The organism is Ruegeria atlantica, from assembly GCF_013033965.1.
GTDB classification, from domain to species: domain Bacteria; phylum Pseudomonadota; class Alphaproteobacteria; order Rhodobacterales; family Rhodobacteraceae; genus Ruegeria; species Ruegeria atlantica_D.
The window spans coordinates 1-43,787 of record NZ_WQFE01000018.1 but is presented as its reverse complement, the minus strand read 5'-3'; the positions used below and the strand labels follow the sequence as shown (position 1 = coordinate 43,787).

Annotated in this window: 48 protein-coding genes and 1 pseudogene; 36 read left to right on the top strand and 13 right to left on the bottom strand. The window is 57.8% G+C overall.

What is annotated here, in order from left to right; all coding sequences use genetic code 11:
- Nucleotides 1-53: 53 nt before the first annotated feature.
- Nucleotides 54-394 (top strand): annotated as a pseudogene (locus GOW16_RS22040) (Tn3 family transposase); the annotation flags it as partial.
- A gap of 129 nt (nt 395-523) precedes the next feature.
- Here the strand turns inward: GOW16_RS22040 and speB are convergent.
- The 4 genes from speB to GOW16_RS22020 all read right to left on the bottom strand — a co-directional run bounded on the left by speB (nt 524) and on the right by GOW16_RS22020 (nt 4,484).
- On the bottom strand, nt 524-1,489 hold the full coding sequence (gene speB / locus GOW16_RS22035) for an agmatinase (RefSeq protein ID WP_170419646.1): 966 nt from the start codon (nt 1,487-1,489) through the stop codon (nt 524-526).
- Nucleotides 1,490-1,510: 21 nt separating this feature from the next.
- A complete protein-coding gene (locus GOW16_RS22030; RefSeq protein WP_170419644.1) occupies nt 1,511-2,791 on the bottom strand; it encodes a TRAP transporter large permease in 1,281 nt (426 codons plus the stop codon).
- Nucleotides 2,788-3,393, bottom strand: coding sequence for a TRAP transporter small permease (locus GOW16_RS22025; protein WP_170419642.1), 606 nt, complete (start codon nt 3,391-3,393; stop codon nt 2,788-2,790). The genes GOW16_RS22030 and GOW16_RS22025 overlap by 4 nt, the downstream gene beginning before the upstream one ends.
- Before the next feature lie 74 nt (nt 3,394-3,467).
- A complete protein-coding gene (locus GOW16_RS22020; RefSeq protein ID WP_368039956.1) occupies nt 3,468-4,484 on the bottom strand; it encodes a TRAP transporter substrate-binding protein DctP in 1,017 nt (338 codons plus the stop codon).
- Nucleotides 4,485-4,488: 4 nt separating this feature from the next.
- On the opposite strand from GOW16_RS22020, the gene GOW16_RS22015 reads away from it, so the two are divergent.
- Nucleotides 4,489-5,601: a LysR family transcriptional regulator gene (locus GOW16_RS22015; protein ID WP_254429880.1), complete on the top strand. Its 1,113-nt coding sequence runs from the start codon at nt 4,489-4,491 to the stop codon at nt 5,599-5,601.
- A 230-nt stretch (nt 5,602-5,831) separates the two neighbouring features.
- On the opposite strand, the gene GOW16_RS22010 is transcribed toward GOW16_RS22015, so the two are convergent.
- The 4 genes from GOW16_RS22010 to GOW16_RS21995 form a co-directional block, all read right to left on the bottom strand.
- Nucleotides 5,832-6,263, bottom strand: coding sequence for a YybH family protein (locus tag GOW16_RS22010; protein ID WP_170419641.1), 432 nt, complete (start codon nt 6,261-6,263; stop codon nt 5,832-5,834).
- Between the two features lie 163 nt (nt 6,264-6,426).
- A complete protein-coding gene (locus GOW16_RS22005; protein WP_170419640.1) occupies nt 6,427-7,374 on the bottom strand; it encodes an ADP-ribosylglycohydrolase family protein in 948 nt (315 codons plus the stop codon).
- Complete coding sequence (locus GOW16_RS22000; RefSeq protein ID WP_170419639.1) at nt 7,346-8,131, bottom strand: SDR family NAD(P)-dependent oxidoreductase; 786 nt, start codon at nt 8,129-8,131, stop codon at nt 7,346-7,348. Before GOW16_RS22000 ends, GOW16_RS22005 begins: the two co-directional genes overlap by 29 nt.
- Nucleotides 8,132-8,251: 120 nt before the next feature.
- Nucleotides 8,252-8,713, bottom strand: a complete 462-nt coding sequence (locus tag GOW16_RS21995) for an ester cyclase (RefSeq protein ID WP_170419637.1) — start codon at nt 8,711-8,713, stop codon at nt 8,252-8,254.
- 319 nt (nt 8,714-9,032) lie between these two features.
- Here GOW16_RS21995 and GOW16_RS21990 point away from each other — a divergent pair, with 319 nt between their 5' ends.
- From GOW16_RS21990 to GOW16_RS21970, 5 genes are all read left to right on the top strand, one after another.
- Nucleotides 9,033-10,235, top strand: a complete 1,203-nt coding sequence (locus GOW16_RS21990; RefSeq protein WP_170419635.1) for an ABC transporter substrate-binding protein — start codon at nt 9,033-9,035, stop codon at nt 10,233-10,235.
- Nucleotides 10,236-10,317: 82 nt separating this feature from the next.
- Nucleotides 10,318-11,046: an ABC transporter ATP-binding protein gene (locus GOW16_RS21985; RefSeq protein ID WP_170419633.1), complete on the top strand. Its 729-nt coding sequence runs from the start codon at nt 10,318-10,320 to the stop codon at nt 11,044-11,046.
- Nucleotides 11,039-11,713, top strand: a complete 675-nt coding sequence (locus GOW16_RS21980; RefSeq protein WP_170419631.1) for an ABC transporter ATP-binding protein — start codon at nt 11,039-11,041, stop codon at nt 11,711-11,713. Before GOW16_RS21985 ends, GOW16_RS21980 begins: the two co-directional genes overlap by 8 nt.
- Nucleotides 11,710-12,582: a branched-chain amino acid ABC transporter permease gene (locus GOW16_RS21975; protein ID WP_170419629.1), complete on the top strand. Its 873-nt coding sequence runs from the start codon at nt 11,710-11,712 to the stop codon at nt 12,580-12,582. The genes GOW16_RS21980 and GOW16_RS21975 overlap by 4 nt, the downstream gene beginning before the upstream one ends.
- A 1-nt stretch (nt 12,583) precedes the next feature.
- Nucleotides 12,584-13,576 carry a branched-chain amino acid ABC transporter permease gene (locus GOW16_RS21970; RefSeq protein ID WP_170419627.1) on the top strand — a complete coding sequence of 331 codons (993 nt, stop codon included), beginning with the start codon at nt 12,584-12,586 and terminating at the stop codon, nt 13,574-13,576.
- 30 nt (nt 13,577-13,606) lie between these two features.
- On the opposite strand, the gene gcvA is transcribed toward GOW16_RS21970, so the two are convergent.
- A complete protein-coding gene (gene gcvA, locus GOW16_RS21965) occupies nt 13,607-14,530 on the bottom strand; it encodes a transcriptional regulator GcvA (RefSeq protein ID WP_170419624.1) in 924 nt (307 codons plus the stop codon).
- Nucleotides 14,531-14,642: 112 nt separating this feature from the next.
- Entirely contained in the window at nt 14,643-15,221 is a 579-nt protein-coding gene (locus GOW16_RS21960; RefSeq protein ID WP_170419622.1) for a VOC family protein, read from the bottom strand.
- 259 nt (nt 15,222-15,480) lie between these two features.
- Between GOW16_RS21960 and GOW16_RS21955 the strand changes: the two genes are divergently transcribed.
- The 12 genes from GOW16_RS21955 to GOW16_RS21900 all read left to right on the top strand — a co-directional run bounded on the left by GOW16_RS21955 (nt 15,481) and on the right by GOW16_RS21900 (nt 26,031).
- Nucleotides 15,481-16,167 (top strand): DUF1989 domain-containing protein, encoded by a 687-nt coding sequence (locus GOW16_RS21955; protein ID WP_170419620.1) that lies wholly within the window; start codon nt 15,481-15,483, stop codon nt 16,165-16,167.
- A gap of 6 nt (nt 16,168-16,173) precedes the next feature.
- Nucleotides 16,174-17,760: an amidohydrolase family protein gene (locus GOW16_RS21950; protein WP_170419618.1), complete on the top strand. Its 1,587-nt coding sequence runs from the start codon at nt 16,174-16,176 to the stop codon at nt 17,758-17,760.
- On the top strand, nt 17,757-18,644 hold the full coding sequence (locus tag GOW16_RS21945; protein WP_170419616.1) for a polysaccharide deacetylase family protein: 888 nt from the start codon (nt 17,757-17,759) through the stop codon (nt 18,642-18,644). Before GOW16_RS21950 ends, GOW16_RS21945 begins: the two co-directional genes overlap by 4 nt.
- A complete protein-coding gene (locus tag GOW16_RS21940) occupies nt 18,644-19,921 on the top strand; it encodes an amidase (protein ID WP_170419614.1) in 1,278 nt (425 codons plus the stop codon). The genes GOW16_RS21945 and GOW16_RS21940 overlap by 1 nt, the downstream gene beginning before the upstream one ends.
- Entirely contained in the window at nt 19,918-20,385 is a 468-nt protein-coding gene (locus GOW16_RS21935) for a hypothetical protein (protein ID WP_170419612.1), read from the top strand. Before GOW16_RS21940 ends, GOW16_RS21935 begins: the two co-directional genes overlap by 4 nt.
- Before the next feature lie 30 nt (nt 20,386-20,415).
- Nucleotides 20,416-21,063 carry an FMN-dependent NADH-azoreductase gene (locus GOW16_RS21930; protein ID WP_170419610.1) on the top strand — a complete coding sequence of 216 codons (648 nt, stop codon included), beginning with the start codon at nt 20,416-20,418 and terminating at the stop codon, nt 21,061-21,063.
- 196 nt (nt 21,064-21,259) lie between these two features.
- A complete protein-coding gene (locus GOW16_RS21925; protein ID WP_170419652.1) occupies nt 21,260-22,354 on the top strand; it encodes an ABC transporter substrate-binding protein in 1,095 nt (364 codons plus the stop codon).
- A 20-nt stretch (nt 22,355-22,374) separates the two neighbouring features.
- On the top strand, nt 22,375-23,427 hold the full coding sequence (locus tag GOW16_RS21920; RefSeq protein WP_170419608.1) for an ABC transporter ATP-binding protein: 1,053 nt from the start codon (nt 22,375-22,377) through the stop codon (nt 23,425-23,427).
- Nucleotides 23,428-23,431: 4 nt separating this feature from the next.
- Nucleotides 23,432-24,313 carry an ABC transporter permease gene (locus GOW16_RS21915; RefSeq protein ID WP_217354713.1) on the top strand — a complete coding sequence of 294 codons (882 nt, stop codon included), beginning with the start codon at nt 23,432-23,434 and terminating at the stop codon, nt 24,311-24,313.
- Between the two features lie 3 nt (nt 24,314-24,316).
- A complete protein-coding gene (locus GOW16_RS21910; protein WP_170419606.1) occupies nt 24,317-25,114 on the top strand; it encodes an ABC transporter permease in 798 nt (265 codons plus the stop codon).
- A 32-nt stretch (nt 25,115-25,146) separates the two neighbouring features.
- The gene (locus GOW16_RS21905) at nt 25,147-25,680 is read left to right on the top strand and encodes a peroxiredoxin (RefSeq protein ID WP_254429878.1); all 534 of its coding nucleotides are present in this window, start codon (nt 25,147-25,149) and stop codon (nt 25,678-25,680) included.
- Nucleotides 25,681-25,704: 24 nt separating this feature from the next.
- A complete protein-coding gene (locus GOW16_RS21900) occupies nt 25,705-26,031 on the top strand; it encodes a DMT family transporter (protein WP_170419602.1) in 327 nt (108 codons plus the stop codon).
- 48 nt (nt 26,032-26,079) lie between these two features.
- Here GOW16_RS21900 and GOW16_RS21895 read toward each other — a convergent pair whose 3' ends face one another.
- Together GOW16_RS21895 and GOW16_RS21890 are read right to left on the bottom strand one after the other, a co-directional pair.
- Nucleotides 26,080-26,718, bottom strand: a complete 639-nt coding sequence (locus GOW16_RS21895; RefSeq protein ID WP_170419600.1) for an alpha/beta hydrolase — start codon at nt 26,716-26,718, stop codon at nt 26,080-26,082.
- A 2-nt stretch (nt 26,719-26,720) separates the two neighbouring features.
- Nucleotides 26,721-27,017: a hypothetical protein gene (locus GOW16_RS21890; protein WP_170419598.1), complete on the bottom strand. Its 297-nt coding sequence runs from the start codon at nt 27,015-27,017 to the stop codon at nt 26,721-26,723.
- 390 nt (nt 27,018-27,407) lie between these two features.
- On the opposite strand from GOW16_RS21890, the gene GOW16_RS21885 reads away from it, so the two are divergent.
- The 16 genes from GOW16_RS21885 to GOW16_RS21810 all read left to right on the top strand — a co-directional run bounded on the left by GOW16_RS21885 (nt 27,408) and on the right by GOW16_RS21810 (nt 42,240).
- Nucleotides 27,408-28,880, top strand: a complete 1,473-nt coding sequence (locus GOW16_RS21885) for an amidase (protein WP_170419596.1) — start codon at nt 27,408-27,410, stop codon at nt 28,878-28,880.
- An 89-nt stretch (nt 28,881-28,969) separates the two neighbouring features.
- Nucleotides 28,970-29,356: a hypothetical protein gene (locus tag GOW16_RS21880; RefSeq protein ID WP_170419595.1), complete on the top strand. Its 387-nt coding sequence runs from the start codon at nt 28,970-28,972 to the stop codon at nt 29,354-29,356.
- A gap of 93 nt (nt 29,357-29,449) precedes the next feature.
- A complete protein-coding gene (locus GOW16_RS21875; protein ID WP_170419592.1) occupies nt 29,450-30,457 on the top strand; it encodes a sugar ABC transporter substrate-binding protein in 1,008 nt (335 codons plus the stop codon).
- A gap of 25 nt (nt 30,458-30,482) precedes the next feature.
- The gene (locus GOW16_RS21870; RefSeq protein WP_170419590.1) at nt 30,483-32,051 is read left to right on the top strand and encodes a sugar ABC transporter ATP-binding protein; all 1,569 of its coding nucleotides are present in this window, start codon (nt 30,483-30,485) and stop codon (nt 32,049-32,051) included.
- Nucleotides 32,048-33,037, top strand: coding sequence for an ABC transporter permease (locus GOW16_RS21865; protein WP_170419589.1), 990 nt, complete (start codon nt 32,048-32,050; stop codon nt 33,035-33,037). The genes GOW16_RS21870 and GOW16_RS21865 overlap by 4 nt, the downstream gene beginning before the upstream one ends.
- Before the next feature lie 69 nt (nt 33,038-33,106).
- Nucleotides 33,107-34,042, top strand: a complete 936-nt coding sequence (locus GOW16_RS21860; protein ID WP_170419588.1) for a LysR substrate-binding domain-containing protein — start codon at nt 33,107-33,109, stop codon at nt 34,040-34,042.
- Nucleotides 34,043-34,223: 181 nt separating this feature from the next.
- A complete protein-coding gene (locus GOW16_RS21855; RefSeq protein WP_170419587.1) occupies nt 34,224-35,336 on the top strand; it encodes an ABC transporter substrate-binding protein in 1,113 nt (370 codons plus the stop codon).
- Nucleotides 35,337-35,457: 121 nt separating this feature from the next.
- Nucleotides 35,458-36,318, top strand: coding sequence for an ABC transporter permease (locus tag GOW16_RS21850; RefSeq protein WP_170419586.1), 861 nt, complete (start codon nt 35,458-35,460; stop codon nt 36,316-36,318).
- 3 nt (nt 36,319-36,321) lie between these two features.
- Nucleotides 36,322-37,119 (top strand): ABC transporter permease, encoded by a 798-nt coding sequence (locus GOW16_RS21845; RefSeq protein ID WP_170419585.1) that lies wholly within the window; start codon nt 36,322-36,324, stop codon nt 37,117-37,119.
- Between the two features lie 59 nt (nt 37,120-37,178).
- Complete coding sequence (locus GOW16_RS21840) at nt 37,179-38,264, top strand: ABC transporter ATP-binding protein (protein WP_170419648.1); 1,086 nt, start codon at nt 37,179-37,181, stop codon at nt 38,262-38,264.
- Between the two features lie 22 nt (nt 38,265-38,286).
- Nucleotides 38,287-38,958 (top strand): GDSL-type esterase/lipase family protein, encoded by a 672-nt coding sequence (locus GOW16_RS21835; RefSeq protein ID WP_170419584.1) that lies wholly within the window; start codon nt 38,287-38,289, stop codon nt 38,956-38,958.
- A gap of 58 nt (nt 38,959-39,016) precedes the next feature.
- Entirely contained in the window at nt 39,017-39,409 is a 393-nt protein-coding gene (locus tag GOW16_RS21830; RefSeq protein ID WP_170419583.1) for a hypothetical protein, read from the top strand.
- 115 nt (nt 39,410-39,524) lie between these two features.
- The gene (locus GOW16_RS21825; protein WP_170419581.1) at nt 39,525-40,442 is read left to right on the top strand and encodes a LysR substrate-binding domain-containing protein; all 918 of its coding nucleotides are present in this window, start codon (nt 39,525-39,527) and stop codon (nt 40,440-40,442) included.
- Nucleotides 40,443-40,542: 100 nt separating this feature from the next.
- Nucleotides 40,543-41,232, top strand: a complete 690-nt coding sequence (locus GOW16_RS21820) for a GDSL-type esterase/lipase family protein (protein ID WP_170419580.1) — start codon at nt 40,543-40,545, stop codon at nt 41,230-41,232.
- A gap of 40 nt (nt 41,233-41,272) precedes the next feature.
- Complete coding sequence (locus GOW16_RS21815) at nt 41,273-41,671, top strand: hypothetical protein (RefSeq protein WP_170419578.1); 399 nt, start codon at nt 41,273-41,275, stop codon at nt 41,669-41,671.
- Entirely contained in the window at nt 41,671-42,240 is a 570-nt protein-coding gene (locus tag GOW16_RS21810; RefSeq protein ID WP_170419576.1) for an invasion associated locus B family protein, read from the top strand. Before GOW16_RS21815 ends, GOW16_RS21810 begins: the two co-directional genes overlap by 1 nt.
- 66 nt (nt 42,241-42,306) lie before the next feature.
- Here the strand turns inward: GOW16_RS21810 and GOW16_RS21805 are convergent, their stop codons facing one another.
- Nucleotides 42,307-42,726 carry a DUF4437 domain-containing protein gene (locus tag GOW16_RS21805; RefSeq protein ID WP_170419574.1) on the bottom strand — a complete coding sequence of 140 codons (420 nt, stop codon included), beginning with the start codon at nt 42,724-42,726 and terminating at the stop codon, nt 42,307-42,309.
- A 127-nt stretch (nt 42,727-42,853) separates the two neighbouring features.
- On the opposite strand from GOW16_RS21805, the gene GOW16_RS21800 reads away from it, so the two are divergent.
- Nucleotides 42,854-43,720: a LysR family transcriptional regulator gene (locus tag GOW16_RS21800; RefSeq protein ID WP_170419572.1), complete on the top strand. Its 867-nt coding sequence runs from the start codon at nt 42,854-42,856 to the stop codon at nt 43,718-43,720.
- The last annotated feature ends 67 nt before the right edge of the window (nt 43,721-43,787 follow it).

The window sequence follows — 43,787 nt, the reverse complement described above, 5'->3', positions numbered from 1 at the left end:
CGCCGACACTTGGCACATACGATGCCTCCGGGCGGGGGTATCCACACCATCAGATTCTGAAGAAACTGGCGGCGCGGCCGAGACAACATAACCTGGCTATTGCCCTTCGAGAAACCGGGCGCGTTGAGCGGATGTTGTTCATCATAGAATGGCTGCTCGATACCGACATGCAGCGACGCGCCCAAATTGGTCTCAACAAAGGTGAGGCTCATCACGCCTTGAAAAGCGCTCGTCGGATCGGCAGGCAGGGGAAATCCGCGACCGTACAACAGAAGGCCAACACTTCCGGATCGCCGGATTGAACCTGCTCACCGCCATAATAATCAACTGGAACACCAAGCAACTCGACTCTGCGGTCACCGCGCGGAAAAAAGCCGGATTGGAAGCACCCGCCTATCTACTGGCGCACATATCGCCTCTTGGCTGGGCACACATCATCCTCACAGGTGAATACAGGTGGCGGCAGATGAGGGTGAAAAAACGCTTAAAGGGGGATTTAGCACTTGGCGTCACTCGACCCCTACTACGCCTTATTATTAAAGATAAAGCCGATGAAATTCAGCAGCAGTTGCGCTGCCAGAATCTGCGTACTTTCACTTGGATCATAGACGGGGGCAACCTCGACCAGATCGATACCGACCACATCGCCACGCCTGCTGAGCCCCTGCAGGATTTCCAACACATCATAATACTGGAATCCGCCATGGCTGGGGGTACCGGTTCCGGGTGCGATTGAGGGGCAGAAAGCGTCGATGTCGATAGTGACATAGTAACGGCTGCCTTCGGGGATACGATCCAGAACGCCTTGCGTACCCAGTTTGCGGACCTGACGTACCGACAAGATGTCCGATCCGCGCGCGCGGGCGTCGTCATAGCCTTCCTTCGCGGTTGAGGACACGTTGCGGATGCCCAGTTGGGTCATGCCTGAGACGTAGTCCTTTTCGATGGCGCGGCGCATCGGGTTGCCATGGCCTACTGTCACGCCATGACGTTCATCGACAAAGTCCAGATGCGCGTCGATCTGGATCACGTGGATTGGACCGTTCTTTTCGCAATCCTCAGCATAGGCGTTGATGCAGGGGATGTTGACCGAATGGTCGCCACCGATGGTGACCGGGATCGCGCCCGCGTCGAGGATCTTCTTGACGCCATATTCGATATTGGCGTGGCTTTCTTCGGTCTTGGTGTGGATGATGTCGGCATCGCCCAGATCGACGATGCGGACGTCTTCGCCCAGATAGGTGGCGTCATCCTCGTGGTCATAAGCGCCTGCATGGCCAAAGCTGAACAGGGTCGATGCCTCGCGCACCGAACGCGGACCAAAGCGCGCGCCCGAGCGGAACTGGCAGCCGAAATCGAACGGTGCGCCAAGGATCGCCACATCGGCGTCGATCTCGTCCCAGTTCTCGACATAGGGTTTCTTGCCAAAGGTCGAAATGCCGACAAAAGGCAGGTTCAGACGACCAGATTCATAACCATGTCCCGACATGATTTCTCCGTTTCTTATGGTTTAACGATAGGCCAGTTCCGGAAGGAACAGCGCGATTTGGGGGAAGGCTACCAGCAACCCAATCACAATCAACAAAATGATCAGGAACGGGGGCACGCCGCGCACGACCTCGACGAACGGACGGCGGAAAACCGCAATGGCGGTAAACAGGTTGCAGCCGAAGGGCGGCGTGGCCGCGCCGATGGCAACCTGAAGCGTGATCAGCACGCCAACCAGCACCGGGTCCAGCCCGCTGGCCTTGATCATCGGGGCAAAGATCGGGACCAAGATCAGGATGACCACAATCGAGTCCACGAACATGCAGCCAACGAAAAAGGCCACGTTGATCGCCAGCAGCACCATCAGCGGGCTGGCGCTTTCCAGACCCAATGCTGCGATGATGGTTTGCGGTACTTGCGCAAAGCTGAGCGTCCAACTGAACGCTGCACCTGCCGCGATCAGGATGAACACGACCGATGTGATGGCTCCTGTGGACAGCGCGATGTCGAACAGGTCGGTGACTTTGATCGAGCGGAAGATCACCACCTCAAGGACGACCGCATAAAGCACGCAGATCGCCGCCGCCTCGGTTGGCGAAAACACACCGCCATAGATGCCGCCGACGATGATGGCCGGGAAACCCATCGGCCACAGCGCCTTGCGCAGGGCGGTAAAGCGCTGGCCCCAGCCCTCGCGCGGCAGCACGGGGATGTCATGGCGATAGGCGTAGAACATGCAATAGGCCGAGAACAGGACCACGATCAGCAACCCCGGCAGAATGCCTGCGATGAACAGTTGCGAGATCGAGGTGCCGGACACCACCCCATAGATGATCATACCGATAGAGGGTGGGATCAGATAGGCAAGGTCAGCAGCGTTCACGATCAGACCGATCGAGAAACTGTCGCTATAGCCCGATTTCAGCATCCGCGGCCGCATCGCGCCACCGATGGCCACGACGGTCGCCTGGGTCGAACCGCAAACCGCGCCGAACAAGGCACAGGCCGAGGTGACGGAAATCGCCAGACCGCCCTTGATATGGCCCATGAAGCTCATCACAAGGTCGATCAGCCGGTTGGCCGAATGGCCGCGTGTGATGATGTCAGCGGCCAGAATGAACATCGGCACCGCGATCAGCGCGGCAGGCTTCACACCGCCGATCATCTGCTGGATCAGGATCTGCATGTTCATCGTGGGGAAATAGACCAGGAACCCTAGCACCGCCGCCGAGATCAGCGGCATTTTCATCGGAAACCCTGCCAGCAGCAAGATGATCATGACGGCAAGCATCAATTCGGTCATTTGTCTGTCTCCGTGGAGTCTTCGAATTTCTTGATGGCGGCGGCGGTTTCCGGATCTTCGTAGCTGTCGACTTCCAGGTACGAGACGTAAACCTCTTCCTCTGCGAAGTTCAGGTTGCGGATCGCGGTCAGCAGATATTGGAACGACGCCAGCGTCAGGCCGATCACGACCCAGACATAGGTCAGATACAGCGGCAGTTGCAGCGCCGGGGTGATCCGCCCACGTGCGGCGACCTTCTGCACATATTCCAGCGCGTACCAGGCCAGAACGGCCATAACGACGGCGGTTGTGGCGGCAATCACAACCATCAGGCCCTTACGTATTCTGATCGGCAGCGCGTCATAAATCGCGGACATGCGGATATGGATGCCTTTGCGGGTGGCATACCCCAGCCCCATGAAAGTGACGATTACGATCAGGAACTCGTTCAGTTCCTCGGAAAAATAGATGGACTGGTTGAACACGTACCGGCCAAAGACGTTGGCGATGGTGTTGACGGCCATCAGGATGATCCCCCAGCCCAGGATCCAGACTTCGAACCGTCCGATGACGGCGTCTATCTTTCCCAGAAAGCCGAAGGGAGTGGCAGTGCTGTCTTGCATGGTGTCCTCCCTTGTTTTGAATGCCTCACGCGCAGGGCGCGTGAGGTAGTTTTGCGTAAGTGGTGGGGGAGGGATCAGTTGCCCGACAGTTCTGCCTCAAGCGCGTCCAGAAGTTCCTGACCGCGGTCACCGACGGTTTCGACATAAGCTGCCGGGGTTCCGGTGCTGCGCTCGCGGAACGCGTCACGCTCTTCTTCGGTCAGCACGATCAGACCGATATCGGGCTTGGCTTCCTTGATGATGTCCAGACGTTTCTGGTTGAAATCGGTCACCACGCCGTCGATGAAGCCGGTCATGTCGGCCATGGTGTCACGCACCAGTTTCTGACGGTCGGGGCTGAGGGTTTCGAACCAGTCGGACCCGGCCACAACCGTGGTGACAAGTTCCTGCTCGCCGGCCCAGATCAGGTGGCTGGTAACCTCGTAGAACTTCATCTCTTCGATGGTCGGGATCGGGTTGACTTGACCGTCAATGGCCCCCAGCTGCAGCGCGCCGAACACTTCGCCAAACGGCAGCGGGGTCGGGCTGGCGCCCATGTTGTTATAGGTCTCCACCAGGATCGGCGAGACCATCACGCGCATCTTGAAGTTGTCGAAATCTTCCGGCGTGCGGATCTCGCGGTTGGTGGTCCAGACCTGCGGGCCTTCGGAATACATGGTCAGAACTTCCAGACCGCGCTTACGAAAATCGTCGTTCAGAGGGCCATAGATGGTTTCCGAGCTGCTGAGCATTTTCGAGGTCGCGGCCGGATCGGACGGCAGCAAGTAGGGCAGCAGGAAGACCTGGCTTTCCGGAACCACGGTGCCCAAGTTGCCGATCGAGACGTTGGTGAACTGGATGACACCGTCGGCGGCCTGTTCGACCGTCTCGGTTGGGGTGCCGAGTGTACCCATCGGGTAGACGGTGACGGTCACTTCACCGTCGGTGGCCGCTTCGATGCGCGATTTGAACTCCTGCGCATAGGCGTCCATGATCGAGCCCGGAATTTCCTCGATGGCGAATTTCCAGTCTTCGGCTAAAGCGGTGAGTGGCGCCAACCCTAACAGGGCAGCTGCTGCCGTTGTCTTCATTGTGTTGAAAGAGAATGTCACGCGAATGTCCTCCCATATCGCTATATCGATCACTTCTGGGAAAGATCACACCACGGAATTTTTCACAAAAAAATATTATATTGATTATATAAACATAAAAAATTTTCATGTAATGTTGGCACAAGAGGACGGATCAATGAAGCTGCTTAGAAACACATTGCTTGAGACTTTTGTGGCTGTAGTCGACTATGGCGGCTTTTCGGATGCGCAATTTGCGTTGGGCATCACTCAGTCTGCAATCAGCATTCGCATTCGCGACCTGGAAACTGCGCTTGGCTATAGGGTGTGCGAGCGTGGGCGTGGAGGATTTCGGCTCACGGAGAGGGGAGAGATAGCCTTTCACAAAGCCAAGGACATCATGCGCAGCGCACGTGATTTTGATGCCGAACTTCTGGAACTTCGGGACGTCACCACCGGAGATCTGCGGATCGGGGTAGCAGACGCGGTCGATACACTAAAAGACTTGAACCTTGAAAGATCGCTGAAACGGTTCCTAGACCGCCCCAACGACGTTCAACTGGAAATCGTCGTTGCCTCACCTACCGAACTGACGCAGCAATTGATCACTGGCGAACTGCACGTGGCGATTGCGCCGTTTCGCAATCAAATATCCGAATTAACCTACACAGAACTTTGTCACGAAGAGCATCGGCTTTTTTGCGGTCGCGATCATCCGCTTTTTGATCTGCCGGACGATAAAATCGATTTCGACGTCATCTCAAGCTATCAGATTTGTCAGCGTTCATATGGCATGCTGGTGTCACCAGAGCTTCAGTCCACTGATCCAAAAGCTGTTGTAGCCAACATGGAGGCAATGGCGACGCTGATTGAAACTGGCCATTTTCTGGGACCTCTGCCAGTTCATTTTGTGGAAAGTAGACTGCAGAATGGGAAACTTCGGGAACTGGCTCCGGACCGGTTGCACTGGACCTCTACATTCTACCTCGCAATACGCTCGACAAACCTACACAGGCGGGCTGTCGAGCTTTTTGTCGGTGACGTGATTCAATCATGTGGAAGCGACATAGAGCTGAACAGTGCCGAAATTCAAGACTACAACAGTGGTCATCAAACGCCATACACTAATGCCTGCATTGAGGCATCCAATAGCAGCTGATATAGCTTCGATGGAACGGCACACTGCGAGAAAGAGGCCGTGCGCACTCGAATGAACATCCAAGCGACCACGAGCATTTAAAAACGCTGGGCGCGAAGATGCAACGCTTACTTACCTCAACAATACTACGCGTGCAAAACAGTGGAGCCGTAACATTGCTGCAACCCTTTGGTGAAGGTATTCCAAAAGGCTGCAGCATTAGAACAGAAGGATGGTTACTGCTTCAGAACCTATCGAAAAATCTCTCCTGCAACAGGGGGTGAAGCAAAGTAGTCATTTGAGTTGGGGTTGCATCCCCAAGGGTGATCAATCGCAAATTTCCACGAGCCGTCGGGTTGTCTGCGAACCACTTCAATACCGGAATGGGCAACTTCGACAGGCATGGTGCCATCAAGCTTGCCCACCACCTTCCAACTCGAGCGCATCAGTGCCAAGTCACCTGCGACCGTCAGGTGACGCACAATCAAAGACATCTTGCCCTTGATACGAAATAGGCCATTTTCAAAACCGGCACGAATGGCGGCACGGCCTTCTTGAAGTTTTGCGCCTTCATGCGGCAAGCCATGGGTGACGCAGTCGGGTTCATGCAGTTCCATTGCCCAGTCAAGGTCTTCTGCATGAAATGCATCGACCAGTGCAAAATCTACGTCTTCCGGTTTCATTGGTAGGTACATCATAATCTCCGAGCCATAGGTTTTCGCACAAGATATACAGCTCAAACCCCGCCAATCAGCGTGAGGAAAATTCAGGCAACGGATGACGCGAATATACTATAGGAAGAGGGGATTTGTCCGGGCCCCTTCAAGTGGTCCCGGACGCTAAAGGTCAAAGGCCTAACTGGTCCATTAAGCTTTGAACTCTGGATTTGTTGTTTAGGCGATCCAGCCATTCCTGAGGCACACCGTACAAGGCTCCGCACACCGCACCTAGGAGGAGGGCCCGGCCACAACTGTCGCCGCCGGACAGGATGTTGGTTCGAATGGCATCTTTGTAGGACATCGAAGTTAATAGGTTGTGCAATACGCTGGGCACGCCGCTTTCCAATTCACATGCCAGACCAAGTTCTGTGGTCAGTTCCTGGTTGCTGCGATCGGTAGAGGCACGTGCCAGTTCCAGTCGGGACAGGGTATCGTCATCTGCTGCGGCCATCGCGGCATCGACGATATCGCTGGCTGATCCACCATCACGCGCCGTGACCAGCATTGCCGTGGCGACGGCTCCGTATTTATCCGCCGCATGCGATACATTGGTAGTGCGTATCGCATCCGACGCGCGATCTTCCAACCCTGCCGCCACCAGCGCGGGCAGTTTGGCGATGGCTGGCAGTTGCAGGTCATTTGCTCCGCAAGGCGTGTCCAACGCGTTACCCGCAAGATTTTCCAGCGTTTCACGGGTAGCATGGTCGATATAGCCGACAAATGTACCGCCATAGCCGAAATGCGCCACGAAGGCCGCGTTATAGACTTTTTGGTCATAAGTACCACCAGACTGGGCCAGCGCACTCAAAAGAACCATCAACTGTTCACCATACTGCGTTAAGTCGCCAGGCTGCTTCAGCGGGTGTGCGAAGTATGCTGGAACGCCGTCGAAATCCTGGGCCGTGGTGGCGCAGAATTCGGGGTTTTCACCGCCCAGCTCGGCGATCCGGGGCTGATCATAGAGCCAATGTAACCCCAGCGAGGCAGCATCCGCGATCAGCGCGCCGGTAACGAGATTTCGATTTGTTGTCATCGCCTTGGCTCCATTATCCTTGGACCGCACCGCGATCTGCATTCAATTTCTGTCCGGTGACATTTGTCGCCAAGGGCGAGGCCAAGTAAAGGTAGCTCAAGGCAACGTCATCGGCATTCTGAACGCCGGGCAGGGATTGGCTGGCGCTGATCTCGTCTTCGATCTCGCCTTCTGAAACGCCCCGGTCCTGCGCCATTTCGCGCAAGGTGTTGAGCGCGGGGCCAGTCAGAACCCAGCCGGGGCAGACGGCGTTGACGCGGATGCCCTTTGGCCCCAGCTCTTTCGCCGTAACGCGCATGAAGCCGATATTGGCGTGTTTGGATGAGATATAGGCGCTGAGATCCGGTTCCGCTGTGGTGCCCCAGATCGAGGCAGTGATGATGATCCGTCCACCTTGACCCATCAAAGGCACGGCAGCGCGGGTGGTCAGATAGGTACCATTCACATTGATGTCGATGACACGGCGAAAACGGGCCTCGGCCTCATCGCTTTGGTCGCTGATCGGGGTGACGGCTTCCAGACCAGCATTGGCCACAAACACGTCCAGCGCGGGGATCTGCGAAAACACCTCTTTCACGCGGGCGCTGTTGGTGATGTCACAGGTCCAGCCCGTGACTTTGCGCCCGGTTTCCTGCGCCAGATCCCGGGCGACCTGATGGATTTCCTCTCCTTGTGAGAGGATGTGCAGATCGGCCCCATGCAGCGCGAATACGCGGGCCACACCAAGGCCGATGCCACGGCTTGCGCCTGTCACCATCACTGTCTGGCCGGTGAAATCGAGGCCGGAAATCAGTTCCATATCAGGTCTCCTGAAGCAGATAACCGGGTCACGCCCGGGTTTGGATCAATGAAACGCCAAAAGGCCAGGTACCTGTGCACCTGACCGTTTTGAGCTTTGGGTCGAAGTTGCCGCGCGGGCTCACTTCTCGGTGCCGTCAACACCTGCAATGTTCAGATGGGGCAGGGGCATGACGCCCAACTGGAAGAACAGGCCCAGCGTGTCTTCGTGATAAAGGTAATCGGTCACTTTGCCGTTCTCGTCGAACTTGAACCATTCGGCACCGTAGATGTCGACTTTGCGGCCCGTGCCCGGGATGCCGTAGAAATTGCCGGTATGCGTGCCGCGCAGGCGGAAACGGGACATCACGGTGTTGCCGTCCGCAACCAGATCAATCGCGTCTTCGTGGATGTCGGGGAAGGCTTCGCGCCAGAAAGCCACCAGCTTTTTGAACCCATCACGACCCGACGGCCAGCCATCCAGCAGCAGCCCGTGACGTACATCTTCGTTAAAGATCTCGTCAACGCGCACCATGTCGTTCTTGTTCCAGCAGGTGGCATAGATATCGGCCACCGTGGCCTTGTTACGCTCTTGATCAGTCATGATTGCTCTCCGTTCGGTGCATCTAGTGTCGAACGGAATGTGGCAACTTGACCTGTCCTATGTCACCCGATGAAACCTCAGGTCTTGGCTGAAGAGATTTCAGGCAAGGCGCTGACAAACTTGCCCCTATGAAAAATGCCAACGCCGCTCAAGACGCTGATTCCAGTGGTTCGGGGGCGTCTGTCCGGTCGCGTAATGCGGCTGATCCTTCATGGGGTGACGGGCCCGGGATGCAGATCGCGGGTTTGGGAAAGGTCAAAGAATAAGGTCCTTCCACACCGGAGCCCCCCGCAACCTGTTCCAATCGGGAGGGACATAAATGGCAAAGATTTTTCTGAAAACTACCCTGGGTGCGATGGCCTTTGGCGCCAGTGTAACCCTGGCAATGGCCGACACGATCTCGCTGGGCGCGCCGATTCCGCTGACCGGGTATTTCGCTGCCGATGGCGAGACGATGGAACAGGCGATCAACCTGGCCGTGGGCGAGATCAACGCTAATGGCGGCCTGTTGGGCAACCAGATCGAAGTGGTGACCTTCGACATCGGCGACCTGACGCCCGACAAACTGGCGGCGGCAGCGGCTAATCTGATCGAACGCGGTGGCGTCAGCGCCCTGATCAACGGATATGGCGGCATGGGTCCGGATATCCCGGCCTTCTGCCCCTATGGCATTCCCTATATCCACAACGACGCGGTGGCGGGTGTGATCGACCTGGCCGAGCGGATGCGCTGCAACGCGATCTTCAACGCTTCTGACATCGACCTGAACTATGGCAAAACCCAGTTCGACATGATGATGACCACCGGTCATGATTTTGAAACCAAGCGTCTGGCCATCGTGCATGGCGATTTCGAATGGGATATCAACAATGCTAAGTCCATGGCCGAAGCCGCCGAAGCCGCGGGTTGGGAAGTCGTTTATGTGCAGGAAGTGCCCTATGACACCGTGGAATGGACCGGCATCCAAAGCCAGATCCGCGAAGCGCAGCCCTCGCTGATCCACCTGGAGGCGCTGGAGCCTGCGGTCGCCACCACCTTCCTGTCGCAATACAAGGAAAACCCGGCGGGCGACGCCCTGCTGAACGTGGGCTATATCGGCGCCACCACCGGTCTAGATGACGTGATCGCGCAAGGTCAGGCCGAAGGTCTGCTGTCCTTCACCCTGAACGCGCATCAGGACAATGAGGCCGGCAACGCCTTTGTCGAACGCTGGGAAGCAGCCTATGGGTTCGAACCCTCGGTCAGTCTGGCAGCCGCCGTCTATGACATGGTCTATATGTGGGCTGCTGCGGTCGAGCAGGTAGGCGATGCCTCAGACTACAATGCCGTGGCCGATGCGATCCGCACCATGAAATACGAGGGCCTTGTCGGCACCTTTGATTTCAACGAGCGCAACTTCATCAACAACGGCTCCAACACGCAACCCGCGCAGCTGTTCCAGGTGCAAAACGGTGAACGCGTGCGTCTGGTTGTGGGTGACCAGAAGGTTGGCGAGATCGCGCAACCCGCCTGGGTCAACTGATTTCCCCCAACTGGCCGCGCCCCGACATCGCTGCGGGGCGTGGCATTTTTTCAACATTCGGATCAGCACAGGAAGACCCTGCATGACACAAATGTCGCTGGAAAATGTCACGATGCAGTTTGGACCGTTCCGGGCCCTGACCGACATGTCCTTTCACATCGAACGGGGCGAGATTCTGGGCGTGGCCGGGCCGAATGGTGCCGGGAAATCGACCCTGATGAATGTCTGCACCGGTGGGCTGCGGGCCACGGCCGGGCAGGTGATTTTCAACGGGCAGGACATCACCCGGTTCAAACGGCATTACCGCTGTGGGCTGGGCATCGCGCAGACGTTCCAGATCCCCACGCTGCTGTCCTCGGTCACCGTGGGTGAGAACCTGCTGGCCGGGCAGGTTTTCGGGCGCGAAGTGCGCGGTGAGGATACAGGGATCTCGATGCGGGATATCCTGTTCCTGACCCAGCTTGAGGACCATCTGGCCATGCCCGCCGCGCAGGCGGATTTGCTGACGCGCAAACGCATCATGCTGGGCGCGGCTTTGGCGACGGGCCCCGAGATCATCTTTATGGACGAACCGCTGGGAGGTCTGAACGCCGAGGAAATCGTCGAATTCCTGCAGGTCATCCGTCATGTGCGCGAAGAGCTTGGGATCACCATTGTCATGGTCGAACACAAGACCCGGGCCCTGGCCGAAATCGCCGATCGCGTGTTGATCATCAATTTCGGCGAGTTTGTCATGCTCGACACCCCGCAGGTCGTTCTGAACGACGACCATGTCGTCGAGATTTATCTGGGAAAGAAACACGATGCTTGAGGTTGAGGGTATCAACGCCTTTTACGGCGATTTTCACGTGCTGCACGACGCCTCGTTGCGCGTCGGCAAAGGCGAGCTGGTCTCCGTAGTCGGGGCCAATGGGCACGGCAAAAGCACTTTGCTCAAGGCAATTTGCGGCCTGACCCCGGTGAAATCGGGCCAGGTCCGGTTCGAAGGCCACGATATCGCCGGGCTCAAGGCTCCGCATCTTGTGGGTCAGGGCTTGGTCTATGTGGCCGAGGACCGTCGTCTTTTCCCCGACATGACCGTGTTGGAGAACCTGCAACTGGGCGCGTATCTGTCCGGCGCGCGGGAGCATGAAAAACACAATCTGGACCGCGTCTTTACCCTTTATCCCCGTCTTGCCGAGCGCCGCAAACAGCTGTGCCGGTCGCTCTCAGGTGGTGAGGCGCAGATGGTCGCCCTGGGCCGCGGGCTGATGTCGAACCCAACGCTGCTGGCGATTGACGAACCTTCGCTGGGTCTGGCCCCGAACCTGACCGAGATGATGCTGACCACCGTTTCGCAGCTGAACAAGGACGGGCTGACCGTTCTGATCGTGGAACAAAGCATCGCCTTGCTCAAGGGCATGATCGACCGGGTTTATTCCATCGAGGAAGGCATCGTGCGTGAAACCAATGCCTACAATATGCAGGAAGTGCTATGACGCAGATACTTGAAATTCTGATCAGCGGCATCACCCAGGGCGCGGTCTATTGCGTCGTGGCGGTGGGCTTGTCGCTTGTCTATGGCGCGTCTCGCATTCTGAACTTTGCCCACGGGTCGCTCTATTCACTTGGCGGGTTTTTGGCCTGGTATCTGGTTGTCGGCGGGCCGGGCATACCACTGTGGCTAGCGTTTTTGCTGATCTTGCCGGTGCTGGCGCTGACCGGTGTTGTCATTGAGCGCGCGGTCATCCGTCCCCTGCGTGGCTCAGACAACTGGAAGATCAACACTATCATGGTGACGCTGGGCCTGGCCTTTATCATCGAAAACGGGCTGCAACTGGTCTTTGGTCCCGGCACCCGCACCATTCCGCCCTTCGTCGAAGGATCGCTCAGCATCAGTGGCATCACCATCACCTGGTACAAGCTGTCGATATTCGTGATTTCACTGGCCCTAGTCGGTGCGTTGGAACTGTTCCTGTCTTCGACCCGCTATGGGCAGGCGGTGCGCGCCGTCAGTCAGGACATGCAGGGGGCCAATCAGGTCGGGATCAACGTCAATCAGGTGTTTTCGACCACCTTTGCCCTGTCCGTTGTCTTGACTGGGGTCGCCGGTATTCTGCTGGCGCCGGTGTTTCTTGTGTCACCGCTGGGTGGCTGGGCGCCGTTCCTCAAGGCCTTTGTGATCGTGGTTCTGGGCGGTCTGGGCAGCACCAAGGGCGCATTTGTGGCCGCCTTTATCCTGGCCGTGCTCGAAGCCTTTGTCATTTTCTATATCGGTCCAAGCTGGGCCATGCCGGCCTGGCTCTTGATGCTGATCATCGTGTTGATGGTTCGTCCAAAAGGCCTGTTCGGTGTGTGGGAGAACTGAGATGTCAGCAACAGAAAACACACCCCTCGCCAAGATCAATTCGGTCTTCACCGGTTTCGGCCTAATGCACGACTCGATGGTCTACTGGGCCGTCGTGGCCGGGCTGGCCCTGCTGGGCGGGATGATCGGAGACAGCTATGTCCACCACATCCTGATCCTGGTGTTCATCTGGTGCATTGTAATCGCCAGCTGGGATCTGATCCTAGGATATGCCGGTATCTTCAACTATGCGCAGCTGGTGTTCTTTACCTTCGGCGCTTATGGCTCGGCGATGCTGTCGATCTATGCGGGGCTGTCGCCTTTGCTGGCGATTGCCGCCGCAGCCGGAATCGGGGCGGTGATCGGGTTGATCGTGGCGATGCCCAGCCTGCGGCTAAAGGGCGAATATGTGGCGCTTTTTACCTTTGCCGTGCATCTGGCGCTGCCGCCGCTGATCCAGCAGGGCAAGGCCATCGGCATGGGCGGCAATACTGGCCTGCTGGGGATCCCGTGGCTGAACCTGTTCGGCTATCAGGTGTCGTCGATCGACAAGCTGACCTGGTACTGGGTGGCGCTGGCCTTTGGCGCGGTCTGTGTCTATCTGATCTATTTCATCGTGCTGCGCGGGCGCATGGGTCTGGCCTTTATCGCCATGCGTGATGCCGACACCTTTGCGCAGGCCATTGGCGTGAACGAATACAAGTACAAAATGCTGGCCTTTGTCGTCTCGGCTGTGTTCACCGCCGTAGCGGGGGGGCTTTACGCCCATTACACATCGGTGGTGACGCCCAAAGTGCTGGGGACCGAGTTCTTTCTGATGGCGATGGTTATGCTGGCCATCGGCGGCATGGGGCGCTTCCCGGGTGCGGTGCTGGGCGTGTTCATCGTGGTGATCGGAAACGAGCTGCTGCGCAGCTTTGACGATTTCCGCCTGCTGTTGCTGGGGGTTGCCGTGGTGCTGACGGTGATTTTCCTGCCCAATGGCGTGGCCGGTCTGTTTGCCAAACGCAAATGATCAAGGCCCGCCCCGAAAACGGGGCGGGTTTCATTCAAAGAATTCGCGCCCGTATTCGCTGTCGCGGAACTGATCGGCCTGATCCAGCAGCCAGTTCTGGAACGCCTCGATCTTTGATTTGCGCGCGGCGGAATTAGGGCAGACCAAGTAATAGCTTTTGTTTTTGATCTTGGCAGGATGCGGCACCACCAAGCGCCCATCGGCCACATAGCGCGCCGCAGCGATCAGACTGACGAGGCTAACGCCATGCCCGTCACTGGCGGTCAGCAGGCACATATGTTCCTCGGAATAGGTCACAAAAGGGCGGAATCCTGTGGGGGTGATGCCATGCTGCGCCAGCCATTTCTGCCAGCTGGGATCAGCCTCGGAATAGCCGGACCATTCATATTGGATCAATCGGGCTGAGGCCAGATCTTCGGGTGTTTGTAAGGTCTTGGCCAGTTCAGGCCTACACACTGGGGCGACAAAATCGTCCAGCACCCAGGCGCAGTGCATATCCGGGTAATCGCCAAACCCGTAGCGGATTGCGATGTCCACTGGCTCGGCCTTGAAATCGGTGACCTCATCACAGCCCAGAATGCGCACGGACAGGCTGGGATACAGTTCGGCGAACTGCGCAAGACGCGGGCTGAGCCAGTTTGAGGCAAATGAGGTGGTGGTCGAGATGGTCAGATCGCCATCAATATCATCCTGCGCCAGAGCATCGGTGCCTGCTACCAGATGTTCAAACGCGGTCGAGATATGTTGCGCATAGATCGCGCCATCCTGGGTGAGGGTGACAAACCGGTTTGACCGGTTCAGCAATTGCAGACCCAGATGGGTTTCCAACGATTTGACCTGATGCGACACCGCCGTGGGTGTCACGCACAGCTCGTCCGCAGCGTCCTTGAAGCTCAGGTGTCGGGCGACGGCTTCAAAGGCTTGAACGCTTTTCAGATTGGGAAGTCGAGACATGTGCAAGCTCTGAAGCCGGGTGGAGTTTCCAGGACCATATCGCAAGTTGGGAGTATTCGATACGGCAGAAATCTCCACCCGACATTCGAGGTGAGCGGCAGGGTATTTGGGGTTACCAGGTCACCTCACCCTCGGGCTTGGCCGGGAACCAGCTTTCAGGTTCCGGGTAATCCCAGTCTTCGGGGAAATGATAGGTTTCAAATGTGGTGCCAGTGGCCTCGTCGGTTTCAAAGAAGGCAAAGGCGTTCTTGCCTTTCCATTTGCCCGATTGCACCATCTTGAACCCGCGCTTTTCGAACTCAGTCAGGCGATCTTCCCAGGGCGCGTCGTTGCAATCATAGGCCACGTGGTGAAAGGCAGTGCCGTTCTTGTCCAGAAAATCCTTGAAGATCGACGGACCCCAGAGCGGCTCCATCAGTTCCCAGATCATGTTGCCGGATTTGGCAAAACACACTTTCAGCGCGAATTCGCAGGGCTCACCCTTATACGTCTGGTCGGTCACGTTCTCCGGCGAAAACTCGTAAACGGCCCAAGGTCCGATCCCCAGACGGCACAAGCCTTCCATAGTTTTCATGTGGTTATCTGTGACAATCGCCAGTTCGACCACATTACCCAGGAAAGTGTTGGACAAGGTTTCGTCGCTGGTCACCTCGGGCAGTTTCGACAGGATGTCTCGGGGAAGGTTTGTCATCGGCATATCCATTCTTGCAATCCACGGCATTTCCGCCTTTTGTTCAAGTCTTGAACCGCCATCCCGGTCTTGTCACACGATGAAATGTCATGCTGGACGTGAGAGATTTTCATCTACGCCCGCGTGTTAGCCGCTTTTGCCTGGACAAGGGCCGGACAATGCGAATTTCCTTCAGTCTGACCTGAGATTTCCTCAGTTTCCGCCGCCGTCAGGATGGTGTGTCTTTGGATACAGCAAATTGATGAGCAAGGATTACGCCATGAAGGATTCCCCCTTTGACCCCGGACAGCCCGATGGCACCAACCAAAGCCTTGGTCTTGGCCTGCCCAATGGCGGTACGCCCGAGCTAGGCACCATCTATGACATCCCGGCCCGTTGCGGCCGTGCGGTGCGGGTGAGCAAGGGTCAGGTGCTGACGGTCACCAACCCGGCGGGCTATCAGGTTTGTGACTTCTGGATCTTCAATGCTGATGACATCGGGGAATACAGCTCGATGGAGCATCTGCACACCTCGATCCTGTCGATCTTTCCCAAGGTGGGCGACTGCGTCGTATCGAACTTGCGCCGGTCGCTGATGACGATCACCGAGGACACCTCGCCCGGGATCCATGACACGATCATCGCTAATTGCGATCACGCAAGGTATCAGCAGCTGGGCCTGACCGAGTATCACGAAAACTGCGCCGACAATCTGCGCCAGTCGCTGATTGCAATCGGTTTGCGCGTCCCTGCGATCCCGGCCCCCTTCAACCTTTGGATGAATGTGCCGATTGGCCCCGATGGCAGCCTCAGCTTTCAGCCGCCCGTGTCCAAGCCGGGTGATTACATGTCGTTCAGGGCCGATATGGATGTGATCGCGGTGATGTCTGCCTGCCCGCAGGATGTGACGCCGGTGAACGGCGAGGGTACATCACCCGCCGGGCTGACCTTTCGGGTCGACGGGTGATATGTGATGGCGGACAAGCTTCTCTGGGGTCGGTGGGTTGTTGTCTCGGCAGATGACGTGCGCGAGGACAGCGCCGTTTTGCTGCGCGGCGGTCGTGTGGCCGAGATCGGCCCGGCCCCCGAGATGCGCGCCCGTCATGCAGGTGTCCCCGAACATGGTGGGGCAGATTGCGCCATTCTGCCGGGGCTGATCAACGCCCATCACCATTGTTACGGGGTCGAACTGGCCAACCAGAAGGTTGGGGATGATTTTCTGGAGCCCTGGATGTTCTGCGGCCCCTCGATGGTGGGGCTGTCGCCTTATGTCTCTTCGGCCCATTCGGCGGTGCGATTGCTCAAAACCGGGGTAACGGCCGTGGTCGACATGTGCTCGGCCGGGGTGACGCGGGACAGCGGAGAGGCGCGGCTGCTGGAAAAGGCGCAAGCCTATCGCGACGCCGGTCTGCGCGCGGCCATCGCACCGGGTGAACGCTGGCAGAACCGGATCGTGCATGGTGCTGGGGAAGAGGCCGGATTTCTGGCCACCCTGCCGCAAAACCTGCGCGATGATCTTGCTCGCAGCGAGGCCGGACGTGCGCGATTAAGCCCTGATGCCTATTTCGATCTGATGGCCGCATTGGTGCCACAGGGCGATGGGTTGCGCGATTTCTGGTTCGGCCCCACCGGCCCGCAATGGACCCCGGACACGGTTCTGGCCCGCGTCTCGCAAGAGGCCGAACGGCTGGACACCCGCATCCAGACTCACGCATTGGAAAGCTATTATGAAGGGCTGGAAAGCCAGCATATCCGCGGCAAGCATCTGATGCAGCATTTCGCCGATCAAGGCTTTCTGACTGAACGGCTGTCTCTGGCCCATGTGGTCTGGGCCGGACCGAAGGATATCGAAGAACTGGCCCGCAGCGGCGTTCAGGTCAGCCACAATCCCAGCTCGAACCTGCGGCTGCGCTCGGGCGTTGCGCCGATCGCTGACATGTGTGGCAACGGGGTCAGTGTCGCACTGGGGATGGATGGTACCACGCTGGGCGGGGCCGAGGATATCTTTGCCGAAATGCGTCTGGCACTGGCGTTGAACACGCCGCCGCACCGGTCGGCCAAAGCCCTGAACGCGCGCGATGTGCTGGCGTTGGCGACGCAGGGCGGGGCCCGGGTTTTGGGCCGCGCACATGAGCTGGGGCAACTACAACCAGGCTACTGCGCTGATGCCGTAGTGCTGGACCTGAGCCGCCCGATGTCGCCCTGGTGCGCACCGGATGTGGACCCGATCGAGCTGATCGTAGGTCGCGCCACCGCCGCTGATGTGCGCGACGTGATCGTGAACGGCGCGCTGGTTGTCACCCAAGGCACCGTGACTGGCCTGAACGAAACTCAGCTGCTGCAAAAACTGCGCGCCGAGCTGGACCAAAGCCCGCCCGATGACGCGGCGCTGACACTGACACGCAACCTGCGCCGCTATCTGCTGGATTGGTACGCCCATTGGGAACAGGCCGGAACCGTCCCGATCACCCGCTATGGCGCGCCGCTCCCGATGCACAAAACATCGCTTCTGGCTGCACGGACCCCCGCCCCCAAGGTGAAACTAGGAGAAGTAACATGATCCAGAACCCGATCAAATGGCCCAATGGTGCCCGCTGCGCCTGTGCGATTAGCTTTGACATTGACGCCGACAGCCTGATTCATATCTCGCGCCTCAAGGACGGTCATGACCGGCTTTATCCAATTTCCATGGGGCGCTATGGCCCCACTGTGGCGATCCCGCGCATTCTAGAAACTTATCGCAAATTTGGTCTGAAGCAGTCGTTTTTCGTGCCCGGCTGGGTGGTCGAACAATACCCCGACGCGATGGAGATGATCCTGAAGGACGGTCATGAGATCGGCCATCACGGCTATCTGCACGAAGACCCCACCGCCCATGGCCCGGCCGAGCAGCGCGAATGGTTCGAGCGTGCGCTGGATAGCCATAAACGCGTCATCGGCAACTCGCCCAAAGGCTATCGCGCGCCGGTTTACAACGTGAATCAGGCTGTGATCGACCTGATGATCGAGCATGGGTTTGAATATGAAAGCTCACTGATGGCGGACGACATCCCCTATCTGATGAACACGAATAAGGGATCGCTGGTGGAACTGCCGGTGCATTGGGGCACCGATGATTGGCCGCCCTTCGCCCATTATGACGAAATCGGATATATGATGCCGGTGGCAGGGCCAAGCCACGGCCTGCAAGGGTTCTGGGAAGAGTTCGAGGCACAATATGAGGCCGGTGGCTTCTGGCTGGCGATCTGGCATCCGTTCCTGACGGGCCGTCTGGCGCGTTGGCGTCAGGTCGAGAAATGGCTGGAAGGCGTGCTGGAGCGGGGCGACGTGTGGTTCGCACCGATGCATGAAATCGCAGCCCATGTCCGGACCGAGGCCGCCAAGGACCCCAGTGCGGTGCGTGTCGAGCAGCTGCCTTATTACACCAAACCTGTCCTGTTCTAATGACGGCTCAGGAGAATTTAGCTCGCGCGATACAGCGTGCGGGCAGGGAAGATGCGACCAATTTGTTCCTGCATCTGGGAGTGGACGCGGCACAGAATGTGGCACGGCGACTGGATGCTACTGACGCGGCCTACCCACTGGATGGAGCTGTTGTGATCCTCAAGGGCAATATTGACATTGAAGGCCTGCCCACCACCGCAGGCACTCGCACCTTTCAGGCCCGCCCCGCGCCCGGATCAGCCCCGTTGGTGGACCGGATCGTGGCTGCGGGCGGCGTGCCGTTAGGTCATGTGAACATGTCGGAGTATGCTTATAGCGGGTTAGGACTGAACCCGCATTTCGGTACACCTGTCAATGGCTTGGATGCAGATCTGGTTCCGGGTGGATCATCCAGCGGATGTGCCTCAGCCATTGCACTGGGGATCGCGGATCTGGCGGTGGGGTCTGACACGTCGGGCTCGACCCGCGTGCCAGCCGCGTATCAAGGCATCTATGGCTATCGCCCCAGCATGGGGCGCTATGATACAGTTGGCGTGCTGCCGCTTGCTCCGTCATTAGACACACCCGGCCCGATGGCGCGGGATATGGCGGGGATCCGGGCATTGGATACCGTTCTGCGCAAAGCAACAACTTCACGCGTTGCAAAGCCAACGCGAATCTTGATCCCTGACGCCGACAGCCTTGGGACGATAAGTCCGCACATCGCATTGCTTTTGCTTCTGGCGCAAACCGTGTTGGAGCAGGCCGGGCACAAAGTAGAGACCGCGCCCGTTCCCGTGTTTCAGCATGTGCGAGAGCTGTTCGCGCGCGAAGGCACGCTGGTTGCAGCTGAAGTTCCGGATGTACTGTCGCAATTCACGGCGCTGGATCATCCCGATCTTGACCCGAATGTGCGTCGCCGCGTTGTGCAGGGTATGCCATTCGATCCGGGCAAGCTGGCCTTGCTGCAGAATGCTCGCGCCGGGTTCCAATGCGACATGGATAGCCTGTTGGCGGACGCTATGATGTTGATGCCAACAGTGCCCGTGCCACCGCCTGCCTTGTCTGCTGTTGTCGCTGATCCTGATCGCTTCGCCAGTGAAAACGCCAAAGCGCTGAGCCTAACTATGTTGGGTGCATTCCTTGATCTACCGTCGCTGGCCATGCCGGTAGCCGGTCGCATGCCGGGGCAATCTCTGACGCTGAGTGCTGCAACTGGACGGGATGAAGTGCTGTTGCAGGTCGCCGAGGCCATCGCTCAGCCGCTGTTAAACCTTAAAACCGGAGTTGCCGCATGAGTGACGAAACCCAAATTGCCCAGGACCGGGCAGAAATTGCGCAGCTAATCAAAAGCCAGTTCCGATCCTTATGCTGGGATGAGGCCACGCCGCCGGACCTGATGGTCTTGAACGCGGCCTATGTCGAAGGCGCGAACCTCTTTGCCTCGGCCCGTCCTGCCAAGGGGCAGACCCCGCAGGCCTTTGGCGAACGAATGGCCGGGCTGCGCGACGATGGAACCATCCCCGTTTTCGAAGAAAAGGGCGTGGGCCTTCATATCTGGGTCGCAGGCAACGTAGCCGTAGCCATGGCGGGGTGCGAAATGCACGAAAACCGCAGTGAAATCACCGAAGATATCAGCGCTTTTTTGCTGGTCAAAAACCCCGATGGCTGGGCCATTGCTTCACAGGCTTGGGACATCCTGCCGTCGATCGCACGAGCCCTTGCCGCAACCGGCCTAAGCGCAGATCGGTTCGAAATCTGATCCCCCTGACATAATTTGGAGACCCTCGATATGTCAAAAAAACTTTTGGTCGTGCATTCCAGCGCCCGTGAAAACCGTTCGCTCACCCGCGAACTGGCACAGATTTTCGAAGACAGTTGGGCCGCGTCCGGTGGTGGTGCAGTGGCCCACCGTGACGTGGGCGTGAACCCTCCCGCCATCATCTCGGAGGCCTGGATTGACGCCTGCTTTACCGATCCGGCAGAGCGTAGCGACGCCCAGAACGCTGTGCTGGCCGAATCCGACGAACTGGTGGCCGAAATTGTCGACGCTGATGTCATCGCGCTGTGCGCACCGATGTATAATTACTCAATGCCCGCCGCGCTGAAGGCCTGGTTTGACCTGATCGCGCGGATCGGCGTGACCTTCAGTTTCGATCTGGCTCGTGGCGATGTGCCGATCGAGCCAATTCTGAGCGGTAAGAAATTGGTGGTATTGTCTTCGCGCGGCGAGTTCGGCTTTGCCGAAGGCGGCGAGCGTGCGCATCTAAACGGGCTGGACCCAGCAATCCGCGCCAGTGCGCACTACCTGGGTGCCGACGCCAACGACATGGTAACCATCGCTATCGAATATCAGGAATTCGGCGATGCAAGGTTTGACGAGTCCGTCGCCAAAGCTCAGGCACGTACCAAAGACGTTGCCGCGCAAGTCGCAGCCTAGTTTTGTAGTCGTTAATAGCGACGTTCGAACGGCGGCCTCGACAGGCCGCCGTTTTTTCTTTCTGTTGAAAAAACAGGGAGGTACGCGGAGTCTTAAGGCGTGCCGAGCAGGGCTCATCCCCGGCCTGAATTAATCTCGTTTGAGATTGTCCCCCCTTCCTCGGACACTTGCGCCATCCAACAGAGGAAGAAACGTGATGACAAACAAACAGACGCTCAACCGTCGCCAGTTCATCAAACGCTCAGCCGCGACCGGGGCGCTAGCGGCGGCTCCAGGGCTTTATGCTCCATTCGTTCATGCCCAGGCGGAACCACTCAAGATCGGGTCGTGGGGCGGATTCTTTGAAGAAGTTCTGGCCGACAAGTTATATCCTGAATTCACCGCCGCCACGGGGATCGAGGTGCAATCCATCGGGACACCCAATGGCGACGCGCAGGTGGTGCAGCTGGCGCAGGCAATCCGGGCAGGCAATGTGCCGCTGGATGTCTCGGCACTGATCCCGATTCCGATGGTGCGTGCCACCAATGCAGGCATCATCGAAGAGCTGGACATGTCGCGCATTCCCAACGCCAAATACCTACCCGACGTGCAGGGTATCAGCAAAAGAAGCGATGGCAATCCCAACGGTGTGGCATGGTTTTTCTACTTCAACATTCTGGTCACCTTGCAAGAGGATTTCCCAGAAACACCAACCAGCTGGACCGAGCTGTGGAACCCCGCCAATGCGGGCTTGGCGGGTGTGATGGCCCAGCCCGAGATTTCGAACATCATCGACATCACAGCCGCCACCTATTTTGGCGGGTCCGATATTCTGCAGACCAAAGAGGGTGTGCTGGAAGTGCTGGCCAAAGTGGCCGAGCTTAAGGATACCGTGGCTCTGTGGTACCGTGATGAGGCGCAGTTCCAGAACGGGTTGGAAACCGGCGAGTTGCCGATCGGCATCTATTACAACGATGTGGCCACCGTGGCGCAGGCCGAAGGCATCGAGATCGACCGCATTTTCCCTAAGGAAGGGGCCGTTAAGAACCCGGCCTATTGGGGAATCTCAAAGGGCACCGCGCTGCGTGATCAGGCGCATGAGTTCCTGAACTATACGCTGGATCCGTCAGTGCAGGCGCTGCTCGCCCGCAATCTGGGCGGTGGCCCGGTTGTGCCCAAGGACACCACTGACCTGACCGATGAGGAATGGGACCAGGTCTCGACCAGCAAGGACACAATTGCGCCTGCCTATCACCTCTACACCGATTGGGGCGATTGGACTGCGACCGAGTTTTCGCGCGCAATTTCCTGATCTGACGAAGGCCCAAGATTATGACCACTCTAACCCTGGAACATGTCTGGAAACGTTTCGGCAGTTTTGAAGCGCTGAAAGACGTCAACCTTAATCTGCCTTCGGGTAAGATGATCACCTTTCTAGGGCCATCTGGCAGTGGGAAAAGCACATTATTCAGGCTCGTTGCCGGCCTGGACGATGCCTCGGAAGGCAACATTCGTTTCGATGGTGAGGATGTCACAAGGCATCCCGCCCACAAGCGCAATGTGGGCATGGTGTTTCAGAACTATGCCCTGTTTCCGCATCTGAATGTGTGGGAAAACATCTCTTACGGGCTAAAATTGCAAAAACGCCCCAAGGCCGAACGTCGCGCCCGTGCTGAAGAGTTGTTAGAGCTGATCAAGCTGCCGCATATCGCGGACCGCTCGATCAAACAGCTGTCGGGCGGGCAGCAACAGCGGGTGTCCATCGCGCGTGCGCTGGCGAAGGAGCCGCGCCTGTTTCTGCTGGATGAACCGTTGTCTGCGCTGGATGCCAAGCTGCGCGAACACATGCAGACGGAACTTTGCGACCTGCAGCAAACATTGGGCATCACCACCATCGTCGTCACCCATGATCAGCGCGAGGCGATGACCATGTCGGATGTGGTTGTGGTGATTGATCAGGGTGAAATTCAACAGGTCGGATCACCGCTTGAGATCTATCGCGAACCAGCTACGGCCTTTGTGGCCGATTTCGTCGGCAGCTCAACCCTGCTGGAGGGAATCGCCCGCAGTGACGGGACGTTTGAATTCAACGGGCAGAGCCTGAAAGTGACCATGCCCGACTGGGTCAGCCGGGATCTGACACCGGGCCTGCTGTGCCTGCGTCCCGAACAGCTGCGCTTGGCGCAGCAATCGGCACAGACACAAAATACAATTGATGTGGACGTCAGCCTGATACGTGATTTGGGATCCGAGATCGAAGTGCAGGCAAGGGCCGGGGCTTACGAGTTTCTGGTTAAGGAAACCTCGGGCCAGCCGCTGGGCTATGGCGTAGGCGACAAGATGCGACTGCAAATCCCCGAAACCGCACATCTGATCAGGGCCTAGGTTGATGACCGTGCAAGACACCACAATTCCCCGCCCCCTGCCCCGGTTCCGGGGCGTTGATCACAAGACCCTGATCCTGATTCCGCCGGGGATCATGCTGCTGATCTTTTTCCTTTGCCCATTCCTGATCATGGGGGCGGTTAGCTTCTATTACCGGGTTCCGGATGGGTTTTATGAACCCGATTTCGTACTGACAAACTATGCCGCGTTCTTTGATCCTGTCTTCCTGACGGCGCTGGGGCGGTCTCTGACCCTTTGCGCCGTGATTTCAGTGGTTTGTGTCAGCCTAGCAATGCCGTTCACCTATCTGGTGTCGCAGATGCGGCGGGGCATTCAGGTGCCCATCGTCATCCTGTTGCTGTGTATCCTCACCCTGTCCGAGGTCATTCTGGGCTTTAGCTGGACGATCCTTCTGTCGCGCACGGCGGGGGCGTCGAATGTGCTGGTGTGGCTGGGCATTCTGGACCGTCCCATATCTTACTATCCCAGCCGCGTCGCCATCATGATCGCCATGCTGCATTTCTGTTTCCCCTTCGCGGTGCTGACGATTTATCCGCCGATCTCGCGCTTTGACCGCAGCCTGCCCGAGGCCGCCGCCACCCTGGGCGCAGGCCCGATCCGCGCCTTTTTCACCGTGGTGATCCCGGCCTTGCGCGGCACCATCATCTCGGCGTTGGTGCTGGTCTTTGTCTTTGCGTTGGGGGCCTATCTGTTCCCGCAGATGCTGGGCCGACCGGCGGATTGGACGTTGTCGGTGCTAATCACCGATCAGGCGATTTACAAATCCAATATCCCCTTTGCCGCCGCCATGTCCGTATTCCTGTGCATCATCTGCTTTGCGCTGATCCTCGGGGTCGGCAAACTGACTAAAAAGACCGAGGGCTGACCTATGCAAAACCGTTTTGGAAAACTCTATGTCCTTGGCATTGCCCTACTTCTGATGCTGCCCTTCATCGTGGTCGCGGGGGTGTCGTTTAACGAAAAGAAACGGCTGTATTTCCCGCCGCGTGGCTTCACCCTGGATTGGTACAAGGATGTGCTAAGCAATTCCGAATGGCTGGGCCCGATCGGCACCAGCCTGACGGTGGCCGCCATTGCCACGTTTGTGGCGGTCTGCATCGCCTTGCCGATCAGTTTCATGATGTGGCGCCACGGTGTGCTGTTTGCCAAGGCGCTATTCGGCCTTGGGCTGGTGCCCTTCATGTTGCCGCCGGTCACCTCGGCGCTGGGATTCCTGATCTTCTGGTCCGAGATTGGCGGTTATGGATCCTTCTGGGCCACCACAATTTCGCATTCGGTATTTTTGGTGACCATCCCGCTGATGATGATCTCATTAGGTTTGGAAACAATTGACGAGGCTTATCTGGACGCGGCCTCATCCCTTGGGGCCAGCGAGGCCGAGATCTTTCGCACCGTAATCCTGCCCCTGATCCTGCCCTTTGTCTTTGGAGCCTCGGCTTTTTGCTTTGTGCTCAGCATGAATGAATACATCATCGCCTTTATGGTAGCGGGTTTCACGGTTGAAACCCTGCCGATCAAAGTGGTGAATTCGCTGCGCTATGGCTACTCGCCTGCGATGGCAGCGGTGTCGGTCTTTGTAGTGCTGGCGGCAGCGGGGCTGTTCCTGACTGTGGCCCGGTTCGGCGATCTTTTGAGAATGGTTGGTGCGCTCGACAAGCCGGACTAAGCGCCCCCCTCAATCCCTACAGGAGCTTAATGATGCGTGCAGATCTTCCGCCCGCCAGTTTTCAGACGCGCGTGCGCGTTGACGACCCCGGCCTGGAAAACCCGTTCGAATGGCGCAGCACCACTACACAGGAGCTGTGCGCGGGTCGCCGGATCGTCATCTTTGCGGTTCCGGCCGCGTTTTCACCCACCTGTTCCGATGAACATCTGCCGGGGTTCGAGGCACTTTATGATGACATCCGCGCCCAGGGCATTGATGAGATCTATTGCCTGGCGGTCAATGACGCCTTTGTCATGTTCCGTTGGGGCAAGGCACTGGGGATCGAAAAGGTTCAACTGATCCCCGATGGCAACGCGGATTTCACCCGCAAGATGGGGATGTTGGTGGAATACACCGCGGATGGGATGGGGCTGCGCAGTTGGCGTTATGCCATGGTTGTGACCGACGGTCAGATCGAATGCCTGTTGTCCGAACCCGGTTTCGACGACAATGCCCCCGATGCGCCCATGGAGGCGTCGGATGCCGGATCGGTTCTGTTCTGGCTCAAGGAAAACCCACGGCACTAAATTCAAAAAAATGGAGTTATTTGAATGACGCATCACTGGTTGATCCTGATCCTGGCCGGCGCATTCGAGATCGGCTGGCCCGTTGGGCTCAAGAACGGGTCGGGTGAGAACGGGACCAACTGGTATTGGATTGCCTTCGCCGTCAGTTCCATGGTGGCCAGCGGGTTTTTTCTTTTTCTGGCGCAAAAGGCTATTCCCATTGGCACCGCCTACGCAGTCTGGACCGGGATCGGCGCCGCAGGCACGTTCTTGATCGGCGTGATGTTTTACGCCGAGGCTGCAACCGTCGGGCGGATGCTGGCGCTGACACTGATTGTCGCGGGGGTGGTGCTGTTCAAGATCACTTCGTGATCGGTTGCGGCGTTGGCAACCCGGGGTGGGGCCGCCAGCGCCGGTGCGTCAAAGCGTAAGCCGACCAAAGCAGCGTTCGTTACGCTGTTCCACGGTTTCGCCATCGGTGGGAACCGGAACATCGCTGAGTTCAAATCGGTTGATCTCGGCCGGTGTCATCCAGTGCACCTCGTCAGGGCCTGCAACCTCAAGCGTGAACCAATAGAAATCGCGGTTGATGCCGATGCTGTCGTAGAATTTCAGGTAGAGTTGGTGTTCGGGTGCATCGCGAGGCAGGTCAGCACCGGTATCCACCGCCAGACCAAAAACGCCTGCGGCCCAGCTGTGCACCCCGACACACGCGCCGGGCTCAATCACATGGCGGCGACCCATCAGGGCCATGTCGGTTCCGCCCGAGGCCACGATACCGTCCGATGGAACAATGGTTTCCAGATTCTCTGCTCGGATATAACGGGTTAGCGCGTATAACGAGGCCGCGTCATTGGCCGAACCCGGCACGTTTTGCAGAGAAATGGTTGAAATGCCAGGAGTGCTTTGCACGGCTTCTTGAATCGTTTCCAACGTGGTCTCGTCGATGATGCCGGTCAGAGCGAATTGGTCTCCACGGGTGGTTACCTCGACCTGCGGATAACCGCAGGCTGTCAGCAGGGTCAGCAAAGCCGTCGTGCCTGGAAATCTGAACGACATGATCAGACACATCCTTTCGCACGTTGAACGTCGGCGAGAATGCGCAACCGGTCTTCAAGGTCGTCGACCACAAATCCTGCAATGTCACTGTCCAGCAGAATATCGTCGTCATTGGTCACAATCCCGGCAATTGTGCTGACGGCCAAATCCGTATTGGCCTGGTCCAGCTGATATTGCAATGCGCCCTGTTCCTGCGCCAGAGCGGTGCAGCTGCGGGTTTGATATGCGGCAGCGATCTCTTCAGGGGTCTCGCAGGCGGCCAGGCTAAGGAACAGCCCGCCAGCTGCAATCAATTTCATGTTCATACTCAGTTGCCTCATACTTGGAATTGGTTGCGTGAACGCGGTCAGCCTTAGTCCGAAACTTAGCGAAATCCACACAGCATCCGATCAATACAACGTGAGGTTCAGGTGAGTGAGCACAGCTGGTCACCGATTGCTGAGCTCACCCAAGGCACCGGGGGTTCTCGGGCCTGATTAACGGGTGAGCGTGTTGCGATCTGGCTTTTTGGTCAGCTTATAACGTAACTGTAAGGCACTGATATTAAACCACTCCTTGCTCTGAGGTTCCCCGCTCACGCATTGGCTGAGCTTTTCTCAGTTGCTGGAATTTGTGGCTGGGCAATTCTGTTCGCATAACTTGCACCCACAAAAATCCGGGTGTGTCACGCTTAACAGGGAATACGCACCGTGACCGATCTTGCCAAACTCAGTGCCACCGAAACAGCGCTTGCCATCCGCGAGCGCCGGGTCTCAGCGACCGAGGTGATGGATGCTGCCATCAACCGTATCGAAGCGGCAAACCCCAAGTTGAACGCCTTTGTTTTCACCGCGTTTGACGAAGCGATGGACGCAGCCAAAGAGGCCGACGCCGCCGTAGCGCGTGGGGATGAGTTGGGTGCGATGCATGGTGTGCCGACGGCGATGAAGGATCTGTTTGACTTCAAGCCGGGCTGGCCCAGCACGTTGGGCGGCATTCCCCAGCTGAAAGAAAACATCGCTGACATGAAATGTGGCTTTGTTGAAAGCATGGAAAACGCAGGCGCGATCTTTGTCGGCAAAACCAACAGCCCCGCCATGGGCTACCGCGGTACCACCGACAACGTGGCCTTTGGCCCAACCTCGAACCCGTTTGATACCAGTCGCAATGCCGGTGGGTCCTCGGGCGGATCCGCCGCCGCTGTGGCTTCGGGGATGTTGCCGATGGCCGAAGGCACCGATGGTGGCGGCTCGATCCGCATCCCGGCGGCTTGGACCAATACGGTGGGATATCGCGCGACAGCAGGTCGGACGCCTCTGCTGGTGCGTCCCAACGGGTTTGCGAACACATTGCCATACATCTTTGAGGGCACCATCACCCGCAATGTGGAAGACGCCATTGTCAGCCTGGGCATTCTTCAGGGCATGCACCCGGCAGACCCGAACTGCCACAATATGGTCAATGACTTCGCGGATGCTGGCCTGCGCGGCATCAAAGGCATGAAAATCGGCTTCAGCCCCAATCTGGACGTGTTCCCGATTGAGAACGAAGTGTCCGAGGTAATCGCTGATGCGGTTAAGGTGTTTGAACAGGCCGGTGCCACAATCGAAGAGATCAAGATTGGCCTGACCCGCGATCAGCACGAATACAGCGACATTTGGTGCCGTCTCTTCGTGCCAATCATGCGCCATGCCTTTGATGGTATGAAAGCCGGTGGGCTGGACCTGCTGTCCGAGGAACACCGCCACGGTCTGCCGCCGGAGCTGCTGGATTGGGTTGAGCGTGTCGGCCCCGGCTATAGCGCCGATGACCTGTATCGTGACTTGTCGGTGCGGACCGAAGTGTTCGATGCTTATCAGGCTACTTTCGCCAAATACGATCTGATCGTGTCCCCAACAGTGGCTGCCATGCCGGTCAAGAACACCGATGACGGCAACACCAAAGGTCCATCCGAGATCAATGGTGTCAAGGTCGATCCGCTGGTTGGCTGGTGCCCGACCTATCTGACCAACTTCACCGGTCACCCGTCGGTATCGGTACCCGCAGGTCTGGGGACATCGGGCCTGCCGGTAGGTCTGCATATTGCTGGTCGCCGTCAGGCAGATGGGGATGTGCTGGCCGCTGCCGCCGCGTTCGAACGGTTGCGTCCCTGGATACAGCATTACGACCGCATCTCACTCTAACTCACAAGAACCTCCCTGACCGGCGTCTTGTTCGCCCTGCGCAGCAGGGCGCCGGTCCCTTTATGTCTAAATCCAACAGGAGAAAACCGATGAAAACCACTTTGAAAGCACTCGCACTTTCAGCTGCAATGGTCGTTGGCGCCACCACTAACGCCATGGCCGAGTCGCGCCCGATCACTGATGCCGTGATCGTAGAATATCTGGAGTTCAACCTGGTTGATGGCGCGAACCCTGATGAGTTCCTGCGCGAAACACTGGCGATGGACGAAGTTCTGGAGGGCTATGATGGCTTTGTCGCCCGTCACCTTGCCCGCAACACCGATGGGTCCTGGGTCGAAGTTGTGTATTGGACCTCGCTGGAAACAGCCGAAGCCGCCTTGCCGCGCTTTGTCGAAGACCCGCGCACCAAGGGCTTCCTGTCATTGGTCGATGGCGACTCGCTGTCGGTGAAATATTCCAACGTCTTTGAATTCTGAAACACACTGGTGCGGCGCAGCCCCTGTGCCGCACCCAACAAAAATTCACAGCGGAAATCCGCGTCTTTCCCCCGCAGAACAACAGGGATACTCATGAAAAACCTCGCCAAGAAAATCGCCGTCAGCTTTGCGCTGGCTTCTGCTGCTGGCATGGCCAGCGCGGACGACATCAAATCAATCACCACTGAACAGGTGCGTTCCGCCGCCGCAGATGCCTGTGCGGACGGTAAGGAATACAAGGTCGCCTATAGCCATTCGGTATCCGAAGTGATCATCGTCAAGCAAGTACGCCGATTTGCCACTGAGCGCGCCGCCGATCTGGGCTGTGTCACCGTACTGCACGACAACACACAGTCGAACAATCTGGAACAGCAGATCAACGCGATCCAGGGCTGGATCACCTTGGGTGTGGACGCCATCGTGGTGCTGCCGATCGAACCCACCGCGCTGCAACCGCTGCAACGTCAGGCACAGGCGCAGGGCATCAAATGGCTGACCTATCTGGGCCAGATGGACGGCTCGGACGGGTTTGTAGGATTTGATCACGCACAATCCGGTCAGATCGTGGCCAATGCAGCCGTCGATTGGGTCAAGGAAAACAACGTCGAAGGCGCCAAGGCGCTGGTGACCACGCTGACGCCGCTTCCGTCGCTGAGCCCACGCTGGACTGAGGTAAAGCGGATCTTTGAAGAAAACGGCATCGAAGTTGTGGCGGAACAGGACGCGGCGGATCAGACCAATGGTCTGCGCGTGACCGAAACGGTTCTGCAACAGCATCCGGATCTAGATATCGTGATCGGCATGGCCGATGACGCCGCCGTTGGTGCCCTGCGTGCGATCAAACTGGCCGGTGCCGACCCTGATGCGATGTTCGTGGCCGGTCAGGATGGCTCGGTAGAGGCGCTGACCGCGATCAAAGATGGTGGGGCGTATCGCGCCTCAGCTGCCATCCTCGTGAACGAGTTGGGTGCCAATATCGTCGATCAGGCACTGAACGCGGTGCGCGGCAATGGACCAGCCTTTGCCTATACGCCGACCGTGCTGGCCACGCATGACGATCAGGCGCTTCTGGATCAGTTGCTGGCCAATTTCGACAACTGAACCACGGCCGACGAGGAGTAACACGATGACTACACCTGCACGACTTGAGGTGAAAGATCTGCGCAAGTCTTACGGATCGGTTGTCGTCCTTAAAGGGGTGGATCTTGCAGTGGAGGCCGGCCAAGTGCTGGCCTTCCTTGGCGCGAACGGGGCCGGAAAATCCACCCTTCTGAACTGTGTAAGCGGAGCACAGGATGCGGATACAGGGGATATCCTTGTCCAGAACGCATCGCTGCGGGGGTTGAACCCTCGTCAGGTTCAGGACCAGGGCGTTGCGATCATTTATCAGCATTTTCAGGTCTTCGAAGGCCTGAGCGTTGCCGAGAATATCTTTCTTGGCCATGAAATCCGGCGCGGTGGCCGTGTGGATCGCCGCGCCCAGAACCGGCAGGCCCGCGCGCTGTTGGAACGGCTGGGGGTTGACGACATCGATCCACGCTCCGATCTGGGATCCCTGGGTGTTGGTGAGCGCAAAGTCGTCGAGATTGCCCGCGCTCTGCGCCTGAAACCAAAATTTCTGATCCTGGACGAACCCACCGCGTCGCTTTCTGACAAAGAGGCCAAGGCCCTGCACGAAGTGATCCGCCAGGCCGTGGCGCGCGACGGGATCGGGGTGATCTACGTCACCCATTTTCTGGACGAAATCCACAAGATTGCAGATCAGGTTACCATCCTGCGCGATGGCCGCATCCTGTGGACCCGCCCGGTGGCCGAAGTGTCCATCGCAGATATGACCGATGCGATTTCGCCCGATGCGCTGATGACCGGGCTGGACAAGACGCCGTTTCAGGCGGATGGCCCGGAAGTCGTGTGGATGGACGATCTGACCACCGGTTTTGTCGGTCCGATCAGCGTCGCGCTGCATCCGGGCGAGGTGTTGGGCATCTATGGACTGATGGGGGCAGGGCGGACCGAACTGCTGGAATGCCTGTCGGGCGCGGCTGCGCAATCCGGGGGAACCCTGAAGATTGACGGAACCACCCGCAAATTTCGTTCGCCCCGCGAAGCGCAGGAACAAGGCGTTGCGCTTGTCGCCAGTGACCGTAAGGAACAAAGCCTGTTCGCCAGTTTTTCGGCGGTCGAGAACTTGTTGGTTCCGCATATGGGGCGCTCGCCCATGCCGCGCATGTTGCGCAATTTCAATCGCGAAAGCTTAGCGTTTGAGCGCGCGGCACGGCGTTTGAACATACAACCCCCGAATCCGCGGTTGCAAGGCCAGCGCTTTAGCGGAGGCAATGCGCAAAAGATCATGGTCAGCCGTTGGTTGATTGATGGGGCAGGGGTCAAACTGCTGCTGTTGGACGAGCCCACCCAAGGCGTCGATATCGGCGCCCGGCACGAGCTTTATGAGGCGCTGGCCGAAGTCAAGCGCAAGGGCACAACCATCATCGTCGCCAGCTCAGACGCGACCGAGATCTGCCTGCTGGCTGACAAGGTCATGGTGCTGGGCCGTGGGCAACAGGTGGCGCTGATCGACAATCCACATGACGAAGAACTGCTGATCGAACTGGCCCACAGGGCTGAACACGGGGCCGAACATGGAACCCAACAGGATGTCCCGGTGGGTGAGACAGAGATGGGAGCGATGCAATGACTGATACGGGACTGACACGCGGCACAACAGGTGCTCCGCTTGATCCTAAAGCCGAAAAAGACTGGTTTGAACTGGCGGTGGCTGCAGCCCTGCCCATGGCAATCGCCTTGTTGGCGTTGTTTTTCTACATCAAAGCGCCGGTCTTCATGACCGTGAACAACTGGATTGCGATCTCGGTACAGGTTTCGGCATTGATGACAATCTCGATCCCATTTGCGCTGCTGCTGATGGCGGGCAAGATCGATCTTTCGGTCGGCTCGACTCTGGCGCTCTGTGGCGTGGTCGCAGGTCTGAGTTTTGAGCCGCTGGGGATCACCGGCGCTGTGCTGCTGACCTTGGCCGTTGGAACCGTGGTCGGAATGATCAACGGCGTGTTTGTGTCATCGCTGGGCATGTCGCCGATCATCGTGACGCTGGGAACGCTGACTTTGATCCGGGGATTGGCGCAATGGCTGGCCCCAAACCCCATCTTCGGCTTTCCCGAGGAATTCCTGGTCATCGGATATGAACGTGTTCTGGGCCTTCCGATCCTGACCTGGATCATGTTGGCTGTGATCGGATTAGGCGTTGGCGTCATGGCGTTGCTGCCCATCGGGCCACAGATCGTCGCGCTGGGTGTCAACAAGCGCGCCGCGTTTCTAGTGGGGTTGCGCGTCAAGGCGATTGGGATCGGCCTTTATGCGGCAACCGGTTTCTTCGTGGCCGTTGCCGCACTGATGAGCATCTCGCGCATCAATTCGGCCCCTGCCGGAACATTGGGCATCGGGGTCGAACTCAGCGTTCTGACGGCGGTTCTGTTGGGCGGTATTCCCTTCACCGGAGGTAAAGGATCCGTCTTGAGGGTGGTTCTTGGGGTCTGGCTGTTGGGCATGTTGTCAAACGGGTTGATTCTGATGAATGTACCCACAGAGTTGAGTCTCATGACAACAGGTCTCGTTCTAATTGTGGCGGCCGCGCTGGACGTCTTGCGTGCGCGACGAAGTTGATCGCAGACTGAGACGATACGGCCCCTCTGCTTGCAGAGGGGTCGGACCTTATTGGGAGGAGGTCTGACAGTGAAGAGATTACCACCTCTGACGAGCCTTCAGGCGTTTGAGGCTGTGTCGCGCCACATGAGCATCAAGCTGGCGGCCGAAGAGCTGTTGCTGACGCCGACAGCAATCAGCCATCGGCTGAAGACGCTGGAAACCCAGCTTGACGTGCAGCTGTTTCACCGACTGACCCGCTCTCTCAAACTGACCACTGAAGGCGAGCTGCTGCGCCCATTTGTGACAAACGCGTTCAGCAATCTGAAACAGGGCATCGAACAACTGGGCACCGACGAGGTCGACGGCGAACTTGTCGTGACCACTACGCGGTCCTTTGCCTGGAGCTGGCTAAGCCCGCGCCTGCCTAATTTCAGCCGCCTTTATCCTGAGCTCGAAGTGAAGGTCATCGCCTCGGACACGGTTCTGGATTTCACGCGTTTCAGTGTGGATGTGTCCATAAGATACACAAATTCCCCTGATCCCGAAGAACATGCAGCCTGGGTTCTGGATGATTATGTCATGCCAATCTGTTCTCGGAGGATCGAGAACAAGATCCGCAGGCCCGAGGACCTGCTGACCCGCGATCTGGTGGAATATGAATGGTTGGGCTTTGAGGTCGGCGATCCGAACTGGCGAGCCTGGTTCAATTCGGTCGGCGTTGAGGCAACCAACCTGCGCACCATCGCCAATTTCAGCGATGAGATCATGTGTATCGAGGCCGCGATGGACGACCGCGCGACGGCCCTTGTCAGCGTCATCGCCGCCTCGCGTGAGATCGAGAGGGGGCGCATCGCGGCGCCATTGCCGATGGTTCTGCGCGACCGCAGCTATTATCTAGTCTGCCCTGCAAAACGCGCGCAATCCGCAAAGATTCGCGCGTTTCAGGACTGGCTGTTGAAAGAAGCCGACATATTCCGTGACAGTCCCTATGGTATGAAGTTCATTCCCCAAGGTGACAATTGATTCGGGTATTCTCAGATCATTTCTCGTGAATACGACCTATGCGGGAATTTCCACCGTCAAAGCTCCCAAATCACCTCCGTCAGAAAGCTGAGAAAAACTTTGCGACGGCTGAAATCTGCTCGATTGTTGGAGAGGCCCCGGTTCCGAATACTCAGCTCATCCAACGAGGGAGGAGCCGAAAATGGCCAAAACCACACTCACGAGACGCGCTCTGCTCAAGTCCGGCGCGGTCGCTGCTGGCGCGCTTGCAATGCCATCGGTCGTCCGGGCTCAGTCCGTAACTGAGATGACGATGCTGGCCTGGTACGGTCAGGCCGAGCCTGATGCGGTTGCAGCATTCGAAGAACTGCACAACGTCAAGATCACCCCGAAATACTATGTCGGCGGTGAACAGATGCTGGCCTTGCTGGCGCAGTCGCCTCCGGGCACATATGACCTGATCCATGCGGATGCGGAATATGTTCAGCAGCTAGTGCTGGCGAACTTTGTCGAAAAGCTGGATCCGTCAGATTACCACTTTGACGACTTCTACCCCGAATTCCACAAATTCCCCGGTCACTGGCACAATGACGAGCTGTATGCCGTGATCAGCCGCTTTGGCTTCCTGGGGATTTCGCACAATCTGGACGCGGTATCGGTCAATGAAGCCTCGTCTTACGACATGCTGTGGGACGAGAAGAACAAGGACAAGGTTGGTCACTTCGACTGGCACCTGCCGAACCTGGGCGTTCTCAGCCTGCGCGACGGCAACGCGGCACCCTATGACATCAGTGGCGATGCCTGGGCCAAGCTGCAGGATACCACGCTGAGCCTGAAACCTCAGGTGCGCGGCTTCTACGATTACGGCGGTGTTCTGTCCTCGCTGAAATCGGGCGAAGTCACAGTGATGCCGGGTATCGGCGAATGGATCACCGGCGTTCTGCGTCGGGACGGGGCCAATGTGACTACCACGATCCCTGAACAGGGCGGCATTCAGTTCACTGAAAGCTTCTCGATCGGGCGCGGTTCAAAAAAGGCCGACCTGGCGCGCAAGTTCATCCAGTACACATCCAGCCCCGAAGGGCAGTTCACACTGGCGAACCTGAACGTCTTCCCGGCAATCATCCCGTCCAAAGTTGGCTGGGAACGCATGATCAACGAGAAACCCGAAGACGCCCGCCATCTGGGTATGTTCAAGGGTGACGGCAATTCGATCGACCTGATCCGGAAGGGCCGCATCCATATCCGTCAGCTGCCTGTGCAGCAGGACTTGGCCGACTGGAATGATTTCTGGTCTGCCTACAAGAGCACCTGACCACTTACGACCACGGTGCTCACTCTTCCCCGCCATCATTCTTTCTCCCCGATGGCGGGGAACCCCTTTCACAACGCAATCGCGTAGGCGGCCCTGATCCTTGGGCCAAATGAGTAAAGATATGACCTCTTCACTTTCCACCCGACGGCTGTCCCGCCTTGCTTATGGAGGCATCTGGAGCCTACCACTGCCCCTATGGCTGGCGGCGTTCTTCCTGGGACCGATGATCTTGTTGATCTGGCTGAGTTTCTGGGACGTGAAGAACTTTCTTCTGACGCCTGATTTCCAACTGGAAAACTGGCAGAAAATGCTAACCGCACCCTATTTCTGGGCGGCTTACCTGCGGACTTTCGTCATCGCGATTAGCGCTGCTGCGTTGGTCAGCCTGATTGCCCTGCCTTGCTCGCTTGCGATCAGCTTTTTCCTAAGCGTGCGCGCCCGGATGGTGATGTTGGGGCTGTTTGTCGTGCCGTTTTTCACCTCGTACCTCGTGCGGGTCTATTCCTGGCAGATTTACCTGACAGAAAACGGCATCGTCATGAAGCTGCTGGCGGCTATCGGGATTGACAGCGGCAGCCTGCTGAACACGCCGCTGGCCTTGATGATCGGGCTGGTGACACTGACCCTGCCGCTGGTGATCGTGATCCAGTCGATTTCGATGCTGTCGCTGGACAAGACACTGATCGATGCCGCCTATAACCTGGGCTGCGGGCCGCGTCGGGTGCTGTTTGCCACCGTGCTGCCAGCGGTACGGCCCGGGATCGTTCTGGGTGCTCTGTTCGCCTTCATCTTCAGCTTTGGGGATTTCGTCACCGCGACCTATCTGGGCGGCGGCAAGTTCACCACCATGTCGATCCTAATCGCGGACACGGTGAAATCCGGGCAGCAATGGCCGCGCGCTGCAGTGGTTGCGCTGATGATGATCGCGACGCTGCTGATCACCGCGCTTGCGTCTATAGCGTATGCTTACCGGAGGACCTGATCCATGCGTGTCTCAGCACTGACCCGCCGTCTGGCCGTCATCTTCATGGGATTGGCTCTGGTTTTTCTCTATGCGCCGATCCTGACGAACTTTGTCTTCTCGCTGAACTCGGACCGGTTCCCAACCATCCCGCTGGGAGGGTTCACCCTGGAATGGTACCGCCTGATCCTTGCCGACGCCCTAGTGATTGATGCATTCAAGAACACCATCAAAATCGCACTGATCGTGGCGCCGATTGCCACCGCCATGGGTTTCGCCGCGGCCTACGCGGATTATCGGTTCAACTTTATCGGCAAACGGCTGGTACTGATCTTTGCCCTGATGCCGCCATTGATCCCTCTAGTGGTCATCGGTTTGGCGATGCTGGCCTACCTGTCGCGCATCGGCCTGTCCGGGACCTTGCCCGCCATCGTGGTCAGCCATATCGTTCTGACCTCACCTTTTGCGATGGCGATCATCCGGCTGCGGTTTTCCCAGATCGACGGAGATCTGGAGTTCGCCGCCCAAAACCTCGGGGCTAGCAACTGGCGCGCCTTTTGGGAGGTGATCATCCCAGCCACCAAAACTTCGATCCTGGCCGCGTTCCTTCTGTGCATGGCCGTAAGCTTTGACGAATACGCCGTCACCTGGTTCGTCGGTGGTCTGGAAGAGACCAGCTCGGTCCGAATCCTCAGCTTCCTGCAATCCGCCGTTAGCCCACGCATCAATGCCATCGGCTCCATCACATTCATCACCTCGATCACCCTGATTCTGGGGGCACAAATCCTGGTGCTGCGTCGTCTGACACGAGGGAACTCATGAACAGCCTGTCCGAAATCAAACTCGCGCGCAGCGTCGCGCCCTCAGAATTGGAGCGCCCCATGTCGCACGCGCATATCTCGCTGAGAAACATCCGCAAGACCTATGGCGACGCAGTGGCGGTCGAGAATCTGAACCTCGATATCGAAGAAGGCAAATTTGTCGCCATCATGGGCCCCTCGGGCTGCGGCAAATCCACCATGCTGCGGATGCTGGCAGGGCTTGAGGATGTGACCGGTGGGGACATCCAGCGCGAAGGTCAGCGGATCAATGAGTTGTCGATTTGGGAACGTGACATGCCCATGGTCTGGCAGTCATTGGCCCTGTTTCCGTTCCTGACCGTGCGCGAAAATGTCGAATTTGGCCTGCGCATGAAAGGTGTCGGTAAGGCCAAACGCAAGACCCGCGCTTTGGACTGGCTGCAAAAGCTGGGGTTGGAAGGCTACGCCGATCGCGGTATCGACCAGCTTTCGGGCGGTCAGCGTCAGCGTGTTGCGCTGGCCCGTTGCCTAGTGACCGAACCGTCGGTGCTGTTGCTGGACGAACCGCTGTCAGCGCTCGACGCCCATTTGTCGGTTCAGATGCAGGGCGAGCTGAAGCGGCTTCAGCGCGAGCTGGGCATTACTTTTGTCTATGTCACACACAGCCATTCCGAGGCGTTCTCGATGGCCGATACCGTGGTCATCATGAACCAGGGCCGAATTGAACAGGCAGGCGGCCCCGAGGATATCTATCTGCGCCCCGCCACTCCATTTGTCGCTCGTTTCCTGGGGGGATCATCAATCTTCGATTGCAAGGCGCGTCGCCTGAAAACCGGTGAGATGGTCCTGGAAGGCCCTGATGGCAGATTCAAATGTACCGGGTCTGAACTGGCAGATCTGGATGAGGGTCAGCAGGTCAGCCTGATCGTTCGCGCTGATCAGATCTCGGTCACGGCCAAGGCCGGCTGGGCAGAAAACGAAGTCGCCGCACGTGTTGTCGGCGAAGAGTTTATCGGCGCGCTAGTCAACCTGAGGCTGGAAACGGCAGCAGGCACAGCCATCACCGTTCAGCTACAACAGCGCGACATGCAGGCGCTGGATATCGAAGTCGGGGCCACGGTGACCGCCAGCTGGCATCCCGAAGACGGCCACATCATCAACGGATAACGACAAATCAAAGGAGCCAATTATGGCCAAGAAGAAAATCTTAGTTTACGGCGACAGCAACACCTGGGGATGGATCGGTGTTGAAGAGGCTTTCCCCTCGACCCGCTACGGCGATGACGAACGCTGGGCCGGTGTCATGGCCGCTGAACTTGGCGAAGGTTATGACGTCGCTGTCGACGGGTTGACCGTGCGTGCCACCAATCTGGACGACTCGATGGATTGGAATGCCATCAAAGCGGACATGTTCAACGGCGCCAAAACTTTGCCTGCCGCGATTGCGCGGGAAATGCCCGTGGATCTGTTGATCATCATGCTGGGGAGCAACGACCTGAAAGCTGAAACAGATCGGTCTGCAGAAGACATTGCCAATGCGATCATCGACGTCGCAAAGGTGGCCCAAGGCTGCGGCGGCGGCGTGGCCTATCACTATGAGGCGCCGCAGGTTCTGGTTGTCTCTCCGCCCCCGGTCAACGACATGCCACACCCCGATTTTGCAGGAATGTTCGAAGGCGGCAAAGCCAAGGCCGAAGCGCTGGGTGCAGCGCTCAAATCAGCGGCCGATGCGGCAGGCGTCGCCAGCTTTGATGCAGGCGCTGTCCTCGGCAACGTGCAGGGCGTGGATGGTCTGCATATGAGCAAGGATCAACACGCACAATTGGGCCGCGCCATCGCGGAGCGTGTCAAGACACTTTGATTTTTCCGAAACACCACCACTCACACCTACACCCATCATGCAACAGGAGGAGTTTTCCATGATGAAACTAGCAACGGGCCTGAAAACCGCCGCATTGGCGACCGCTCTGGCCATTGGAACCATGGGCGCAGCAATGGCCGCTGATCTGAGCAAAGCCGGAACAATCGAATACGTGACCTTCCAGGCGAAAGACGGCGTGACCGTCGAACAAATGGCCGAAGTTGCGGCAGGTGGTACAATCAACGCTAACATGCATGAAACCTATGACGGTTTTGTGGATCGCCATGTTGCGTTGCAGGCCGATGGCGTCTGGATCGAGGTTGTTTACTGGGAAAGCGAAGAAAAAGGCCGTGCGGCTTTGGACAAGTTCGTCAAAGATCCGGTGAACAAGCCCTTCCTGGATTTGGTGAATGCCGACACGGTGACAATCACCTATTCGGACATCCACTAAACCCCTTGATCAGGCCGCCCCTCTGCCGGACGGCCTGATTTAATTCGTTTCCGTCTCTTTCATACGGTTTTTTCAGCTTTGTGTGTGCCGAACGTCCGTGTCATGAAAGGACAAGATGAAGCGACGCCTACCACCCCTGAACGCGATACGTGCCTTTGAAGCGGCTGCCCGACTGGAAAGCATTTCGGACGCCGCCGATGAACTGTCGGTAACGCCCACAGCAATCAGCCACCAGATCCGGCATCTTGAAAACCTGCTGGATCTAAAGCTGTTCGAACGCTCGGGCCGCAGCATCACGCTGACCGATCAGGGGGCCCGAATGCTGCCGGATATTACCCGTGGCATGGACAGTCTGGCCGCGGCCTTTGCTGAGACTTACGGTAATCTTGATACCAACACGGTGACTATTTCGACCACGCGCGAATTCGCCCGTTTTTGGCTGCAGCCCAGGCTTGGTGATTTCTATGATACTTTCCCGCAACTGACGCTCAACATCTTTGCCAGCGAAAACGCCGTCGACATGAGCGGCAGCGAAATTGATGTCGCCGTGCGCTATGGTGGAAAGCCATCAGAAGGCAGCGATGAGATCGAGCTGTATCAGGAATATTACGTAGCCGCCGTCAGCCGCGAACTGCTGATCCCCAACCGTGCTGCCCGCACTGAATTTCTGATCAAAAAGCGATTGATCGACGTGCGCTGGGAGAATTCCTCGCTGACCGCGCCCTCGTGGAAAGCATGGTTTGATGCCGCTGGTATCAAGGATTTCGACAATTTCCGGCGGATGAGTTTCGATGCCTATAATCTGGCCTTTGATGCCCTACGACGCGGCCACGGCGCAGCGCTGCTGAGCCGGACAATAGTCCGATCGGCTGAGTTCCGGGACGAGTTCGTCGAGATGGAGGGGCCGCAATTGCCCGGCTATTTCTACCGCGTTTTACGATCGCCTCAGGGGATGCGAAAGCGCGCCGTGCGGCAGTTTGTCGAATGGCTGGAAGAAGAAGCGTCCAGATCACCAATAAGTGACCACAAATAGGGTAGTTACCAAAAAGTGCCCTGTTCGAAACAGGGCTCAAAAAGGCTAGATTTACGCGCAGATTGATCCCTTGTTGATCCCTTGCCACAGGATGGTTCCGATGATCCGCGTCGTCGCAATTCTTGCCTTTCTGGTCGGTGCCATACCGTCGATGGTTTGGGCCGATTTTCGAATACTTGCCTTGGGCGATAGCAACACCTGGGGATCGAATGCTTCCGGCCCGCGGCACGGCGATGACGTGCGGTGGGGGCGGGTGCTTGATGCGGCCCTCCCAAACGCTGTGGTGGTGGAGGAGGGTCGCATCGGCCGCCGCACCGATCTTGGCGGCGGGCGCGCGCTGGACAATATCGGCAAGCTGGTGACAACGCCCATTCCCGAACTGGCCGGTCAACATTTACCGCTGGATATGGCCGTGGTCATGCTGGGAACCAACGATCTGCAATCAGGGCAGGGCCGCGACGCGGATGAGATCGCACGGTCCGCCTTTTCGCTGGCGCGGATCCTGCTGGATGGTGGGGTTAAACAGGTGCTGGTCGTGACACCTCCACCTTTGACCAACCCCGAACGCGGCGGCCTTTCAGGCATTTTCGGCAGATCGCAGGACCTGTCCGAAGAATTACCTGCGGCTTATGTGCGCCTTTCGCGCGAAACCGGCATTCCGGTCTTTGACGCGGGCACGGTGACCCGGGCGGATGGCGCAGATGGTGTACATCTGACGGCCGGGGCGCAACGCGCGTTGGGCACGGCACTGGTGCCGGTGGTGCAAGAAATGCTGCCGAATAACGGTTAACGCAACATATTGAAATTATTGAAACAGGAGACTGACCAGGATGAACAGACGGATTTTCTGCACCACCTCGCTTGCAGCTTTGGCACTGGCGACAACCGGACGCGCTGCGACGGACGATCAGATCACCTTCCACTTCTACGGTGCGCTGGATTGCCCACCCTGCATGGCGTTCAAACGCAATCACCTTGCGAATGTTCAGGCCGAAGGTCAGTCGCTGGGCTTTGCGGTCGAAGAGAACGTGATCGCAAAAACCCGCGATGTGCCGAACGCTGGCGTTTACGGCGACCGCGACCCGATCCTGCGTCAGGCTGCGCCGCAGCTTGATCTGATTTACCCTCCGATCTTCTTCGTTTCGCAAGGCGGTCAGATCAAATCGGTGCATGGCCACGATTGGCAGGCAGCGTTGGAAGAAGCCCGGCGGTTGGCTGGTCAGGCCTGATGAACTGGGCGCGCGCCTTGCTGATTGGCGCCTGCCTCTGTCTGGCGGGCGCGTCCCATGCGCAGGATTTGCAGGGGCGTGACACGGCTGGCAACTGGCGGGTGACACACTATTCTTCTCATGGCATCTGGAACGCCATTTGCGATGAGCGGGAAGAAGACGGCGCGTTGAAACAGCGCTGTTATATCCGTTGGGTGGACGTCTACGCCCCTGCACCTCAATTCGGCGCTCTGTTCATCTTTGTTACCCCGCGCGAAGGGTTCCTGCCAGGCCAGCATGACGTGATGTTTGGACCCGAGCGCGGCACCGCGTTTCTGCCCGACGGGTTCATTGTGACTAAGGATGGCAAAACCATATGGCAGCTACAAGAACGCCGTTGCCTGCTTTGGGCCGATTGCGAATTGGCTGAGGTGCAATCGGCGTCAGTGCTCAAGGCCATGCTGTCGGGCAAGGCGATGGAGTTTGCCTTTGTCGATCGCGACAACCGCCGCTTTGATCTGGAATGGTCGCTGGAGGGCTTTGCCGAAGCCTATGCTGCCTATGAGGAACAATGGGCCCTGCGTCAATAACTCCCGAAGGTCCCATGCAAAAGGCCACCCCGATGGGGTGGCCGTTCTGGTCAGATCCAGCAGGGTTCAGTGGTCGTGAAAGATCGCGTCGCCCTTGCCGTCTTGGAAGATGAACAGGATGCAGTCTTCTTCGCTGACGCAGGCATCGCTGTGGAACGCATTGCCGGGCTGGGTTACGCGCGAACCGACCGGCAGAACCTTGGTTTCACCAGCAAAGCTGTGCTGCCATTCGCCCTGGATAGTGATGCCCTCATACTCATAGGTATGCGCATGTTCGACACCTTCATAACCACCGGGCAAGCGCAGATACATGGCGTACGGCCCGGTGTCACGATTGCCCCACAGGATCGACAGCGACAGCGGGGTGCCTTCGATATCAATCCATTTGATATCGTCGTATTTGGTCATCAGCCCAGTATCGGCAACGGCTGCGGTGGCTGCAACAGTGGACACGACGGCCGCGGCTGCGAGTTTAAAAAGACCCATGGTTTTATCTCCTTGTATTTTGTTTTGCGACGGGTGTCCGCCATAGGGATCGGGATGCCGCAGAAAGTACGCATTTCGTGCAGCGGAAAAATATGCAGCACTGCAATCCTTGAGTTCAGAGGTGCCTATGAAGCTGAGCAGCGATGATCTGATGGTGGTTCTGGCCCTGTGCCGAGAAGGCACTCTTGAGCGCGCAGGCCAGTTTCTGAGCCGCGATGCCTCATCTGTGTTTCGGGCGATCAAACGGATCGAGGCCAAAGTAGGCAGTCCGTTGTTCGAACGTTCCAAGGCCGGGTTTCAGCCCTTTCCTGTGGCTGAGGAATTAGCCGAAAAAGGCCGGTCCATCAGTGCGGCCCTCTCCGAGGCGGATGCCATCTGTTCGGAAATCGGGGATGTCCAGTCGGGTAAGCTGCGAGTAACCACCACAGATGTCTTGCTTGAACATGTGATCCTACCCAATATGGGCGCTCTGCGTCAGATGATGCCACAGCTAAGCGTTCAGTTCAGCACCAGCAATCAGGTCATGCAACTGTGGGAGAGGGGATTTGACCTGGCAATCCGGCCCTCGTCAAATCCCCCCGATCAGTTGTTGGGACAGTGTCTCGAACGGTTCGGTTACGTGGCAGTTTGCGCCACGGATTATGAGCAAAGCGCGCAGGCACAGAGGGGCGATTTTTCAAAGCTGAATTGGCTCGTGCCTGGCGGTGCGCTGAAACAGCACCCTATCCGTAAAGGATTGGCCGAACAGTTGAAAAGCGCAGCCAGCATTCTAAGTTTCGATTCCATGAATCTTATGCTGGAGGGCGTTCATTTGGGGTTGGGGGTAGCTGTAATCCCCGATCTTGCGCCCCTAACCCGGGGGCTGGTGCGGCTCGATATGCCGGTGGCGCAGGACAGCACAGAGTTGTGGAGCCTCTATCACCCCAGTAACCGGGGAAACCTGCTGCTTCAGGGGTTCACCAAATTTGTCAAAACCGCGCTGGCTGAGACCTGAACGGCCTCTTATGGAGAGCACCGCAAAGTGTGGGGCAATCAGGCTACCATTTGCGTTTCTTCGTGAG

Bases quoted from the DNA above. Each gene is read 5' to 3' on its own strand.
- GOW16_RS21835 (WP_170419584.1), top strand. From the start codon at position 38,287: ATGGCCAAGAAGAAAATCTTAGTTTACGGCGACAGCAACACCTGGGGA.
- GOW16_RS21820 (WP_170419580.1), top strand. From the start codon at position 40,543: ATGATCCGCGTCGTCGCAATTCTTGCCTTTCTGGTCGGTGCCATACCG.
- GOW16_RS22010 (WP_170419641.1), bottom strand. From the start codon at position 6,263: ATGAAACCGGAAGACGTAGATTTTGCACTGGTCGATGCATTTCATGCA.
- GOW16_RS21840 (WP_170419648.1), top strand. From the start codon at position 37,179: ATGTCGCACGCGCATATCTCGCTGAGAAACATCCGCAAGACCTATGGC.
- GOW16_RS21905 (WP_254429878.1), top strand. From the start codon at position 25,147: ATGCGTGCAGATCTTCCGCCCGCCAGTTTTCAGACGCGCGTGCGCGTT.
- GOW16_RS21805 (WP_170419574.1), bottom strand. From the start codon at position 42,726: ATGGGTCTTTTTAAACTCGCAGCCGCGGCCGTCGTGTCCACTGTTGCA.
- GOW16_RS21855 (WP_170419587.1), top strand. From the start codon at position 34,224: ATGGCCAAAACCACACTCACGAGACGCGCTCTGCTCAAGTCCGGCGCG.
- GOW16_RS21955 (WP_170419620.1), top strand. From the start codon at position 15,481: ATGAAGGATTCCCCCTTTGACCCCGGACAGCCCGATGGCACCAACCAA.
- GOW16_RS22025 (WP_170419642.1), bottom strand. From the start codon at position 3,393: ATGCAAGACAGCACTGCCACTCCCTTCGGCTTTCTGGGAAAGATAGAC.
- GOW16_RS21915 (WP_217354713.1), top strand. From the start codon at position 23,432: ATGACCGTGCAAGACACCACAATTCCCCGCCCCCTGCCCCGGTTCCGG.
- GOW16_RS21810 (WP_170419576.1), top strand. From the start codon at position 41,671: ATGAACTGGGCGCGCGCCTTGCTGATTGGCGCCTGCCTCTGTCTGGCG.
- GOW16_RS21895 (WP_170419600.1), bottom strand. From the start codon at position 26,718: ATGTCGTTCAGATTTCCAGGCACGACGGCTTTGCTGACCCTGCTGACA.
- GOW16_RS21850 (WP_170419586.1), top strand. From the start codon at position 35,458: ATGACCTCTTCACTTTCCACCCGACGGCTGTCCCGCCTTGCTTATGGA.
- GOW16_RS21870 (WP_170419590.1), top strand. From the start codon at position 30,483: ATGACTACACCTGCACGACTTGAGGTGAAAGATCTGCGCAAGTCTTAC.
- GOW16_RS21875 (WP_170419592.1), top strand. From the start codon at position 29,450: ATGAAAAACCTCGCCAAGAAAATCGCCGTCAGCTTTGCGCTGGCTTCT.
- GOW16_RS21865 (WP_170419589.1), top strand. From the start codon at position 32,048: ATGACTGATACGGGACTGACACGCGGCACAACAGGTGCTCCGCTTGAT.
- GOW16_RS21910 (WP_170419606.1), top strand. From the start codon at position 24,317: ATGCAAAACCGTTTTGGAAAACTCTATGTCCTTGGCATTGCCCTACTT.
- GOW16_RS21945 (WP_170419616.1), top strand. From the start codon at position 17,757: ATGATCCAGAACCCGATCAAATGGCCCAATGGTGCCCGCTGCGCCTGT.
- GOW16_RS21985 (WP_170419633.1), top strand. From the start codon at position 10,318: ATGACACAAATGTCGCTGGAAAATGTCACGATGCAGTTTGGACCGTTC.
- GOW16_RS21930 (WP_170419610.1), top strand. From the start codon at position 20,416: ATGTCAAAAAAACTTTTGGTCGTGCATTCCAGCGCCCGTGAAAACCGT.
- GOW16_RS21940 (WP_170419614.1), top strand. From the start codon at position 18,644: ATGACGGCTCAGGAGAATTTAGCTCGCGCGATACAGCGTGCGGGCAGG.
- GOW16_RS21995 (WP_170419637.1), bottom strand. From the start codon at position 8,713: ATGACTGATCAAGAGCGTAACAAGGCCACGGTGGCCGATATCTATGCC.
- GOW16_RS21950 (WP_170419618.1), top strand. From the start codon at position 16,174: ATGGCGGACAAGCTTCTCTGGGGTCGGTGGGTTGTTGTCTCGGCAGAT.
- GOW16_RS21970 (WP_170419627.1), top strand. From the start codon at position 12,584: ATGTCAGCAACAGAAAACACACCCCTCGCCAAGATCAATTCGGTCTTC.
- GOW16_RS22000 (WP_170419639.1), bottom strand. From the start codon at position 8,131: ATGGAACTGATTTCCGGCCTCGATTTCACCGGCCAGACAGTGATGGTG.
- GOW16_RS21975 (WP_170419629.1), top strand. From the start codon at position 11,710: ATGACGCAGATACTTGAAATTCTGATCAGCGGCATCACCCAGGGCGCG.
- GOW16_RS22015 (WP_254429880.1), top strand. From the start codon at position 4,489: ATGTCCTCCCATATCGCTATATCGATCACTTCTGGGAAAGATCACACC.
- GOW16_RS21925 (WP_170419652.1), top strand. From the start codon at position 21,260: ATGACAAACAAACAGACGCTCAACCGTCGCCAGTTCATCAAACGCTCA.
- GOW16_RS21815 (WP_170419578.1), top strand. From the start codon at position 41,273: ATGAACAGACGGATTTTCTGCACCACCTCGCTTGCAGCTTTGGCACTG.
- GOW16_RS21830 (WP_170419583.1), top strand. From the start codon at position 39,017: ATGATGAAACTAGCAACGGGCCTGAAAACCGCCGCATTGGCGACCGCT.
- GOW16_RS21990 (WP_170419635.1), top strand. From the start codon at position 9,033: ATGGCAAAGATTTTTCTGAAAACTACCCTGGGTGCGATGGCCTTTGGC.
- GOW16_RS21825 (WP_170419581.1), top strand. From the start codon at position 39,525: ATGAAGCGACGCCTACCACCCCTGAACGCGATACGTGCCTTTGAAGCG.
- speB (WP_170419646.1), bottom strand. From the start codon at position 1,489: ATGTCGGGACATGGTTATGAATCTGGTCGTCTGAACCTGCCTTTTGTC.
- GOW16_RS21980 (WP_170419631.1), top strand. From the start codon at position 11,039: ATGCTTGAGGTTGAGGGTATCAACGCCTTTTACGGCGATTTTCACGTG.
- GOW16_RS21845 (WP_170419585.1), top strand. From the start codon at position 36,322: ATGCGTGTCTCAGCACTGACCCGCCGTCTGGCCGTCATCTTCATGGGA.
- GOW16_RS21920 (WP_170419608.1), top strand. From the start codon at position 22,375: ATGACCACTCTAACCCTGGAACATGTCTGGAAACGTTTCGGCAGTTTT.
- GOW16_RS21960 (WP_170419622.1), bottom strand. From the start codon at position 15,221: ATGACAAACCTTCCCCGAGACATCCTGTCGAAACTGCCCGAGGTGACC.
- GOW16_RS21880 (WP_170419595.1), top strand. From the start codon at position 28,970: ATGAAAACCACTTTGAAAGCACTCGCACTTTCAGCTGCAATGGTCGTT.
- GOW16_RS21935 (WP_170419612.1), top strand. From the start codon at position 19,918: ATGAGTGACGAAACCCAAATTGCCCAGGACCGGGCAGAAATTGCGCAG.
- GOW16_RS22005 (WP_170419640.1), bottom strand. From the start codon at position 7,374: ATGCAGATCGCGGTGCGGTCCAAGGATAATGGAGCCAAGGCGATGACA.
- GOW16_RS21890 (WP_170419598.1), bottom strand. From the start codon at position 27,017: ATGAAATTGATTGCAGCTGGCGGGCTGTTCCTTAGCCTGGCCGCCTGC.
- GOW16_RS21800 (WP_170419572.1), top strand. From the start codon at position 42,854: ATGAAGCTGAGCAGCGATGATCTGATGGTGGTTCTGGCCCTGTGCCGA.
- gcvA (WP_170419624.1), bottom strand. From the start codon at position 14,530: ATGTCTCGACTTCCCAATCTGAAAAGCGTTCAAGCCTTTGAAGCCGTC.
- GOW16_RS21900 (WP_170419602.1), top strand. From the start codon at position 25,705: ATGACGCATCACTGGTTGATCCTGATCCTGGCCGGCGCATTCGAGATC.
- GOW16_RS22030 (WP_170419644.1), bottom strand. From the start codon at position 2,791: ATGACCGAATTGATGCTTGCCGTCATGATCATCTTGCTGCTGGCAGGG.